Below are 56,658 nucleotides of genomic sequence, written 5' to 3'. Positions count from 1 at the left end.
ATATAAGGGTTCAGCCCCCGGTTCTCGTGCACCACGAGTATGGCGGGCAGCGGTCCGGTCTGCCCCGCAGGCCGGGCCAGCAGCCCCTTGATCTGTCCATGCCCGTTCGGGCTGTCGAACTCGGCGATTTCCGTTTCGATTTCGGGGTCGTCCGGCGCCACCTGCTGGGCCAGCGCATAATCGGGCTGCAACTGCTCCAGCAGCATCGCCCCCGTCACCCCGGCAGCGGCATACCGCCCTGCCTGCGTGATGAATTCCCGTTTGGACAATGTTCCATGCACATAGCCGTCAAAGATTTCCAGAATGCGCTGGTCAAAGTCGCTCGCCGATTTCCGGCGCTCGGTGCGAGGATTCCCGTCCATGGTCAATCTCCCTGTTGCCCGTCAATTCTACCACGGGACGGCCGGAAACAGGGTAAATAATGCGGGAAGCAGGGGCGGCGGTCACTCAATGCCGCCCGCCCGAAAACGGCAGGCCGCCGCCATGCCCGGCGGCCGCTTCATCAAAACTCAGCCGATGAAATCGTTGTACCCGGCCTCGTCCATATAGTCGTCCATCTGCGACAGGTCCGAGGCCTTGACCTTGAAGAACCACGCATCCCCCGTCGGGTCGTCATTGACCATGCCCGGGTTGTCGACCAACACCTCGTTCACCTCGACGATCTCTCCGTCGAGCGGCGCCAGAATGTCCGAGGCCGCCTTGACCGACTCGATCACCACGATCTCGTCATCCTTGCTGACCTCGTCGCCCACATCCGGCAGTTCCACGAACACCACATCGCCCAATTGCTCGGCAGCATGCGCGGTGATCCCCACCGTCACCACATCGCCATCGGCCACCAGCCATTCGTGTTCCTCGGTATATTTCATGTCCCTCTTCCCCTTGGACTTCGCATTGATCTTATGTGTTCAGCGGCGGCGGGCCACACGTTCCGGTTCCGTCCCCCGTACCGCAGGCTCAGGGCGTCAGCACCCAATTGCCGCTGGCATCCCGGCACCGGCGGGTGCGCACCTGGTTCGAGGTGTCGGCCCCCTTGGGCAGGATAAAATGCTGAAGATGGGCACAATTGTCCCGCATCTCGCGCACCCGCACCGTGCCCTTGGCACCGGTCGCCTCGTTCTGCCACTCCACCTCCTGGCCCGCGCTCGGCGCCCCGTCGGCAAACAGCGAATTCGAGGCCGCGTTCACCAGCTCGAAATCCGCCGGGCTCAACCCCATTTCCGCGATGATTCGCGACAACGGCTTGGCCTCGGCCACAACAGCGGCCCCGGCCAGTGCCGACGCCGCCAAAACCGCAGTGATCAACCTTTTCATGACTGCCTCACCCATCTGAAATCCATTTACCGACAAGGTTATACTGCCTGCCCCGGCTTATCCAAGCCCCGCACAGCAATCTTCAAATTATCCCGAACAAACCTATCCGGGCCTCGCCGCTAGGACCGCCCCGCCTTTGCCCCCATAGTGCCCGGGAAACGACAAGAGGCACCCGATGGCACATCCGACCTATTTCGCGCCCACCGGCGGGCACCCGGGGCAGGACCAACTGCTGACCGACCGCGCCATGTTTACCGAGGCCTACGCGGTGATCCCCAAAGGCACCATGCGCGACATCGTGACCAGCGCCCTGCCCTTCTGGAAAGGAACGCGGCTCTGGGTGCTGTCGCGCCCGCTCAGCGGATTTGCCGAGACGTTTTCGCAATACATCATGGAGGTGCAGCCCGGCGGCGGCAGCGACCGCCCCGAGACCGACCCCGCGGCCGAAGGCGTGCTGTTCGTGGTCGAGGGCGCGGTGACCCTGACCCTTGGCGGTGCGGACCATGTGCTGGAACCCGGCGGCTACGCCTATATCCCGGCGGGCAGCGACTGGAGCCTGCACAACCGCGCCGGTCCCGTGGCCCGCTTCCACTGGATCCGCAAGGCTTATGAGGCCGTGCCCGGCCTGCCCGCCCCCGACCCGATCATCACCAACGAGCGCGACGTCGCCCCCATCCCGATGCCCGGCACCGAGGGCCGCTGGGCCACCACCCGTTTTGCCGACCCCGAAGACCTGCGCCACGACATGCATGTCAACATCGTCACCTTCGAACCCGGCGGCGTGATCCCCTTTGCCGAAACCCACGTGATGGAACACGGGCTCTACGTGCTCGAAGGCAAGGCCGTCTACCGCCTCAACCAGGACTGGGTCGAGGTCGAGGCCGGCGACTACATGTGGCTCCGCGCCTTCTGCCCGCAAGCCTGCTACGCAGGCGGACCGGGCCGGTTCCGCTACCTGCTCTACAAGGACGTGAACCGCCATATGCCGCTGTCGCTGGCGGGGCGGTGAACAGGCGCCCCAAGCTGCGGTGCGCTGATTTGGGCGTTCAACCAGAGCCGACTTTGGGAAACCTCGAACCCTTGATAGGACAAGCTATGGAGATCAAGGATCCAGACGAAAAGGCAGAGGCCCGAGCGGTCGGGATCTGGCTTGCCCGGGGTTTTGTCCTCACGCTGATTGGAGGTATTCTTTGGGCCTTTCCAATTGGAAATCAGTGGGTTCGGTTTCTGGCAGCGACCGTGGCAGTCGTCCTCACCATCCTTGCGTTTTCACTCGCAAGCCTGTCCGCAACAGTAACCAGAAACATCGTTGGAAGACTTCTCAAACTTCACGCGCACCCTCGTTTAGTGCTCGGTATGGGGTTGGCGATCCTTGCCTGTTACATAGCTCTTATGATTGCGGTTTTTCTCTTTGGGACGTCCCTGTTCCCGGTCACCCCGTAATTCAACTCAAGGCTCACAGAGACGCCGTGAGCGCTACGGTGGCATTCAAGCTAACGGATCGGAGGGGACGCCGACATCTGTTCACCTGGATCGATTGCGGCCTGCGCTTCTCTCGTAAGAACCGGCATCAACCGGGAACTCCAATCAGCAGATCGTCACTTCGCGACGAGATACGAAAGAACGCCGTTTGAATCCCTGACCAAAGCATTGCCGTTTTCGCTCGACACGTCTTCGCTTTGCCAGATGACGGACCCGTCCATCTCTCGCACCCGGTGCAGCGCGTCGGAGAGTTGCTCAACGCGGATGCTGGGGATCCATGACGCGTTCTGATCGGATTGACATTCGACCGCGGATCGAAACCCAACCTGCAGTCCCGCACGGCGGATCGACTGGGTGGCTTTGTCCGGGCGATCCGACGGCAGGATGCCCCAATCGAACAGGGTGCGATAAAACTCCTCGGGATATTCGCCCACCCGCACGTGATAGGCTTCGGGGCCAAACTGCCTTGTCGGCGCAGGAAAGCCGTGCCGGGACAGGGAAATACCGACAAGAGCTCCGTTCGGATCGCGCAGGAGGCAGTTGCGCCCCACACCCGGAACCTCGAACGGGGCTTTCTCGACAATGCCACCCAGGCCAACGGCAATCTCGGCAGCTGAATCGACATCCTGCACTTCGACATAAGGAATCCAGCCGAGGAATTGCGCGCTATCGGTCGGCACGAATCCGGCCCCGGCCTCATCACCGCAAAGAGCCAGAATGAAATCTCTCTCACCTCCGCCCCAGGCGAAATCCGTTGCGTGTTCGATCACGTAGTGCCAGCCGGCAACCCTTTCATAGAATGATCGGGACCGGAGCGGATTGTCGGTGAACAGATCGTGCCAAACGATCCGGCCTGTCTTGTCTGAGGTCATCGCGTTTTCCCAAGGAACGCAGGATGGCTAGCGTTCATCCGCTTTGCGTTCGTTGACCTGGGTCAATGATATCGGACACGGCGGAACGCGGCGGCCTCCCGCTCCCAGGAAAGCCGCCCGACATGGGCGCCCCACGTCAGTGACGCGGTACCCAACCGCTCACCGCTAGTCCTGCATCCACGGCAGGCCCTCCGCCTTCCATCCGCTGATCTTGCCACGATGGCCGCTCTCGTCTTTCTCACCCTCGAACCCGCTGCGAATATTGGTGCAATGCAGGTTTATCCCACGAGACTGCATCTGCCGCGAGAACTCCTGCGCCGCCATGAATGACCGATCACCGGTGCGGCACAGAAAGAAAAAGCGTTCGGGCATTTCCCCGATAAGCATTTCTTCCAGATCGGATAGAAACCCGAGGTTCGGGGCCATCTGCGGCCAGATCTTCCACTCCACACACAAAAGGCGGCGGTCGATCGAGGTCAGATCCGGCTTGCCGGAAAAGGACCATTCAGGCCGCGAACGGACGTCGACGACCACGGCGCTGCCTTGCGTTTTCAACCCGGCCCACGCCTCTCGCGGGGATACTTCATCAACAACACTGTTTTGAATTCCAAGCTTCGAAGACATTCCAGACTCCACCACTAATCTGCATTGCGCCTCGACATAGAGGGGGTATTCTGACCTACAAGCGACCTCACCTAACGGCTCCCGCCAACGTGATCACCCCGATAGGTCGAGCACTTTTTGTGCAACTTGACCAAATGAATTGAATTGCGGCCCCGAAAGTCGTCGGAGCCGCAGATTTCTTACCAAAAACATATTCGGATCAGCACGTTATTCGGTGATCACCGATACTAATAAACCAGAAGGCAATCCGCATTGCGCTTCTTGAAATCAGAATATCTGCTCTCCCAAACACGTACGAATAAAATGAAATTGAGGTCACGTTTTTGTCTTTGAATAATTCCATGAGGGTCGGTGTTCCATCTCCTTGCCGCCTGAGCTGTTCCGTCACACCGCCAAGGCGCCCTTCGGAACACACCTGCCTGCCGGGGCTTCTCAGACACCCCTTAATTTGCTCAAATCACACCAATGGTTCGAGTCATTCGGGAAGTCACATTATGAAAACACGTAACGCATTTGCGGCACTGGCCGCCGTAACCGTCATCGCCATGCTCGGGGCAACCGTCGCCGCCGCGCAGGATCAGACCCGCACGGTTCACGTCCTCAGCCGCACCTGGGCGGTGACGCAGGTTTCCGAGGAACCGGTGATCTACCGCGCCACGCGCGACCGCAACAACCTCAACCCGTATGGGCCCCCGGCACGTCTGCGCACCACGCAGGCCATCGCCGCCATCCAAAAGGCCACCGGCTGCCGGGTGATCCGGTCCAGCATGTATCAGAACATCTCGGGCCAGTTCTTCTCGCAGGTCAGCTGCGGCTAACGCGGGCGGGAAACGGGCATTGAGGTCCCCCATCCCTCCTGCCATAGCTTGGCCCATGAAACTCGCGATCAACGGATTCGGCCGCATCGGCCGCACGATCCTGCGGCAGCTTCTGGCCCTGCCGCAGGGCTCGGATGTCGAGCTGGTGCAGATCAACGACATCGCCCCGCTCGAAACCTGCGCCTATCTGTTCAAATACGACAGCACCTTTGGCCCTTATCCGGGCACGGTTCAGGCCGGGGACGAGGCGCTGGAAATCAATGGCCACACCATCCCGATGACCCACAGCCCCGACATGACCCGCGTGGATCTGTCCGGGATTGACGTGCTGCTCGACTGCACCGGCATCGCACGCAGCTCGGATGTGGCCAGCCGGGGCCTGACGGCGGGGGCGAGCAAGGTGCTGATCTCCGGGCCTTCTCCAGCGGCTGAGGTGACCATCGTGCTGGGCGCCAACGAGGATCAGCTGGGCAATGCCCGCATCGTCTCGAACGCGTCCTGCACCACCAATGGGCTGGCGCCGCTGGTCAAGGTGATCGACGGGATCGCGGGCATCGCCTCGGCCCACATGACCACGATCCACTGCTACACCAACAGCCAGCCGATGGTGGACGCCCCGCGCGGCGATCTCGCCCGCTCACGCGCGGGCGCGCTGTCGATGGTGCCGACCACCTCCAGCGCCACCCACCTGATCGACACGGTGCTGCCGCATCTGGCAGGCCGCATCTCCGGCGCCGCCGTGCGGGTGCCGACCGCCAGCGTGTCGGCGGTGGACCTGATCGTGCACCTGGACCGGAGCATGAGCGCCGAGAGCTTCGACGCAGCACTCCGCGACGCGGTAACCGCCTCGCCGGTTCTCGGCTGGACCGATCAACCGCTGGTCTCCTCCGACCTGCGCACCCGGCCTGAGTCGCTGGTCATAGCCGGGCCGGAAACCCGCATGGTGGGCGAGAATCAGGTGCGGGTCTTCGGCTGGTACGACAACGAATGGGGCTTCTCGGCCCGCATGCTCGACGTCGCCCGCCTGATGGCACCGGACGTCTGAGGCGCTACCGCCCCGGCAAACTGCCCGAACCGTGACCGGCCATGCCGCCCGAAACCTCCTCGGTCGACTCGTCCGCCAACTCCTCGGGCAGGACCAGGTTCAGCACGATGGCGATCAGTGCCGCAGGCAACAGACCGCTGGTCATCAGGATGCGCACCGTGTCCGGCAGATGCTGCACCGCGCCGGGTTCAAGCTGCAGACCCAGACCGATGGAGAGCGAAATGGCGAAGATCACCATATTGCGACGGTTCCAATTCACGTCCGACAGCATCGAGATACCGGCAGCCACCACCATGCCGAACATCACGATCACGCCGCCACCCAGCACCTCGATGGGCACCGTGCGGATGATCGCGCCCACCTTGGGCACCAGCCCGCACAGGATCAGGAACAGCGCACCGCAGGTCACCACATGGCGGCTCATCACCCCGGTCATGGCGATCAGGCCGACATTCTGGCTGAACGAGGTATTCGGAAACGCCCCGAACAGGCCGGCAACAGCCGAGCCCAGACCATCGGCATAGGTCGCGCCCGCGATCTCGGTATCGGTGGCCTCGCGCCCCGCGCCACCCTTGGTGATGCCCGAGACATCGCCCACGGTCTCGACCGCCGACACAAACGCCATCAGGCAGAACCCGATCACTGCCGCAGCCGAGAACTCGAACCCGTATTTGAACGGCACCGGCAGGGCAAAGGCAGCGGCCCGGCCCCAGCTACTGCCGATGGCCTCAAAGGTCACCATGCCCACCATCAGCGCGTAGACATACCCGACCACCAGCCCGATCAGCACCGCCGATACCGACAACATTCCCTTGGTGAAGAATTTCAGCCCCAGTGTCGCCAGCACCACCACCAGCGCCGCCGACCAGTTGAGCAATGAGCCATATTCCGGCGTCCCGATGGCAGGCACGCCGCCTGCGGCATACTGAATACCCACCTTGACCAGCGCCAGACCGATCATGGTGACAACCAGCCCGGTCACCAGCGGTGGCAGCGCGAAACGGATCTTGCCGATCACCGCGCCGAGGCAGGCGTGAAACAGCCCGCCAATGATGACACCGCCGAACAGCGCGCCCAGCGCATCGACGCCCTTGCCCGCAACCAGCGGGATCATGATCGGCAAAAAGGCAAAGCTCGTCCCCTGCACGATGGGCAGCGCGGCACCCACCGGCCCCACCGTGATGGTCTGCAACAGCGTGGCGACACCGGCAAACAGCATCGACATCTGGATCAGATACAAAAGCTCCGGGAAATCCGGCGAGTTCGAGCCGAACCCGAACCCGGCGGCCCCGGCCACGATGATGGCGGGCGTCACGTTGGAAACGAACATCGCCAGCACGTGCTGGATGCCCAGCGGCACCGCCTTGTGCAGCGCAGGCGTGTAATTCGGATCGCGGAGCTGCTCCGGCGTTCCTATCGAAGTGTCGGCCATGATCTCACTGTCCTCCCTGTTGGATCTCATGGGGTTCTTGCCGCTTCTTGCCCGGCGGCTTCATCTATTCGGCCACAACCTCATAAGGGTCGTCGAACCAAAACTCTTCCAGATTGGCGCCATCACCGATCCGGTCCACCACCGCGAACAGGCCCGGCCCATGCAACGGTGTCAGCACCCCGTGCCAGGTGCCGCGATGGTAATTCACCGCCTGCCCCGCTTCGGTGACAAAGGCGCGCGGGCGGCCCGGCCTGCCGCCCTCATCCGGCGCCACGATCACCAGAAACGGCTGATGCGTCATCGGGATGAAGGCCTGACTGCCCTCGGGGTGCCGCTCGACCATGTCCAGCCGATAAGGCAGCACGCGCGGATTGGCGTTGAACAGGCTGATCCCGGCGCGGCCCTCGGCGAAATCCAGCGACGCGCGGTCGTGATAGCGGCCACACTGCCCCTGATTGATGATCTTGTCTGGCTCCCCGGCACAGTCGATCAGGTCGCCAAAAGGCGTAAAACCCGCCGCCGAGATCGGCTCGATGAGAATCCGGCTCATGACGGCAGCAGGTCGCGCAGACGAAACGCGGCGATACGCTCGACCTGACGGCAGGCCTCGGCAAACTCCGTGTCGCGGTCCTGTTCGACCCGGCGCTGGAACGCGGCCAGAATCGAGGCCTTGTCATGATCCCGCACCGCAATGATGAAGGGAAAACCGAACTTCTCCGTGTAACGCTGGTTAAGTGCGGTGAATGTCTCCCGTTCCTCATCCGTCAGCGCGTCGAGCCCGGCCGAGGCCTGCTCGGACGTGCTCTCGGCGGTCAGCCGCTTGGCCTGCGCAAGCTTGCCCGCCAGATCCGGATGCGCTGTCAACACGCCCAGCCGTTCGTCCCCGGACGCGGACCGGAACATGCGTGCCAGCGCGTTGTGCAGCCCGCCAGCGGTATCATGCGCGGGTCCGAGCTCCAACTCATATGCGCGCTCGGCAATCCAGGCGGAATGCTCGAACACGCCACCATAGGCTGCCACGAACGCATTGCGATCCATCTGCGACGGGCGCGGATGGGCAACTGGCGGATGCTCCGCCGCCCAATGCTCGGCAATCTGGAGACGCGTGGCAAACCACACGTCCTGATGCCCCTGCGCGTAGTCGAGGAAGCGCTTCAGCGCCATCACCCGCCCCGGACGCCCGATCAGGCGGCAATGCAGCCCGACCGACATCATCTTCGGCGCCCCCGCCTCGCCCTCGGCATAAAGCGCGTCGAACGTGTCCTTGAGATAGGCATAGAACTGATCGCCCGAGTTGAACCCCTGCGGCGTGGCAAAGCGCATGTCGTTGCAGTCGAGCGTGTAGGGAACGATCAACTGATCCCGCCCGCCCATCCGCTCCCAATAGGGCAGATCGTCGGCATAGGTGTCGGCGATGTAGTCGAACCCGCCCTCTTCAGCCGCCAGCCGCACCGTGTTGACCGAGCAGCGCCCGGTATACCAGCCGCGCGGGCGCTCCCCGACCACCTCGGTATGCAGCCGGATCGCCTCATCCATATCGGCGCGCTCGTCCTCCTCGGCGGCGTCCTTGTATTCGATCCATTTCAGCCCATGGGACGCGATCTCCCACCCGGCCTCCTTCATCGCCGCCACTTGATCCGGAGACCGCGCCAGCGCCGAGGCAACGCCGTAAACAGTGACGGGAATATCCTTCATCAACCGGTGCAACCGCCAGAACCCGGCCCGCGCGCCGTATTCATAGATCGATTCCATGTTCCAGTGCCGCTGGCCAGGCCATTGCGCCGCGCCGACGATCTCGGACAGGAACGCCTCGGAGGCCGCATCGCCATGCAGGATGCAGTTCTCGCCCCCCTCTTCATAGTTCAGCACGATCTGCACGGCGATCTTGGCACCGTTCGGCCAGCGCGCCTGCGGCGGCCGGGCGCCGTAACCGATCATGTCGCGGGGATAGCGGGGGGGCTGCATGGTGGTGTCCGTCTCCGGGGTTGATGTTGTCCTGACGAGCAATAGCGCGTTTCGGACCGAAAGATTTTCAAATCAAACAGAACGCTGTTTCCGATTCTTCTTATAATCCCATAGAAACAGGCCGCTCGGCTGAGAGTTTCAAAAACTTCCTGAGACTGTGTCAAATGGTTCGCGTTTGCCAAGCCGCGCCGCTTGCGGCACATCTGATGGTCAAGGCAGGAGGATTGGACCATGGCAGGATATCTGACGACCCACGTTCTGGACACCGCAACCGGCGTGCCCGCTGCGGGAATGAAGATCGTGCTCTATCGGCTCGAAGGCGAGGACCGGACCAAGCTGGCCGAGCGGGTGACCAACGAGGATGGGCGAACCGACACCCCGATCCTGCCACAGGACGCGTTCCAAACCGGAGAGTATGAGCTGGTGTTCTTCGCCGGAGACTACCTGCGTGCCGGATCGCTGGATGCATCCGAGCCCCTGTTTCTCGACCAGATCCCCATCCGCTTCGGCATGTCGGACACCGAGGCGCATTACCACGTGCCCCTGCTTCTCTCGCCCTACGGCTATTCCACCTACCGAGGCAGCTGAACCGGACCAATAGGGGCTCCCGCCCGTCGGACTGGCCTGAAAGGCCAGCCTCCCGTTGGGCCGGACGCCGCGCCTTGCAGGCGCGGCGGGATTGCGCCAGCTCTCATCGTACCACCCTATGGATCAGGCCCCGCCGGGCCCGTCAGGGCACGGCGCCCGGCCCAACGCTGTGCCGCGCCCGTAGGGCGCAAACAGGGGCTGGAGCGCCCCGGCTCCTCAGCCTGCTTGCTTTTCCGCCTCGCGCACGGACACGCCGATGCGGGCGGTCATGAATTCCATGAACAACCGCGTTTTCGGGTCCTGATGCCTGCGGTGGGTATAGAGGCACGCCATCTGCACCGGCACCGGCGGTGTCTGCGTGGCCACCGGCACCAGGCTCCCGGATTTCAGATGCGCCGCGATCTCGAACACCGGCTTCAGCGCGATCCCCTGACCCGACAGTGCCCAATCCGTCAGCACGTCTCCATCGTCGCATTCGAACCGGCCCGAGACCGCAAAGCGTTTCGGTCCGTCCGCCGTCTGCAACACCCACTGGAACTCGGTTGCCCCGGGAAAGCGCAGGTTCAGGCACTCGTGGCCGTCTGCGATCAGCGCCTCGCCAGACGCGGGCATACCCCTGCGCTCGACATAATCCGGCGCCGCGCACAGCACCCGCTGGCAATCGGCGATCTTGCGGATACGCAGCGTGCTGTCCTCAGGCTGACCGATGAAGAACGCCAGATCCAGCCCCTCGGTCGTCAGATCCACCGAGCGGTCTGTCAGCCGCAATCGCACGTCGATCTCGGGGTATTCCGCCAGAAACTCCGGCACCTGTGGCGCCAGCAACCGCCGCCCGACCCCGAAGGGGGCGGCCACGAACAGCGAGCCGCGCGGCGCCTCGGTCAGGTGCATCACCTTGGCCTCGGCGTCATCCACCGCCTCAAGCACCGCCACCGCGCCGGGATAAAAGGCCTGCCCCTGCTCGGTCGGCGTCAGGTTGCGCGTGGTACGCTGGAACAGCCGCACGCTCAGATGATCCTCAAGCTGCGAAATGCGCGCCGAGGTCACCGCCGGCGAGATCCGCAGATCGCGCCCCGCCGCGGACATGCTGCCCAGCTCGTAGACCCGGACAAAGGTGCGTATGTTGTCGAGATAGGACATCTTTTCGGAAATTTTTGATACAGCTTGGCAATATACGGGAATACCGAAGAAAACCCGGCTTGCCTAGTGTGGCGCCAATCAAGCGGAGACTGCCCCTATGTACGACCTTGCCGCCTTCTGGGACTGGATCGCCTTTGCGGTGCGCTGGCTGCACGTGATCACGGCAATCGCCTGGATCGGATCGTCCTTCTATTTCATCGCGCTGGACCTGGGCCTGCGCCAAGCCCCCGATCTGCCGCCCGGCGCCCATGGCGAGGAATGGCAGGTGCATGGCGGCGGATTCTATCACATCCGCAAATACCTGGTGGCGCCCGAGCAGATGCCCGAGCATCTGACCTGGTTCAAATGGGAAAGCTATGCGACCTGGCTGAGCGGCGCGGCACTCCTGATGATCGTCTACTGGGTGGGCGGCGAGCTGTATCTGATCGACGCCTCCAAGGCCGATCTGGCGCTGTGGCAGGGCATCCTGATCTCGGCCGCTTCGCTGAGCATCGGCTGGCTGGTCTACGACTTCCTGTGCAAATCGGGCCTGGGCGAACGCCCGACCCTGCTGATGGTGCTGCTCTTCGTGCTGCTGGTCATCATGGGCTGGGGCTATAACCAGATCTTCACCGGCCGCGCCATGATGCTGCATCTGGGCGCCTTCACCGCCACGATCATGACCGCGAATGTGTTCTTCATCATCATGCCGAACCAGCGCGTCGTGGTCGACGACCTCAAGGCCGGGCGTACGCCCGATCCGAAATACGGCAAGATCGCCAAGCTGCGCTCGACCCACAACAACTACCTGACGCTGCCGGTGTTGTTCCTGATGCTCTCCAACCACTACCCGCTGGCCTTTGCCACCGAGTACAACTGGATCATCGCCAGCCTCGTCTTCCTGATGGGCGTGACCATCCGGCACTATTTCAACACGATGCACGCCCGCACCGGCAACCCCACCTGGACCTGGCTGGCCACCGCGCTGCTGTTTCTCGCCATCATCTGGCTGTCTACCGCGCCCATGCACCAGACCCTGGAAGAGGCCGAGGCGCAGCCCCTGACCGCTTACGAACAGCGCTATGCCGCAGCCCCCGGCTTTTCCGAGGCACATGACGTGGTGCTGGGCCGCTGCTCGATGTGCCACGCGCGCGAGCCGGTGTGGGAAGGCATGCTCTGGGCGCCCAAGGGCGTGCTCCTGGAAACCGAGGCCGATGTCGCCCGCAACGCGCAGGCGATCTATCTGCAGGCCGGCATCAGCCACGCGATGCCGCCCGCCAACGTGACCTTCATGGAGCCCGAAGACCGCGCCGCCATCATCCGATGGTTCAGGGGCGCAAACGGCTGACCGCGGCGGGCCCCACCAGACCCCGCGACCCAAGATAGACGCCAAGGCTCTTTTCATCCCGGCGCCCGGATGATCTAACTGACGGATATTGAGCCGCGAGTCAGTTGCGCGGCAGCGGATATTCGCGAGTTGGGGCAGTTTGGAGCCGTGCCATGACATCGAAAAGGCCGTGGAATGCCTTGAAGCGCGGGCTGTTCATACTCTGCGTTCTGGCAACGGCTGACTCGGCAGGCGCACTGGAAACAACCCTGTCCACGCCCGGCGCATCCAGCGACCTGCGGGACCGGATCGCCGAGACCTCCTCGGTCCTGACCGCCGAGGCGCGCGGCCTCGAAACCCCGCTCGAACTGTTGTCGGCGTCGCTGTCCGATTACCGGACACTGGTGCAGATCCTCTATGACGAAGGGTATTTCAGCCCGGTCGTCAGCATCCGCCTCGACGGGCGCGAGGCCGCCAATATCGACCCGCTCAACTCGCCCGCACAGGTGAACCGGATCGACATCGCGGTACAGACCGGCCCGGCCTTCCGCTTCGGCACCGCCCGGATTGCACCGCTCGCACGCGGCACCGAACTTCCCGACGGGTTTGCCCGGGGCGCCCCCGCCAATACCAGCATCATTCAGGATGCCGCGCGCGCCGGGGTGCTGGGCTGGAAGAATGTGGGCCACGCCAAGGCCGATATCGGCGACCAGAGGATCACCGCCCGCCACAGCCAGGCAACGCTGGACACCGATATCGAGCTTCTGCCGGGTCCGAAACTGACCTTCGGCAGGATGTTCATACAGGGCGACAGCGACGTGCGCGCCCGGTCCATCGAACGCATCGCGGGCTTTCCCACCGGCGAGATCTATTCGCCGGACAAGGTGCAACGAGTGGGCACCCGCCTGCGCCGCACCGGCACGTTCAGCGTGGTTTCGCTGCAGGAACGCGAAACCCCCAACCCCGACGGCTCGCTGGATTTCGACGCCACGTTCGAGGATATGCCCAAAAGGCGGTTCACCTTCGGGGTCGAAATCTCATCGCGCGAGGGGCTGGATGTCAGCACCACCTGGCTGCACCGCAATCTCTTTGGCGGCGCCGAACGGCTGCGGTTCGAGGCCAGCATACGCAATATCGGCGGGACCGAGGATATCGATGGCCGGATCGGTCTGCGTCTGGATCAGCCCGACCGGCTGGGACCGGATGACAGCACCTTCTACGTCGCCGAGATCGAGCGCCGCAACCGCACCCATTACAACGTCACCCGCGCCGCACTGGGCTATGGTGCGCGCCGCACCTTTTCCGACCGGCTCTACGCCGAGGCGTCGGTGGCCTTCGCCTACGCGGATGCCGATGACGCCTATGGCGAGGGGCGCAAGTTCCGCTACCTGGTGCTACCGCTGCGTTCGGAATGGGATGAGCGCGACAGCAAGGTCAGCGCCACACGCGGCTTCTACCTGGACGCGCAGGCACAGCCGTTCCTTGGCCTCTCCGACAGCGACTCGGGCCTGCGCCTTTATCTGGACGGGCGCGGCTATTGGGATATCGGCACCGCCGGGCGGCTGGTTCTGGCCGGACGGGTGCAGGTCGGCTCGGTCATCGGGCCATCGGCAGACAATGTCAGCCCCGATTTCTTATTCTTCTCGGGCGGCGCCGGAACCGTGCGCGGTCAGGCCTTCGAAAGCCTCGGCATCCCCGTGAACGGTCAGACTGCCGGCGGGCGCTCTTTTCTCGGCCTCTCCGCCGAGGTACGCGGCCGCGTGACCGATGCGCTGTCGCTGGTAGGGTTCTATGACTACGGCGCAGTGGACAGCTCCTCGTTCGTCAGCGGCGATTCCGCTCATCATTCCGGCGCCGGTCTGGGTGTCCGCTACGATCTGGGCGGCTTCGGCCCACTGCGCTTCGATCTGGCCTATCCGGTGCAGGGCCCGGATGATGACGGGCTGCAATTCTATATCGGCATAGGACAGGCCTTCTGATGCGGCGCGCGGCTCTCCCCCTGATGATGGTCGCCATGACCGGAGCCTTTCCGGCAGGCGTGCAAGCGCAGGACAGCGGCGGCCTGCTGGTCGATTTCCTCGAAAGCAACCTGTCGGGCGACAACCGCAACATAAAGGTGCGCGGGCTGTCCGGTGCGCTCAGCTCGCAGGCCACCATCGAGCAGATCACAGTGGCCGATGACGAGGGCATCTGGCTGACCATCAACAACGCAGAGCTGGACTGGAACCGTCTCGGCCTGCTGCGCGGTCGGTTCTCGGTCAACGCGCTGACGGCCGAGGAAATCCTGATCGACCGTCCCCCCGGGGTGACCACGACCGACGAGCCGCTGCCGACGCCCGAGGCACAGCCGTTCCAACTGCCCGAATTGCCGGTGGCGGTCGAACTGGGCGAGATCCGTGTGGACAGGCTGGCGCTCGGCGAGCCGCTGATCGGCCTGGCCGCCGAACTGGAGGTCAACGGCGCCCTGTCGCTGGCCGATGGCGCGCTGGACACCGATCTGGGCGTCACCCGTCTGGACCGCCCCGGCGACGCGATCACGCTCAAGGCCCAGTTCCAGAACGAAGGCAGCCAGATCGGGCTCGACCTGCAAGTGGCCGAGGATTCGGGTGGCCTGATCTCGACCGCGCTGAAACTGCCGGGCCAGCCGCCGTTGCTGCTGTCGGCCAAGGGATCCGGGCCGATCACCGATTTCACCGCCGACATCTCGCTGATCAGCGAGGATACCGAGCGGGTCACCGGTCAGGTCCGCCTGCGCGAGGCCGAAATCCCCGACAGCGAAACCGCCGCCAAGGGCATCGCCTTCACCGCCGACCTGGGCGGCGATGTCACCCCCTTCCTGACGCAGGAATTCGCCCCCTTCTTCGGCGTCCGCACCCGGCTCTATCTCGACGGGCGCAGCGACCCGGACGGCCGGCTGGAGGTTTCCGCGTTCGAGGTCACCTCGAACGCCCTGCGGATGAAAGGCGAACTGGCGCTGGCCGCCGGTGGCGATCTGGAAAAGGCCGCGCTGCAGGGCCGTATCCTGCCGCCGGACGGCAAGCGGGTGGTGCTGCCCGCGGGTGACGGAAACACGACACTGGCGGCGGCACAGGTATCGGCGCTCTTCGACCAGACAAACGGCAATATCTGGGACCTGAGCCTGACCGCCGACGGGCTTGAAACGCCGAACCTGCAACTGGACCGGGCCCGGCTGACCGCGCAGGGGGTGCTGGAACAGGGCACGGCTCTCCAGCTTGACGGCGACCTGCAATCGGTGCTCGACGGGCTCGTCTTTGCCGACCCGGCCCTGAACCAGGCCGTTGGTCGCCGCATCACGCTCGACGGGCTGTTCGGCCTGCGCCAGGACAACGCGCTGGAGCTCTCCGGGTTCGAACTGGTGGGCTCGGACTACACGGTCAGCGCCGATGCTGTGATCGACGGGCTGAACAGCGGCTTCGACATGGATGGCACCGTGGCGCTGCTGGCCTCGGACCTGTCCCGCTTTTCCAGCCTGGCGCAGATGGATCTGGCCGGGGCCGTGTCGGCGGAACTGACCGGCAGCGGCGCGCCACTGGGCGGCAGCTTCGACGGCCAGCTCTCGGTCGAAGGCCGCGATCTGGCCACCGGGCGCGCCGATATCGACCCGCTGATCACCGGCGAAACCACGATTTTTCTGGATGCGGTGCGCGACGAAGAGGGCCTGACCATCCGCAAGGCCACGCTCGACGGCACCGCCCTCAAGGCCGAGGCCTCGGCCAAGGCGTCCAGCCCCGGCGGCGTCCTGACGCTGGACGGCAACGCCAAGGTCGACGCGCCGGATCTGGCGGTTTTCTCGGCACTGGCCGGACAGGATCTGGGCGGCACCCTTCAGGCCTCGGTCGAGGGCAAGGGCGCCGTCGAAACACTGGAATTCGACGCCCGGGCCGAAATCACCGGACGCGACCTGAAAACCGGAATGGCCGAGATCGATCCGCTGATCTCGGGCCGCACCTCCATCTCGCTCGACGCCGCCCGGACGCCCACACAGATCATCCTGCGCAAGGCCATCCTCAACGGCACCGCGCTCAAGGCCGATGTGGCCGCAACCGTGACCGACCCCGAGGGCTCCCCCTCGGTCGAGGGCCGGGCCAAGATCGACGCCCCCGACCTGTCGCTGTTCTCCGCACTGGCAGGGCGCGAGCTGGGTGGCACGGTCAGCGCCAATGCGGACGGGCGCGGCGCGGTCGAGGGGCGGAACTTCGACCTGCGCCTGAACATGGATGCCACCGACCTGCAAGCCGGTCTCGCCCAGGTCGACCGCCTGATCGAAGGCCGCACGACACTCAAACTCGATGCCGCCAACGATCAAAGCGGGCTGAATGTCCGCAATTTCGCCCTGAACGGCACCGCGCTCACCGCACAAGCACGCGGGTTGCTGAGCCAACAGGAGGGCGCACTGAACTTCTCTGCCGCGCTGGATGAACTGTCGCGCATCTCGCCCAGCCTGTCGGGGCCGCTGCAACTCGATGGAAACGTGTCCCCCACCGGCTCCGGGTACGAGGGCGATCTGCGCCTGAAAGGCCCCGACAGCTCCTACGCCAATCTGGTGGGACATGTGAACACCGACGGCACCGCCGATCTAGATTTCGACGCACGGATGGACCGGCTGGAACGCTTCGTGCCCGACTTCCCCGGCACCGTCACCGCCAGCGGCAACGCCAAGCGAAATGACGGCATCTGGACCATCGACACCAGCGCCAGGGGCCCTGCCGAGATCGACGCCAACGTCGGCGGCACCTTCGACGAGGGCGCGGGTGAGGCCGACTTGGCGGCAAGGGGCACGATCAACCTCGGGGTGGCGAACAAATACATCTCGCCCAACAAGATCGGCGGCACCGCCCGCTTCGATCTCGCCCTGCGGGGGGCGCCCGGTCTGGACGCGGTCAGCGGCACGATCACGACCTCGGGAACGGCGATGGCCATCCCCGGCGCGGGACAGACCATCGAGGGGATCGGCGGCACAGTCACACTGGCAAACGGCCGGGCCACTATCGCGCTGAACGGCGGGCTGCGCGCGGGGGGCGGGTTCACGGTCGCCGGTCCGTTCGATCTGACGCCGCCCTTCAACGGCCGGATCACCACCACGCTGAACGAGCTGATCCTGACCGACCAGATCCTCTACGAAACCTCGCTCAACGGCCAGATCGTGATGTCCGGCCCGCTGGCGGGCAACAGCACGCTGGCCGGGCAGATCCGCTTCGGCGAAACCAATATCAACCTCGCCGCCGCCACCGGCGCGGTCGGCGCCGCCCCGATCCCGCCAATCCGCCATGTGGGCGAGCCGCGCCCGGTCTATGTCACGCGTGAGCGGGCCAAGCTGGTCGACACCGGCGACGGCAATGGCAAACAATCGCGGATCGCGCTGGATATCTCGCTGCTGGCGCCGCAGCAGGTCTTCGTGCGCGGGCGCGGCCTGAATGCCGAACTGGGCGGAAACATCCGCATCCGCGGCACCACCGCCGCAGTCGTGCCCTCGGGCCAGATCGAGCTGATCCGGGGCGTTTTTAACATTCTGGGCCGCAGGCTGGACCTGACCCGCGGCACCGTCACGCTACAGGGCGACCTGACGCCCTATGTCGATTTCGCCTCGACCAACAGCACCTCGGAAGGTACCGCCACCATCTCCATCGAAGGGCCTCTTGACGGCCCCGAGGTCAAGGTAACCTCCGACCCCGAACGCCCGTCGGAAGAGGCACTCGCCCTCCTGCTCTTCGGCAATCAGTTCACCGAGCTTTCGCCCTTCGTCATCGCCCAGATGGCCGCGTCACTGGCACAGCTCAGCGGTGTGGGCGGGGATTCGACCAAGGGCCTGCGCGACTCCACCGGCGCCGACACCATTGACGTCGGCGCGGATTCCGGCGGCGCGGGCCGGCTCGGCGCCGGGGCCTATCTGGGCGAGAACCTCTACACCGATTTCACCGTCAACACCCAGGGCGATACCGAGGTGAACCTGAACCTGGACGTGACCGACAATTTCACTCTCAAAGGCACCGTGGACGGAACCGGCAGCACGGGTCTGGGCATCTTCTTCGAACGGGATTACTGACAGGCCACGGGTTGCTAGCGGCGGATGCCGATGGGGCGGCCGATCTGGGGCGCGGGCTCCAGCCCGTTGTGGTCCCTCAGCATCCGCGCCAGCCGCGCCACGGCCCAGTCCGGATACGGGGCCGAGCGTCCGGTGTCGTGGCTGACATTCATGAACAGCCCCTCCTGCGTGGCACAGAGCGCACCGTCCGCCTCCGCAAACATCTGCGCAAAGTAATGCCCGCGCTTGTGATCGTGATCGAGCAGCCGGATATGGTAATTGAACCGCTCGCCCTGCCGCACCTCGCGCAGGAACTGCAGGTGCGACTGCAGGATGTACGGCCCCTGACCGGAATGCGTGACCATGTCCCCGCCCATGCCCAGATGGTCGGTCAGCATCACCTCGAACGCCATATCGAAAGCGACACCGTAATAGCCCACATTCATATGGCCGTTATAGTCGATCCACTCCGGCCTCACGTCGAAACCGGGCACCACCACGGGTGCCGGATAAGGGCCGTCATGGCCGCCGGCCGGGGTCTGAGTCATCGCTCCCTCCTGTCGTTCACCTTCAGCTTGCCCGTCTCTTCTCCGGTGTCCAGAGGCACTAAAGAAATAGGCGACCCCAGTGGGACCGCCTCAAACCGGTGGCAAGCCTCACGAAACCGAAGGTTCCACGCGCCGGTCGAATAGATGTGACAAGGGCCGCGCCCGACCCTGGGTGGGCGCTTGCACAACGCAGGAACAGAGCGGACCGCTCAAAACATGCGACCTCGGCAGAGATTAACACGACGTCACAAATGCGCCCTCCCGGGGGAGGGGTGAGGAGCGAAGCCGGCATCCTTCCAGTGGAAGGATGCCGGTGACGAACGGGCGGAGCCCCGGCGGGCGCGGCCTAGGCTGACGCCCGTGCCAAACAGAAGGGAGATGGTGGTTTGGAATAGCTTCCCAGATTTTGCGGCCGGGTCCCACGAGCCGAGTGACTGTCAACGCTCAAGGGCGGCCCCATTGGGACCGCCTCAACAACGTTCATCACCCGAACGCCTATTCCGCCGCGATGGCTTCGATCTTTTCCACCCGGATCGCCGAGAACTTGAACTCGGGGATCTTGCCATAGGGGTCGATGGCCGGGTTGGTCAGGATATTTGCCGCCGCCTCGACATAGGCAAACGGTATAAACACCATATTCTCGGCAATCGCCCGGTCGGCCCGGGCCATGATCTCGATCGAGCCCCGCCGCGTGGTCAGACGCACCATGTCGCCCGGCTCGATCCCCATCAGCTTGAGCGTCCGGGGGTTCATCGAACAGTTCGCTTCCGGCTCGACGGCATCCAGAACGTTGGACCGGCGGGTCATCGACCCGGTATGCCAATGCTCCAGCTGACGGCCCGTGGTGGCGATCATCGGATATTCGTCGTCCGGCGCCTCATCCGGCGGGATCACGCTGGCCGGCGTGAACTTCGCCCGGCCCCCGGCACGCGGGAACCCGTCCCCGAACACGATTGCCTGACCGGGATCGGTCTCGCTCAGCGACGGATAGGTGATGGTCTCGGTTTCCAGCCGCTCCCAGGTGATGTTGTCGAGCGATTCCATCGTCAGCTTCATCTCGGCAAAGACCTGGGAGACATCCGTGTACGCCCAGTTCAGCCCGATCCGCTGCGCCAGCTCGACCGTGATCGCCCAATCCTCGCGCGCCTCACCCGGAGGCGACACCGCGGGCCGCACCCGCTGCACCTGACGGTTGGTGTTCGACACGGTGCCGTTCTTTTCATAGAGCGCCGAGGCCGGCAGGATGATGTCGGCATAGTTCGCCGTCTCGGTCAGGAAGATGTCCTGAACGATCATCAGGTCCAGCTTGGCCAGCGCCTCACGCGCATGGTTCACATCCGGATCGGACATCGCCGGGTTTTCGCCCAGAATATACATGCCCTTGATATTGCGGGCATAAATCTGGTCGATGATCTCGGTGACGGTCAGGCCTTTCTCGTTCGAGAAATCCTCGGAACCCCAGACACCGGTGAACTGTGCGCGAATACCGTCATCGGTGACCGACTTGTAATCCGGCAGGAACATCGGGATCAGGCCCGCATCGGACGCGCCCTGCACGTTGTTCTGCCCCCGCAGCGGGTGCAGACCCGCACCCGGTTTGCCGACATTGCCGGTCATAAGCGCAAGGCTGATCAGGCAGCGCGAGTTATCCGTGCCATGGATATGCTGCGACACGCCCATGCCCCAGAAGATCAGACCGGCCTCGGCATTCGCAAAGATGCGGGCCACGCGGCGCAGCTGATCCGGTTCGATGCCGCAAATCTCGGACATTTTCTCGGGCGTGAAGGCGCGCAGATGCTCTTTCTCGGCCTCCCAGTTCTCGGTCCAGCGGTGGATGTACTGGCTGTCATACAGCTCTTCCTCGACGATCACGTTCATGATCGCGTTCAGCATCGAGACATCGGCACCCGGGCGGAACTGCAGCATCTCGGTCGCGAATTTGCGCATGCCGACGCCGCGCGGGTCCATCACGATCAGCTTGCCGCCGCGCTTGGTGAACTGCTTGAAGAAGGTGGCCGCAACCGGGTGGTTCTCGATCGGGTTAGCCCCGATGATGATCGCCACATCCGCGTTTTCAATCTCGTTGAAGGTCGCGGTCACAGCGCCCGAACCCACATTCTCGATCAATGCCGCCACAGACGACGCATGGCACAGGCGGGTGCAGTGATCGACATTGTTGTGCTTGAAACCCTGCCGGATGAATTTCTGGAACAGGTACGCCTCTTCGTTGGTGCACTTGGCCGAGCCAAAGCCCGCAACGCTGCGCGGATCTTCGTCGCGCAAGGCCATCAGCCTGGTGGCCGCCAGATCCATCGCCTCTTCCCAGGTCGCTTCGCGGAAATGGGTCGAGAGGTTGCCCGGATCGACGTTCAGCCCCTTCTCAGGCGCATCCTCACGCCGGATCAGCGGCTTGGTCAGGCGGTGTGGGTGGTGGATGTAATCGAACCCGAAGCGGCCTTTGACACACAGACGGCCTTCGTTGGCGGGGCCATTGATGCCCTCGACATACTTGACCTTGCCGTCCTTGACCTTCAGCGAGACCTTGCAGCCCACGCCGCAGAACGGGCAGACGCTTTCGGTCTCGGTATCGTAGTCCTTGCTGTCGCCAAGCTGCTGATCGTCCAGCACGGTGGCGGGCATCAGAGCACCCGTCGGACAGGCCTGAACACATTCGCCGCAGGCCACACAGGTCGAGGCCCCCATCGGGTCGTTCTGATCGAACACCACCTGAGCGGTATGCCCGCGACCGGCCATGCCGATCACATCATTGACCTGCACGTCGCGGCAGGCGCGGACGCAGAGGTTGCAATTGATGCAGGCATCCAGATTGACGCGCATCGCAACGTGGCTGTCATCCAACAGCGGGATCTTCTCGGGCTCCTTCGCCGGAAACCGGCTCTCCGAGACGTTGTTCATCCCGGCCATGTCCCAGAAATGGCTGGACACGTCATGCGGCTGCTCGGGCTGATCCGCCACCAGCAGTTCCATCACCATCGCGCGCGACTTCTCGGCGCGGTCGGTGTCGGTCTTGACCACCATCCCGTCTGCCGCCGGGCGGATGCACGAGGCGACCAGCGTGCGTTCGCCTTCCACCTCGACCATACAGGCCCGGCAGTTGCCGTCGGGTGTATAGCCTGGCGCAGGCTTGTGGCACAGATGCGGGATCACCAGACCCCGGCCATTGGCCGCGTCCCAGATCGTGGTGCCCTCGGGCACGGTGACGTCATCGCCGTTCAGGTTGAAGGTGACGGTCTTGGTTGGGCTTGCGTCAAGCATGGCGCACCTCCGTGGCGAACGTGAAAATGAGGGCGGCGCCCGGCCCGAGGGGTGGGCGAGAAGCGCCCGCCCCATGGGGGCGGGTCGGGCGCTGCCCGGCGGTACCCGCCGGGCTAGAGATCGGATCGAAGCGCATCCTCAGATCTCCTCCGCAAAATGCTTCATCACCAGACGGATCGGATTCGGCGCTGCCTGCCCCAGACCGCAGATCGAGGCATCACCCATGACCTGACACAGATCCTCCAGCAGCTCCTGATCCCAGCGCTCGGCCTCCATCAGCTTCACCGCCTTTTCGCAGCCCGCCCGGCAGGGCGTACACTGGCCACAGCTTTCGTCCTCGAAGAACCGCAGCATGTTCAGCGCCGCATCGCGGGCGGTGTCCTGATCGGACAGAACCACCACCGCCGCCGACCCGATAAATGTGCCCAGCGGTTGCAAGGTGTCAAAATCCAGCGGGACATCGTCGATCGACGCGGGCAGCAGGCCCGAGGACGGCCCGCCCGGCTGATATGCCTTGAACGCATGGCCCTCGGCCATGCCCCCGGCGGCATCAATCACATCCAGAATGGTCGAACCCGCCGGCAGCAGGTAGACCCCCGGCTTGGCCACGCGGCCCGAGACCGAATAGCTGCGCAGACCGGTACGGCCGTTCTTTTCAACCGAATTCAGGACCTCCGGCCCCTCCCGGCACACCTTGGCGACCCAATAGAGCGTCTCGACATTGTGCACGAGCGTCGGGCGATCAAAGACCCCCACCTGCGCCACGAACGGAGGACGATGACGCGGCAGACCCTTCTTGCCCTCGATCGACTCGATCATCGCGGATTCTTCGCCGCAGATATAGGCACCGGCCCCCCGGCGCAGGTCGATATAGCCCTTGGCGACGATACCGGCTTCTTCCAGCGCGGCAATCTCACGGCGCAGGATCTCCAGCACCGCCGGATATTCGTCGCGCATATAGATAAAGCAGGTCTCGGCCTCGACCGCCCAGGCGGCGATCAGCATGCCCTCCAGAAAGACATGCGGCGTGCGCTCCAGATAGTAGCGATCCTTGAAGGTCCCCGGTTCGCCCTCGTCGCCATTCACGGCCAGATAGCGCGGACCATCGTTCATCCGGACAAAGCCCCATTTCTTGCCCGACGGGAAACCGGCCCCGCCGAGCCCCCGCAGCCCCGAGGCCAAAACCTGTTCCTGCACCTGCTCCCAATCGCCACCCTCGCGCAGCTCTCTCAGCTTGGCATAGCCGCCGTTCTCAGAATAACGGGCAAAACCCTCATACTCGGGCAGATGCGCATGGGTATCCCCCGCCGCGATGGCGGCATCGACCTTTTCCGGGGTGGCATGGTCGATATGGTTATGCCCGATCTCCAGCACCGGCGCCGTGTCGCAACGGCCCATGCAGGGCGCCCGCAGCACACGCACTTGTGAGGCATCCAGCCCCTCCTCAAGCGCCTTTTTCAACTGCTGGGCGCCGGCCATCTCACAAGACAGGGAGTCACAGACCCGGATGGTCAGCGCGGGCGGCGGCACCTCATCCTCTTTCACCACGTCGAAATGGGCATAGAAGGTGGCGGTCTCATAGATCTCGGCCTGCCCGATCCGCATCTCAACCGCCAGTGCGGCGATGTGATCGGCGCTGATATGACCGTGGGCATCCTGGATCAGGTGCAGGAACTCGATCAGCAGGTCACGCCGGCGCGGACGGTCGCCCAGCAGACGCTGCACTTCGGCCTGCGCCTCATCCGTGAACTGACGGCCCTTGGGCGTGCGCCGCCCCTTGCCTTTACCTGACTTCCAGACGCCCTTTGGCGCGCCTGATGGCTTGGTATCCAATGGTGCCATGATGCCCTCCGATTGAGATCCCCGTCTCTCATCAGCTCATCATATCGTCAAATCGCAAAACTCAATCGCACGATAACGACAAATTATCACCTTAAAGAGGATACCACACGCCGCAACGCCGCCACGGTCGGCAGCTCCGGATCGCGATCCAGGGTCGCCAGACAGATCGGTTTCGACACCTCCGGCTCGACCAGCGGCAACACCGTCGTCCCCGCCGGATCGCCCAGCGCCCGGATCAGCACGCGCGGCACCACCGCCGCGGCCAGCCCCTCACGCGCCATCACCATGGCGGCGGTAAACCCGCTGGTCTCGGCCACCACCCGCGGATGCAGGCCCAGCTCGGCAAAGATCCGGTCCAGAATGCGGCGGTTCTGCATCTGCGGCTCCAGCAGGCACAGCGGAAACTCGGCCACCCGCGCCCAGGGAATCGGGCCGGTCTCGTCGGTCATATGCGACGGCACCAACAGGACATAGCTTTCCTCATACAGCGGCTGCACATGCCGCAGATCGGTGCCGATACTGTCGCCATAGGTGACGCCCGCGTCGATCGTGCCATCGTCCAGACCCTGCTGGATCGCGGTCGAGGACATCGAATCGATCCGCGCCACGATCTTGGGATGCGCCTGATGCAGCCGGCGCACCAGCCGTCCGGTAAAGGCCAGCGCCGTCGGGATCACCCCAAGGATGAGCGCGCCGGAAATCTCGCCCCGGATCGACGCCACCTCCTGCTCCAGCGCCTTGGTGTCCCCCAGAATGCGGCGGGCGCGGCGCACGATCATCTCGCCCTCTTCGGTCAGGCCCTGAAACCGGTTGGCGCGGCGCACGATGGACAGGCCCAGCCGATCCTCCAGATTGCGGATACGCATTGAAAACGCAGGCTGCGAAATACCGCATTCCTCGGCCGCCTTGGCGAAATGGCGATGCCGCGCCAGGGCGCTGAGCAGTTGCAGGTCACGCAGTTCGATCACTTGGGTAGTCCTCGGGCCGGGTCCGGCCTTACAATAGCGATGGCGGCACCGGGTGAAACCCCTGTTGCCGCAGGGCGGCGAAGCCCGCCGTTGACAGAAATGCGATTCGATCAATATCATTCGCATACTAACGAGATTGACCTTTGGGGGGAGATCGGACGTTTGCACTATTTCGCGCCGACCGAGTTGGACGAAGCACTGGACCGCCTGTCCGCGGGTCAGGTCCGGATCGTCGCCGGAGGCACCGATTTCTACCCCTCGCGCAGGGATGGCGCGCGCCAGACCGACCTGCTGGACATCACCCGCATCGCCGGGCTGCGCGGTATCACCCGCAACGACACGGGCTGGTGCATCGGCGCCGCGACCCGATGGAGCGACATTGCCCAGGCCAACCTGCCCCGCGCCTTTGCCGGGCTTCAGGCCGCCGCGCGCGAAGTGGGCGGTATCCAGATCCAGAACGCCGGAACCGTGGTGGGCAATCTCTGCAACGCCTCACCCGCCGCCGACGGGGTGCCGCCGCTCCTGACGCTCGGGGCGCAGGTCGAGATCGCCTCGGCCAAGGGTCTACGCACCCTGCCCCTGACCGATTTCATCACCGGCGTGCGCCGCACTGCGCTCACCGGGGATGAGATGGTGACCGCGCTCGTGCTGCCCGAACCGCCCGCCGGGGCGGTCGGCAGCTTCGAAAAGCTGGGCGCGCGGCGATATCTGGTGATTTCGATCACGATGACGGCGGCTCTGATCGCACTCGAAGATGCCGGGCGGATTGCCCACGCCCGGGTGGCGGTCGGCGCCTGTTCGGCAACCGCCCAGCGCCTGCACCGGTTGGAGTCGGAACTGACCGGCGTGACACCCGACGCGGCTGTTGTGACCCCGGACCATCTGCGCCCGCTCAGCCCCATCGACGATGTGCGGGCCAGCGGTGCCTACCGGCTGGACGCGGTGGCCGAGCAATGCCTGCGGGCCATCAAAACGGCGGGAGGGTCTGATGGACCGGCGGGTTGAGAACGACACTGTCGGTTTCTCGCTGAACGGCCTGCCCGTCAGCCCCCGCCCCCGCGTGGGCGAACGCCTCTCCGAAACCCTGCGCGAACGGCTGGATGCGCGCGACGTCAAGATCGGCTGCAACGCAGGTGATTGCGGCGCCTGCACCGTCCTGGTCGACGGCGATCCGGTCTGCGCCTGCCTGATGCCCGCGCATCAGGCCGAGGGGCGCGCGGTGGAGACCTTGGCCGGGTTCATGCAGAGCGACCCCCTTATGCAGCAACTGGCCGACAGCTTTCAGGCCCATGGGGCGGCGCAATGCGGGATCTGCACGCCGGGCATGATGGTCGCCGCACTGGCCCTCCTGCGCCGCACGCCTGACCCAGACAAGCTCGCGGTCAAGGACGCCCTCGGAGGCGTGCTCTGCCGCTGCACCGGATACCGCAAGATCATCCGCGCGGTGATGGAGGTCGGGAACACTCCGCCAGTTCCGCCCAGCGGCGAGGTCGGCGCCGCCATCCCGCGTCTGGACGGGCTGGCCAAGGTCGCAGGGAATGAGCTCTACGGCGACGACGTGGCGCCCGCCGGAACATTGGAGGTTCGGCTGATCCGCTCTCCCTACCCCCGCGCCGGGTTCACACTCGGCGATCTCGACGCCTATGTCGCCGCCACCGATGGCATCGAAACCGTCCTGACCGCCGCCGATATCCCGGGCCGCAACCTGTTCGGCACCATCCCCGATTTCATCGACCAGCCGGTCTTTGCCGAGACCGAGGCGCGATTCCGCGGCGACCCGGTCGCCGCCATCGTCGGCACTCCCGAGGCGATCGCCACATTCGACCCGGCCCGGTTCCCGGTCACCTGGGACGAACGCCCCCCGGTCGACGATGTGGCCGAAGCCATGGCCCCCGAAGCCCCTCTCCTGCACGGCGGGCGCGAGGGCAACCTGATGTGCGCCGGGCTGGTGCAATGCGGCGATCCCGAGGCCGCGCTGGCGCAGGCGGACACGGTGGTCGAAGGCCATTACCACAGCGGTTTCGTCGAACACGCCTATATCGAGCCCGAGGCAGGTTTCGCCCAAATGGCCAACGGACGGGTCGAAGTCCATGCCTGCACCCAGGCCCCGGTGATGGATCAGGAATCACTCGCCGATATCCTCGGGACGGACCGCTCTCAGGTCCGCATCATCCCCACGGCGGTGGGCGGCGGCTTCGGCGCCAAGCTCGATCTGTCGGTGCAGCCCTATCTGGCGCTCGCCACGCTCAAAACCGGCAAGCCGGTGCGCCTGACCTATTCGCGCACCGAGTCGATGCAGGCCACCACCAAGCGGCACCCTTCCGATCTCCGCCTCCGCATCGGCGCGACCCGGAACGGCCAGCTCAGCGGGTTCACCTTCGACGGCCTCTTCAACACCGGCGCCTATTCCAGCTGGGGACCGACCGTGGCCAACCGCGTGCCCGTCCACGCCTCGGGCCCCTACCGCGTAGCTGATTATCGCGCCGAGGCCAAAGGCATCCACACCCACAACCCGCCCGCCGGCGCCTTCCGCGGCTTCGGCGTGCCACAGGCCGCCATCGCACAGGAAGGCCTGTTCGACGAACTGGCCGACACGCTGGGCATCGACCGGCTGGACTTCCGCATCCGCAATGCGCTGGAAAACGGCACCCAGACCGTCTGCGGGCAGGTGTTCGACCAGGGTGTCGGCATCCGCGCCTGCCTCGAAGCGTTACGCCACGCCTGGGACCGCGAACGCACCGCCACCGCCGCATTCAACGCGCAGAACAGCACAATCAAACGCGGTGTCGGCGTGGCGGCGGGTTGGTACGGCTGCGGCAACACCTCGCTGCCCAACCCCTCGACCATCAAGTCCGGCATCCGCGCCGACGGCACCGTCATGCTGCACCAGGGCGCCATGGATATCGGCCAGGGCGCCAACACCGTCATCGCCCAGATCTTCGCCACCGCGCTCGGAGTGCCCGTGGACACCCTGCACCTGATCGGCCCCGACACCGACGTCACCCCGGATGGCGGCAAAACCTCGGCCTCGCGCCAGACCTATGTCTCGGGTAACGCCGCGCGGCTCTCGGGCGAAGCGCTCCGGGCGCAAATCCTCTCCCGCGTCAATGCCAGCACAGGCGCGCAACTGAACATCCACACCGGCACGATCCGCATCACCGACCGGGGCGACTCCCACGACATCGACCTGACCGCCCTGCCCCGGAACAGCGAAGGCTACGTCCTGCGCGCCGAGGAAACCTATGACCCGCCCACCAGACCGCTCGACGAAAACGGACAGGGCATTCCCTACGCCCAGTTCGGCTATGCCGCGCATCTGGCGGTGATCGAGGTCGATACCCGCATGGGCACCGTCACACCGCTCCGCTTCACCGCCGCCCATGACGTCGGCCGCGCCATCAACCCGCTGCTGGTCGAGGGCCAGGTCGAAGGCGGCATCGCCCAGGGCCTCGGCATGGCACTGATGGAGGAATACCTCCCCGGCACCACCGAGAACCTGCATGACTACCTGATCCCCACCATCGGGGACATCCCGCCCATCGACACCATCATCATCGAGGAACCGGACGCCCACGGCCCCTATGGCGCCAAGGGGCTGGGCGAACATGCACTGATCCCGACCGCCCCGGCCCTGCTCAACGCCATTCGCGATGCCTGCGGCGTGCAGATCACCGAGGTTCCCGCCACGCCCGCGCGCCTGCGGGCCGCTATCCGAGAGCAAAGCCATGACCGCTGAGCGCATGAAACCGGAAAAGATCCGCTGCGACGCCTGCCCGGTGCTCTGCTACATCGCCGAAGGCCGCTCGGGCGCCTGCGACCGCTACGCCAATCACGGCGGCACGCTGGTAAGGCTCGACGCGCTGACGGTGATCGAACACACCGACCAGAAACTTGTCCCCTTCATGAAGGACGCCCGCCCCGACGAATGGGATGGCGACATCCTGCAAGGCAGCCGCCCCTTCGTCACCGCCGTGGGCGCAGGCACCACCTATCCCGACTACAAACCGGCCCCCTTCATCGTCAGCCAGGAGGTCGCGGGCGTCGACATGGTCACCGTCGTGACCGAGGGCATCTTCTCCTATTGCGGGGTCAAGGTGAAGATCGACACCGACCGCCATATAGGCCACGAACGCGACGTGGTGCGGGTCGAGGGCGAGCCCATCGGCCATGTGATGACCTCGGAATACGGTTCCAAGATGCTGTCGCTCGGCGGGGTCGAGCACCTGACGGGCGGCTCCAAGAAAGAGGGCCGCGTGACCTGCGACGCTCTGCTCCGGCTCTGCAACCGCGAGGCGGTTGAGATGGTGATCGGTGAGCCCGAACATGAAACGACTGTGATCGTGCAGGCGGGCCAGGCCCCGATCATAAACGGGATCGAGGAAAAGCTGATGCGCGTCGGCTGCGGCTCTGCCGCCATCGGCATGTTCGCCAAGCAATGGATGGGCCACGCGGACGAGGTGGTGGTGGTCGACGATCACATCACCGGCGTGCTCAGCGAACATCAGGCGGGCAAGATGCTGGACGTGCCGCCCACCGGCATCCGCATCAAGGGCCGCCGCTCCACCCCGGGGCGTTACTTTCAGGTGGCCGAGCCGGGCACCGGCTGGGGCGGCACCGACATCACCGACCCGCTGGTGATCCTGAACACGTTCAAGCCCGAGGTCGCCTGGCCCGGCCTGCGCCTGCTAATGGTATCGACCACGGGTGAGCAATATGCCTATTTCGAACTGGACGCCGACCTGACCCCGCAACCGGCAGAGGTTCCGCAAGCGCTCAAGGCCTCCGCCGACCTGATCGCCGAAAACTGCGAACCCTCGGTCTGTTCGGTCCTGTTCATGGGCGGCGCGGGCGGGTCGCTGCGCGCGGGCGTCACCGAGAACCCGGTGCGCCTGACCCGCTCGGTCAAGGATTCGCTGGCCTATGTCTCCTGCGGCGGCGCCGACAGCTATGTCTGGCCCGGCGGCGGCATCACGGTGATGGTGGATGTGCTGGACATGCCCACGCAATCCTTCGGCTACGTCCCCACCCCGGCGCTGGTCGCCCCCATCGAGTTCACCATGCGGGTCAGCGACTATCAGGCGCTCGGCGGGCATATGGATCAGATCACGCCGGTCGCGCAGGTGGTCTCGGACAGCGACCGCAAGGTGACGCCCGAGGACACGAAGTCCGACCCGATGGACCGCAAGAACTACCGCTGGGCGAGGTGACATGGGACCGGTGGCCGCCATATTGCCCTGCGGGACCCGGCTGCATCTGCAGCACGGGCCGATCGACCTGATCATCGGGGCAGACGGGAACCGCGCCCGCGCTTTCGAGGCCGCCCGCGCCCGGTTCGACACCATCCTGCAGGAACTGGTTGACGAGCTGCAAACGCTGCGCGCACCGATGACACCGGACGCACCGGAACCGTCAGGCCGCGTCGCGCGCCGGATGGACCGAGCCACCCGCTCTCATGCCGCCAGTTTCGTCACCCGCATGGCCGCCGTCGCCGGAGCCGTCGCCGATGAGGTGCTGGATGTCATGACACAGGCCACCCCCCTGCGCCGCGCCTATGTGAACAACGGCGGCGACATCGCCATTCATCTGACCGGAGACGAGACATTCTCGATGGCGATGCGCGATCTCGGCGGTAGGGACCTTGGCCGCATCGCCCTCCACGCCTCGGACGGGATCAAAGGCCTCGCCACCTCGGGCCTCGGCGGGCGCAGCCTCAGCCTCGGCATCGCCGACAGCGTCACGGTCCTCGCCCGCAACGCGGCAGCGGCGGATGTGGCCGCCACGTTCATCGCCAACGCGGTGGACCTGCCCGGCCATCCGGCGATCCGGCGCGTCGCCGCCAACGAGCTGCGCGACGACAGCGATCTGGGCAGTCGGCCGGTCGTGACCCATTGCGGCGATCTGACCGAAAACGAGGTTTGGCGGGCTGTACAAAACGGACATAAGGTGGCGCAGGACATGTACAAAACGAACACAATACGCGCCGCGCACCTGACCCTGCGCGGCCAGTCCTGCCAGGCAGGAGGCCGCGACATGGTCGCCCCGAACCGAACGGAGATTGCCGAACATGCCTGATGTCGTGCTGCGAAAAACCGTCTCCTCGCTCGAAGAAATCTACCACGAGGGCGGCCCGGTCTCCGACACACCGCTGCGCCGCGCCTCGGTTCTGGCCATCATATCCAACCCGTTCGCCGGGGGTTATGTGACTGAAATTCAATCGTTTATGGAAGACCTCAAACCCCTCGGCCTGCAAATGGCACAAAAGCTGCTCGACATGCTGGGCGGGCCTGAGACCGTCGAAGGCTACGGCAAGGGCTCCCTGATCGGCGAGGGCGGGGAGCTGGAACACGGCGCGCTGTGGCACGCGCCGGGCGGATACGCCATGCGCCAGCTTCTGGGCAAGGCCAATGCGATCGTGCCTTCTTCAAAGAAAGTCAGTGGGTTAGGCGCGCGCCTCGATGTGCCGATCACCCATATCAACGCCGCCTACGTGCGCAGCCATTTCGACAGTATGGAGGTCGGCTGCAACGACGCCCCGCGCGCCGATGAGCTTGCTTTCGCTCTGGTGATGACGACCGGCCCGCGCATCCATTCCCGCTCGGGCGGGCTCGAGGCCTGGCAGATCAAGGGAGAGGACGGACTGAGATGACCAAGATTCGCAAGATCGCCGTGAATGTCGAGGAAACCCATATCGAGGCGGGCCGCGACATCGCCCCGCCCACCCGCAAGGCCGTCGCCGTGGCGGTGATCGAAAATCCCTGCGCCGGGCGTTATGTCGACGACCTGTCCGAGCTGATGGAAACCGGCGCCGAGCTGGGTGCCCTGCTGGGCCGCCGCTGTGTCGAGGCATTGGGCATCGCCCCGGAACAGGCTGAAAGTTATGGGAAATCCGCCATGGTGGGCGAGAATGGCGAGTTGGAACATGCGGCCGCAATCCTGCATCCCAAGCTTGGCGCACCGCTGCGCAAAGAAGTCGAGAAAGGCGCGGCACTGGTGCCGTCGTCCAAGAAGATGGGCAGCTCCGGGCAGGTGCTGGACGTGCCGCTGGGCCACAAGGACGCCGCTTATGTCCGCAGCCATTTCGACGGCATCGAGGTACGCCTGAACGACGCGCCGCGCGCAGGTGAAATCATGGTTGCCGTGGCCGTCACCGACAGCGGCCGCCCCCTGCCCCGCGTCGGCGGGCTGACGACGGATGAGGCCGAGGGGAAGGACGGTTTGCGCTAACCGCATGACCTTGCGTCACTTTGGCACTGACAACCACGCAGAAGCCGGGCACAACTGGCCGCGAAACAAGATCAACAGGAGGACATGACATGACCCTGATCAGACGCACCGTGCTGGGTGCACTCGCCGCCCTTCCCCTTGCGGCACTAACCCCGCAGGCCCACGCGGCGGACACCATCGTGCTGGGCGAAGTAAACAGCTACACCCGCCTCCCAGCCTTCACAGAGCCCTACAAAAAAGGCTGGCAACTGGCGGTCGAACAGATCAACGCGGCAGGTGGCGTCGGCGGCAAGCAGCTTGAGGTGATCAGCCGCGACGACACCGGCGACCCGGCCACCGCGATCCGGATTGCCGAGGAACTGGTCTCGAAAGAAGGCGCAGTGCTGATCTTTGGCACCTTCCTGTCGAACATTGGCCTGGCAGTCTCGGACTTCGCCAAGCAGAAAGAGGTGCTGTTTCTGGCCTCGGAACCGCTGTCGGATGCCATCGTTTGGTCCAAGGGCAACAAATACACCTATCGCCTGCGCCCCTCGACCCATATGCAGGCTGCGATGCTGGCCGAGCAGGCCGCCAAGCTGGACGCAGTGAAATGGGCCACCGTGGCGCCGAACTATGCCTACGGGCAGGACGCCGTGGCCGCCTTCAAGCGCGAGCTCAGCAAGCTGCGCCCTGATGTGGAATTTGTCGAGGAACAATGGCCTCCGGTCTTCAAGATCGACGCGGGCAGCACCGTGCGGGCGCTTGAGGCCTCGAAGCCTGATGCGATCTTCAACGTGACCTTCGGCGGCGATCTGGCCAAGTTCGTCCGCGAAGGCTCGCTGCGCTTCCTGTTCGAAGATCGCGATGTGGTCTCGCTGCTGACCGGTGAGCCGGAGTATCTGCAACCGCTGGCAGGCGAGGCGCCCAAGGGCTGGATCGTCACCGGCTACCCGGCCACCGATATCGCCACCGACGAGCACAAAGCCTTTGCCGAAGCCTATATCGAGAAGTTCGGGGAAGAGCCCAAGACCGGCTCGATCGTGGGCTACAACTCGGTGCTGGCCATCGCTGCCGCGCTGGAAAAAGCGGGCTCGACCGAGACCGAGGCGCTGCTGGCCGCGATGGAGGGTCTGACCGTCGAGAGCAGTCCGACCGGCCCCTTCACCTTCCGCGCCGCCGATCACCAGTCGACCATGGGCGCCTATGTGGGCAAGACCGGGCTGGTCGATGGCAACCCGGTGATGGTGGATTGGTCCTATGCCGATGGCGCGGATTACCTGCCGTCCGAAGAAGAAGCCGCCGGGATGCGGCCCGCGGAATAAAGCCCCTGCGGCGGGGTGCACAGAGCCTCGCCGCCGGACAAATGAAACGGGGACCAAGACCGAATGGGCTTTTACTTCGCGCAGTTGCTGACCGGGCTGGCCAACGCCTCGTCCCTGTTTCTGATCGCCTCGGGGCTGTCGATCATCTTCGGCGTCACCCGGATCGTGAATTTCGCCCATGGCTCGTTCTACATGGTGGGCGCCTACCTGACCTACACGCTGGTGACGATGTGGAGCGGCAGTGTGCTGGGCTTCTGGGGCGGCGTGATCCTTGCTGCCGCTGCCGTGGGGCTGCTGGGGCTGGTGATCGAGCTGACCATCCTGCGCCGTATCTACAAGGCGCCGGAGCTGTTCCAACTGGTCGCCACGTTCGGGGTAGTTCTGATCGTGCAGGACGTTACCTTGGCGATCTGGGGCGCCGAGGACCTGCTGGGCCCACGCGCACCGGGGCTCGACCGCGCGGTGCGGATCATGGGCGAGCCGATCCCAGAATATGACCTTGCCCTGATCGCCATCGGCCCCGCCGTGCTGCTGGCGATCTGGCTTCTGTTCCACCGCACCCGCTGGGGCGTGCTGGTCCGCGCCGCCACACAAGACCGCGAGATGGTGGGCGCGCTGGGTGTCAATCAGGCGTGGCTTTTCTCTGCCGCCTTTGTGCTGGGCGCGTTCCTTGCCGGTCTCGGCGGCGCGCTGCAAATCCCGCGCGAGGCGGTATCGCTGCAGATGGACCTCTCGATCATCGGCGAGGCTTTCGTCGTTGTGGTGATCGGCGGCATGGGCAGCGTCTCGGGCGCCTTCGTGGCCGCCGTCCTGATCTCGGTCCTGAATGCCTTTGCCATTCTGGTCTTTCCGCAAATCTCCATCGTGCTGCCCTTTGTCGTCATGGCGGTGGTGCTGATCGTGCGCCCCTATGGCCTGTTCGGCAAACCGGGCAGTGAGCATGGGGCGCCGGAAGAGCCTGACCAGCCGCTGACGCTGATGAGCCAGCGCTCGGCCATGGTGCTGGCCACTGCCGTCGCCCTGCTGGCGCTGAGCCCGGCGGTCGCTGCAGACTTCACCATGATCCTGCTGGTCGATGTGATGGTCGCCACGCTCTTTGCCGTATCGCTGCATTTCATGATGGGCATCGGCGGCATGGTGAGTTTCGGCCACGCCGCTTATTTCGGCGTCGGCGCCTATGGGGCGGCGATGGCGGTTAAATTCTTCGACTTCGGTATGCTTCCGGCAATGGTCTTCGGCCCCGTCTGCGCGGCGACGGCGGCGATCTTCTTCGGCTGGTTCTGTGTCCGCCTTTCCGGCGTGTATCTGGCAATGCTGACGCTGGCAGCGGCACAAATCCTCTGGGGTGTCACCTTTCAGTGGCAGGATTTCACCGGCGGGGATGACGGCATCCTCGGGGTGTGGCCCGCGAAATGGGCAAGCTCGGATCAGGTCTATTTCTACGTGGCTTTCGTGCTTTGCATCGGCGGCATCTGGTTTCTGCGCCGCGCCGCGCATTCGCCCTTTGGCTATACCCTGCGCGGCATCCGCGACAGTCAGACCCGGGCCGAGGCCATAGGCATCAACACAAATCTTCATCAATGGATGGGCTTTGCGCTGGCCGGAGGGTTTGCCGGGCTCGCGGGCGTGGTCTTTGCCTTCTCCAAGGGCAGCGTCTTTCCCGACAGCCTCGGCATAGCGCAGAGCATCGACGGGCTGATCATGGTGCTTCTGGGCGGTATACACGCGCTGGCCGGGCCGATCTTTGGCGCGGTCGCCTTTGTGATGATCGAGGATTGGGTGACGCGGCTGGATTATTGGCGGTTCATCTTCGGCGCCATCATCCTGATCGTCGTGCTGCTGGCCCCGGACGGCATCGCGGGCGGGGTCCGGCGCCTGTTGCGCGCCGTGAAAGGGGGTGCCGCATGACCCATGTTCTGGAGGTGCGGGGCCTGTCCAAGAGCTTTGATGGCGTGCATGCGGTTAGGGGCGTGGATTTCGACCTGACCGAGGGTGAGTTCCTGGCCCTGATCGGCCCCAACGGCGCGGGCAAGACCACCTGTTTCAACATGCTCAACGGCTACCTGCGGCCGGATGCGGGCTCGGTCCGGCTGCGCGGGGCCGAGCTGATTGGACGCCCACCGCGCAAGATATGGCGGATGGGGGTCGGGCGGACCTTTCAGATCACGGCGACCTTTCTGTCGATGACGGTGCTGGAGAATGTGCAGATGGCGCTGATCTCGCATCATCACCGCGTCTTTGACCTGTTCTCGCGCGCAACGCGGCTCTATGTCGAGCAGGCGATGGCACTGCTGGAGCTGGTGTCAATGCAGGATCAGGCGCGGCGGGCCTGTTCGGAACTGGCCTATGGCGATCTGAAACGGCTGGAACTGGCCATCGCGCTGGCGCATGAGCCCGCGCTTTTGCTGATGGACGAACCCACCGCCGGGATGGCGCCCTCGGAACGGATCGCGCTGATGGCGCTGACCGCCGAGATCGTGGCCAAGGGCGGTGTCAGCGTGGTCTTCACCGAACACGACATGGACGTGGTCTTTGCCCATGCCCACCGCATTCTGGTGCTGAACCGGGGCGAGCTGATTGCCGAAGGCAGCGGTGCTGAAATCCGCGCCAACCCGCTGGTGCAGGAGGTCTATCTGGGCGGCGGCACATCCTTTGTGCAGGAGGGCGCCCATGCTTGAGGTCACCGACCTGAACGCCCGCTATGGCCGCGCGCAGATCCTGAACGGTGTGTCGCTGAGCCTTGGCGAGAACGAGGTGGTGGCGCTGCTGGGCCGCAACGGCGCGGGCAAGTCCACGACGATCAAGTCGATCATGGGGTTGGTGCAGCAGACCGAGGGGCACGTCACCTATGACGGGCAGGAGATTTTGGGCAAGCCCTCACACGTCATCTGCCGCACCGGTCTTGGCTACGTGCCCGAGGACCGGCGGGTGTTCGGCGATCTGACGGTCGAGGAAAATCTTGAGGTCGGCCGCCGCGCCCCGCGCCCGGATGCGCCGGAATGGACGCTGGACCATCTTTACGAGCTGTTCCCGAACCTGCGCGAGCGCCGTCGCAATCTGGGCAAGCAGCTTTCGGGCGGCGAGCAGCAGATGCTGAGCATTGCCCGCACCCTGATGGGCAATCCGAAACTGGTGCTGCTGGACGAACCCTCGGAAGGGATCGCGCCGGTGATTGTCGAGCAGATGGCGCAGGTTATCGCCGAGTTGAAACGCGAGGGGTTGTCGGTGCTCTTGTCCGAGCAGAACCTGCATTTTGCCCGCGCCGTCTCGGATCGGGCGTATATCATCGAAAAGGGCGCCATGCGGTATGAGGGCAGCTTTGCCGATCTTGACGCCAAGCCCGAAGTTTCGAACGCCTATCTTGCGGTTTGACCGAGGAACAGAGAATGACCGACAACAGCGCGACTTATGTTCTGGACGATCAGGTGGGGTATCTTTTGCGGCTGGCCAGTCAGCGGCACGCCGCGATCTTTCAGGCCCACACGCTTGAGGGGCTGACGGCCACGCAGTTCGCCGCCATGGTGCGGATTTCCGAGCAGGGCAAGTGCTCGCAAAACCGCCTGGGGCGGCTTGCGGCGATGGATGTGGCGACCATCAAGGGGGTGGTCGACCGGCTGCGCGACAAGGGGCTGACGCTCAGCGAACCGGACCCGGACGACAAACGCCGCACGCTGATTTCGCTCTCAGCCGCTGGAGAGGCACTGCTGGCGCGGATGCTTGAGGCCGGGCATACGATCACCGCCGATACGCTCGCCCCGCTCAGCGCCTCGGAGCAGCGCAGTCTGGTGCGGCTGCTGCGCAAGATCACCTGAGGTCGGGACCTAAGACACGATCTCGGGCAGACGGGTGGCAGGTGGCGTGTTGCGGCTGCGCTCGGACCGGATGACACCGTCGATGACGGTCATGCCGACCCCGGGCAGATTGCCCAGTTGCACCGACTCGAGCAGCGTCGCGCCCGGTGCGTGCTGCGCCTGATCCATCAGAACGAAATCGGCACAATAGCCGCGCTCGATCAGACCGGTATCCAGCTCACGCTGCCGCGCCGTGTTGCCATTGGCAAAGCAGAACGCGATCTCGGCCGGGACATCACCCAGTGAAGACAGCATCGCCACCATCCGCAGGATGCCCAGCGGCTGCACGCCAGAGCCCGCAGGCCCGTCGGTGCCCAGAATGATCCGGTCCATCTGCTTGAGTTCCCGCGCGGTGTTCAGGGTCAGAAGCGCCGCGCGTTCGTTGCCGTTATGCACGATCTCAAGACCCGCCGTGCAGCTTTCGCACAGGCACATGATCTGATCGTCCGGCAAGGCGGAATGACCACCATTGATGTGGCCGATCACATCTGTTCCGGTCTCAAGCACCATATCCGCGTCGATGAGGCCCGAGCCCGGAATCGACGGCCCGCCGGTGTGAATCGTGGATTGGATGCCATATTTGCGCGCCCAGTCGACCATTTGCCGCGCGGTCTTGCCATCCTTTACGGTGCCCAGGCCGACCTCGCCCAGCAGCTTGACACCGGCATCGGCCAGCTCCTTGAAGTCCTGCTCGACCATGCCGTGTTCGATCACCGGCGCCCCGGCATGAACCTTGACGCCCGAGGGGCGGAGATTCTCATACCAGCGCTGCGCCGCGATCGCCATCGCCTTGAGGCCAACAACGTCCTTGGGCCGCCCGGGCATATGCACCTCGCCAGCAGAGATCAGTGTCGTCACGCCGCCATGCAGGGTCGAGTCGATCCAGTGCAGCTGCTGCTGGCGCGGCGTGTAGTCGCCCACCACCGGATGTACATGGCTGTCGATCAGGCCCGACGCGAGCGTCACGCCATGGGCATCGACCAGCGTATCCGCCTCTTCGGTATCCAGGTCGCTCTCATACCCCCAGTCGGCAATCTTGCCATCCACCGCGATCACGCAATCGCCGTCATGGATCGGCTGTTCCATCTTGCCTGACAGGATCAGGCCAATATTCCTGATGACTAGCTTACCGGACATCGCACCCTCCCCTGACGGCATGCCGCTGTCGTTAGCATACCAACAGGTACGGCCAGCCCGTCAAGCGTCGCGGGGGGATTTCAGCAAAGGAGCCGAGAAACCGGGTTAGGTGTTGAAGAGGAAATGCATCACGTCGCCATCCTTGACGACATAGCCCTTGCCTTCGGCACGCATCTTGCCCGCCTCTTTCGCGCCCTGCTCGCCATTGCACGAGACATAATCGTGATAGGCGATGGTTTCGGCACGGATGAAACCCTTTTCAAAATCACCATGGATAACCCCTGCGGCTGCCGGTGCGGCTGTGCCGGTGCGGATGGTCCAAGCGCGGGCCTCTTTCGGGCCGACGGTGAAATAGGTTTCCAGCTTGAGCAGGTCGTAGCCCGCGCGGATCAGACGGTCGAGGCCGGGCTCGGAGAGGCCCATTTCCTCGAGGAACATCTGCGCTTCGTCCTCTTCGAGCAGGCTGATCTCTTCCTCGATCTTGGCGCTAATGATGACATGCGCGTTTCCTTGCGATGCTGCCATTTCGGCCACGCGGGCGGAGTATTCGTTGCCCTCGGCGGCCTCTTCCTCGGACACGTTGCAGACATAGAGCACCGGCTTGGTGGTCAGCAGCTGCAGCATCTTCCAGGCCTTGGCGTCCTCATCGCTGACCTCGACCATGCGGGCGGGTTTGCCGTCCTCAAGCATCGCCTGCGCGGTGGCCAGCAGACGCTCCTGCTGCTGCGCCTCCTTGTCGTTGCCCTTCAGCTTGCGCACCAGATTGGCGCGGCGCTTTTCGATGCTTTCCAGATCAGCCAGCATCAGCTCGGTCTCGATGGTCTCAGCGTCGGCCACCGGATCGACGCGGCCATCGACATGGGTCACATCGCCATCCTCGAAACAGCGCAGCACATGGGCGATGGCATCGGTCTCACGGATATTGGCCAGGAACTGGTTGCCCAGCCCCTCGCCCTTGCTCGCGCCCTTCACCAGACCGGCGATGTCGACAAATGTCATGCGCGTGGGGATGACCTGGCGCGAGCTGGCAATCGCGGCCAGCTTGTCCAGCCGGTCATCGGGCACCGCAACATCACCGACATTCGGCTCGATGGTGCAAAAGGGGAAATTGGCCGCCTGCGCCGCAGCCGTCTTGGTCAGCGCGTTGAACAGGGTCGACTTGCCCACATTCGGCAGACCCACGATTCCCATTTTAAAGCCCATCCCGGCCTCCTGCATTCCAATCGACGGCTGCTTCTATGCAGCTTGGTGTTGATGCGCAAGCCACACTGCCGCTTAGTTTCATCCGCTCAAATTGACAGCTCACTTATTTGTGCAGACACTGTGCGTCCGTGAACATTGAAATCCATGGGACCGCGTAACCAGTTAACTACCTGATTTTTCCAGTTGAAGCTCATGACAATGAAACACCTCTTCACTTCACTTGCCATCCTTGCCGGTGCAACCTCCGTACAGGCCCAAACCCTGATCGTGGGTGCGGGTTATGCCGATTTCTCCTTTAGCCAGTCCTTGGACCAGGGACTGATATCGCTTGAATACCAGCACAGGCCGTTCCATCAGGGCGAGCGTCTCAGCGCCGGTCTGGGCGGCGCCCTGTCCGTGCACGAAAACGGCGACGTGCATGTCGGGGCAGGCGTCTACGGCATCTATTCCTTCAACCGGCGCTGGTTTGTGGAAGGCAGCGTGATGCCCGGCTTCTTTTCCGAGGCCGATGAAATCAACAACCTTGGTGGCAGCTTCCAAATCCGGAGCCTGCTGGGTTTGGGATACACGTTCGACAATGGCAATCGCTTGTCGGTGGCGATTACCCACAAATCGAATGCCAGCACGAACGATTCCAATCCGGGGGTAAATGCGGCCTTGCTGCGGTATCACTTCGCATTCTAATCCAGGAAAGACGGCGGGCGGGATTGATTTTCCCGGTCAGTTTCTGCACATCGGGTCGAAAGCTGATCGCAAGGAACTCCGATGACCCGTATCGACGCCAAATTCGCCGCCCTGCAAGCCCAAGGGAAAAAGGCCTTTGTCGCCTATGTGATGGCGGGGGATCCGGACTATTACACGTCGCTTGAGGTGATCAAAGGTCTGCCCGGGGCAGGCGTGGATGTCATCGAGCTGGGATTGCCGTTCACCGATCCGATGGCGGATGGCCCCACGATTCAGGCCGCCGGTCAGCGCGCGCTGGATGCCGGGATGACGCTGGACCGGACACTGGAACTGGCGCGCAGCTTTCGCGAGGCCGATGACACCACGCCGATCGTTCTGATGGGTTACTACAACCCGATCTACAGTTGTGGGGTGGATGCGTTTCTGGAAAGGGCCAAGGCTGCGGGCATCGACGGGCTGATCGTGGTCGACCTGCCCCCAGAAGAGGATGACGAGCTGTGCCTGCCCGCGCAGGCGGCGGGGCTGAACTTCATCCGCCTTGCCACGCCGACGACCGACGACAAACGCCTGCCGCGCGTGCTGCAGAATACCTCCGGCTTTGTCTACTATGTGTCGATCACCGGCATCACCGGCGCCGCCGAGGCGAAGGCGGGCGATGTCGGCCCCGAGGTGGCCCGGATCAAGGCGGCAACCGATCTGCCCGTGATCGTGGGCTTCGGCATCAACACGCCGGAAAAATCGCGTGCCATCGCGACTATTGCAGATGGTGCCGTGGTCGGTTCGGCCATTGTCAGCCAAATCGGCGCGCGTAAGCCTGTGGGCGAGGTGCTGGACTTTGTAAAAACCCTGGCCGATGGCGCACATTCGGTCTGATCCGGACCGAGAAAACCCTTCACAACCGCATCGGCAGGGGCCCTTCAGTGCAAGGGCCACGGCGCTGCGCGCGTGCTCAGGGGCCTGCCCGGCGACGTTTCCTGGGCCATAACCACCTGAAAACCTGACGATAAGTCCTCAATCACCCGATGCGGCAAATATCCGCATGGTGCTTTCTTGCACCCAATCTCAAGAATTGGTAAAAAAGATTAACCAATTTTAGGGGAGCTGCCGCGCAATGCCCGTCATCACCAATATCGAAGACCTCAGACGTATCTATGAACGCCGGGTGCCCCGGATGTTCTACGATTACGCCGAAAGCGGCAGCTGGACCGAGCAGACCTTTCGCGAGAACAGCTCGGATTTCGAACAGATCCGGCTGCGACAACGGGTTGCCGTCGATATGACCGGGCGCTCCACGGCATCGACGATGATCGGAGAGGACGTGGCGATGCCGGTGGCGCTGGCCCCGGTGGGCCTGATGGGCATGCAGCACGCGGATGGCGAGATGAAGGCCGCCAAGGCCGCCGAAGAGTTCGGTGTGCCCTTCACACTTTCCACCATGTCGATCAACTCGATCGAGGATGTGGCCGAACACACCTCCGCCCCGTTCTGGTTTCAGCTCTACACCATGAAGGACGAGGATTACGTCAGCCGCCTGATCCAGCGCGCCAAGGATGCCAAATGCTCGGCACTGGTGATCACGCTCGACCTGCAGATCCTCGGTCAGCGGCACAAGGATCTGAAGAACGGCCTGTCAGCGCCACCAAAGCTGACCGCCAGCACCATCGCCAACCTGATGACCAAATGGTCATGGGGCCTTGAGATGCTGCGCGCCAAGCGGCGGGAATTCGGCAATATCGTCGGGCATGTCGAGGGCATCTCGGACTCCTCCTCGCTGGGGGCCTGGACGGCAGAACAATTCGATCCGTCGCTCGACTGGAAGAAGATCGAAAAGCTGATGGAGCAATGGGGCGGCAAGGTGATCCTCAAGGGGATACTGGACGCCGACGATGCCAAGATGGCCGCAAAGCTCGGAGCAGACGCCATCGTTGTGTCGAACCATGGCGGGCGGCAACTTGACGGCGCGCTCAGCTCGATCCGGATGCTGCCGCAGATCATGGATGCGGTGGGCGGCGATATCGAGGTGCACCTCGACAGCGGCATCCGCTCGGGCCAGGACGTACTCAAGGCGCTCAGCCTGGGCGCGCAGGGCACCTATATCGGGCGTGCCTTCGTCTATGGGCTGGGTGCGATGGGGCAGAAGGGCGTGACCGCTGCTCTGGAGGTGATCCAGAAGGAGCTGGATACCACCATGGCGCTGTGTGGTGAGAAGAACGTCGCCGGTCTGGGCCGCCATAACCTGCTCGTCCCGGAAGATTTTGAGGGGCGGTGGCAAGCCTGAACCCGGCGACCGGAGACATTATGGGGGGTCAGGACCGGAGATGCCTGCCCGGATACTGGCCCGCGAGCAATCGGGCCCAAAGCGGCACAAGCACCGCCGCAACCGCGAACATTATGGTGGCGATCACATAAAACGATACGCGCAGCCCAAACCCTTCGGCCACATAGCCCATCATCACCGGCCCGAGGAAGAACGCTGCATAGCCCAGGGCCGCCGCCTGTGAGATCGCGGCCAGCCGCAACCGCGGCGGCACCGCCTGACCGACCAGTCCCAGGGCCAGCGGACCAACGACCGAAACCCCCAGACCGCCCAGCAGGAACCCTGCGTAGGCGACCGGGATATCCGGCGCGATCCCGGACAGTGCAAGCCCTACACCAGCGATGCAGGACGCGATCACCATCGTCCGGATCGGCGGCCAGCCCGCGCCGATTATGTGACCACCAAGCCGCCCGACCGCCATACCGGTTGCCAGCAGCGCCGGACCCATCGCCCCCTCGGCGGGGCCGCCGCCCAGGGTACGTTCCACATGCAGGGCCGACCATCCTTCCGAAGCCGCCTCGCCCAGAAACGCGGCAAGCACCACCAGCCCACCGACCCAGACAAGCCCATATGGCATGCCTGCCGCCTCAGCCCGTTCATCTTCATGCTCCGGGCGATCCGGTAGCTTCATCCAGATCATGAGGACCGCTATGGCCGCCGCTGTTCCCGCGAAAATCGCCACTGGACCAAACCCGGCCTCGCGCGCGCCACCCACGCAGACGGCAGCCATGGCGTAGATCAGCGAAAAACAACCATGGTTGAGGTTCATCAGGCTCCGGCCCGTCTCGGCCTCGGCCTCGCTGACCTCGGAGTTGGCAAGCACGTCGGCCACGCCCGACCCGCCCGCCGCCAGAAACAGCGCCAGCCCCAGCACAACAGGGCTCTGTGCCACCCCGACCAATATGAACCCGCCCGCCATCACGGCGGCGCCGGCGATCATCGCCCATGTCCCGAGCAGCCGGTAGACCAGCGGCGCCAGCCACATCGCCATCAGCGCCCCGGTCGAGCCCATCAGCACCAGCGTGCCCCAGAACCCATCGCTTACGCCCACCTGCGCCTTGACCACTGGCATCTGGGCCGAGAAACTCGCCCAGCCCAGCCCGATCACGACAAAGCCGGCAAGCGCCCGGCGTGAGGAATAGAGATCGTCCCAAATCCGCATATGCCACCGCTGACACAGCCAATTGCGCCCGTCTAGCCAAAAGCGGCGCATTTTAGGCCTTTTCAACCTCATCAATCCGGTCTAAACGGCAGCCTTCACGCGGGGTGACAGCCTTGGAGGCACCCTGCCCTAACATTGGAGATTTATCATGGCTGGTGAGATTCCTGATCTCGTAGCTCTGGAACGGACGGGGACAGGCAAGGGCGCCGCTCGTCAGGCACGCCGCGACGGCATGGTTCCGGGCATTGTGTTTGGTGGCGACAAAGATCCGCTGCCGATCCAGATCCCGTTCAACGAACTGTTCAAGCGCCTGAAGGCAGGCCGGTTCAAGTCGACCCTGTTCAACCTGAAGGTCGAAGGCCAGGAAGACGTCCGCGTCATCTGCCGCGACGTGCAGCGTGACGTGGTCAAGGACCTGCCCACGCATCTGGATCTGATGCGCCTGCGCCGGACCACCAAGATCGCGCTGTTCATTCCGGTTGAGTTCCTCAACGAGGCCGACGCGCCCGGCATCAAGAAGGGTGGCGTTCTGACCGTTGTCCGCCCCGAGGTGGAACTGGTCTGCACCGCCGGTGACATCCCCGAGAAGATCACCGTCGATCTGACCGGCATGAACATCAACGATGTCGCAACCATCTCGTCGGTGGAGCTGCCCGCAGGCACCAAGCCGACCATCGACCGCGACTTCGTGATCGCCAACATCTCGGCACCGACTGGCCTGACCACCAGCGAAGAAGAGGAAGAAGGCGGCGAAGAGGCCGAAGTCGAAGCAGTGGAAGTCGAGGAAGAGGCCGAAGAATAATCTCTTCACCGATCCGCACGATTACGAAACGGGGTCCTTCGGGGCCCCGTTTTGTTATTGCGGAGGCACCCATGACCCGATGCACCTGTCTGGATTTTTGCGCGAATCCGGTGCATTGAGACGCGGGAAAGAAAGATCATGCGAAGGACCGCACCATGAAACTCTTTGTCGGACTGGGAAATCCCGGCGGGAAATACGCCCGCAACCGGCACAATATCGGGTTCATGGCCGTGGACCGGATCGCCGGGGATCACGGGTTCGGGCCGTGGAAGTCCAAGTTTCAGGGTCAGATCGCCGAAGGGCGGTTGGGCAGCGAAAAGGTGTTGCTGCTGAAACCCGGCACCTTCATGAACCGCTCCGGCCAGTCGGTGGGCGAGGCGATGCGGTTCTACAAGCTGGATTCAACGGATGTGACCGTGCTGCATGACGAGCTGGACCTGGCCCCCGGCAAGGTGCGGGTCAAGGCCGGTGGCGGGCATGCCGGGCATAACGGGTTGCGCTCGGTCCATGATCATATCGGTGCCGCATATGACCGGGTGCGGCTGGGCATCGGCCATCCGGGCCGCAAAGAGCTGGTCTCGGGCTATGTCCTGCACGATTTCGCTCGCGCGGATGAGGACTGGCTCGAGGATGTGCTGCGGGGCGTCTCGGACGGTGCGCCGCATCTGGCGGCGGGCGATGGCGGCAAGTTCATGAATGCCGTGGCGCTGCGCACCGCGCCGCCGCGTTCGTCGACCACACCGAAGGCAAAGGCGCCTGCGGGAGCCGCGGGGCGTCCCACTGCGCCGGAAGCCGAGCCCGACACGCGTTCGGCCATGCAGAAGCTTCTGGACAAGTTTCGTTGAGCCTCAGGGACGCGCTGCGGCATCAGGCCCGGGCTTGTGCGTCGCTGGGCTCGCCCTTCATGGAACGGTTGTTGACCGGTCTGTCCGAACATTGGCCCGAGGCCAGCGCGCTGGCCCACGCCTGCGCGGCGTGGGACGGGGAGGATCTTGGCCCCAGCGGCGCCTCGCTGCCCCTGCGCATTGCCGCCGGGCTGCACGCGCTGGTTCTGCGCGGAAGCGATCCGGCACTGGCGACGGTCTATCCGCCGAACTCGGTCCCGGACACTGACCTCGTTGAGGCCGTGTTGAAGGCCATCGACGCGCAGGCCGACTTCCTATGCGACTGGATACAATCGCCACCACAGACCAACGAAGTGCGGCGCAGCGCGGCCTTGATCCCCGCCGCCCATTGGATCTCCGCGCATCACCCGTTGCCCATGATGGTGTCCGAGCTTGGCGCCAGCGCCGGGCTCAACCTGATGTGGGACCGGTTTGCGGTCGCAACGCCCGACGGCCGGCTTGGCGCAGAGCAGCCCACCCTTGTGCTGTCACCCGACTGGACCGGCCTGGCTCCTGCCGCACAGGCCATCTCGGTTCGGGACCGGCGCGGGGTCGATCTGAATCCGATCGACCCGCATGATGCGGATGGTGCGCTGCGGCTTAGGGCCTATCTCTGGCCGGATCAGCCGGAGCGTATGCGCCTGACCGACGCGGCAATTGCCGTGCAGGACGCCACCGTGGACCGGGGCGACGCCATCGACTGGCTGGCCGACCGCCTGCCGCAGCAACCCGAGGGCACGCTGCATCTGATCTATCACACCGTTGCCTGGCAGTATTTCCCGCCCGAGGCTCAGACCCTGGGCACCGCATTGATCGAACAGGCGGGCGCGTCGGCCACGCCCTCAACTCCGGTTGTCTGGTTGAGGATGGAAGCGGATGGCCAAAGCCCCGGTGCATCGCTGACCCTGCGCCTGTGGCCCGGCGATCACCATGTCACGCTCGCCCGTGTCGATTTTCATGGCCGGTGGATCACATGGACCGCACCGGCCGCAATTTCCGCAACGTAGCGATTGCACCGAGCCATGTCCCGCGCTCATCTATGCTGGCAGTGAGGGAGGGCACATAATGCGCACATTCGGCAAATGGCTGGGCCGCATTCTGCTGGCGCTGGTTTTGGCCGCCACCGTTGTCGGGGTTTGGAAACGGGACGAGATCCGGCGGCTGATGGCTGTGAACTCGCTGTTTTCCGAGGATAAGATCGTCTTCAACTTCTCCAACATGAACGCCGCCTTTCTGACCGCAGACCTGCCCCGCGGCGACGGGCAGACCTCGGACCTGCGCCATGGGGCCGAATTCGTTCTTCCGTCGGGCGCTGGCGACTGGATCACCGAGCGGGCGGTGACCTCGCTTCTGGTGATGCAAGGCGGCGAGATCCGGTACGAGGAATATTTTCTCGGCACCGGACCCGATGATCGCCGCATCTCGTGGTCCATCGCCAAAAGCTACCTGTCGGCCCTGTTCGGCATCCTGCTCGACGAAGGTGCCATCGCCTCGCTGGACGATCCGGTGGTCAAATATGCCCCCAAGCTCAAGGGCAGCGCCTATGAGACCGCGACGATCCGCAACGTGCTGAACATGGCCAGTGGGGTGACCTTCGACGAAGACTACCTGGACTACAATTCCGACATCAACCGGATGGGCCGGGTGGTGGCTCTTGGTGGAGAGCTGGACGACTTCGCCGCCTCGCTCAAAGACAGTTTTGCGACGCCGGGCGAGACCTGGCAATACGTTTCCATCGACACCCACGTGATTGGCATGGTGATCCGGGGCGCTACCGGGCGCAGCGTTGCTGAACTGATGGCGGAAAAGATCATCGCGCCGTTGGGGCTGGAGCAGGACGGGTACTACATCACCGATGGCGCCGGTGTGGCCTTCGTTCTGGGCGGGCTCAACTTCACCACCCGCGACTACGCCCGATTCGGCCAGATGATCCTGCAGAATGGGCGCTATGGCGGGCAGCAGATCGTCCACGCCGACTGGATCGCCCAGTCCACCGCACCCAGCGCCCCCACCGCGCCCGGCAAGATCGGCTACGGGTTTCAGTGGTGGATCCCGGTGGGCGCCCATGAGGGCGAGTTCATGGGGCGCGGCGTCTATGGCCAATACCTCTATCTGGACCAGTCCCGGGACGTGCTGATCGTTACCACTGGGGCGGATCGGAAGTTCCGCGAAAAGGGCGTGAACAGAGCAAATATCGAGATGTTTCGCAAGATCGCGCAAAGCCTGTAGACTGGCGGCATGAAAAAAGACGACAGCGTCAACGTTCTGGGCAAGGTTCTGGCCCCCTGCTCGACCAACCCGCTGACCGGGTTCTTTCGCGACGGTCAGTGCAATACCTGCGCCGAGGATCAGGGCAGCCACACCGTCTGCGCGGTGATGACGGCAGAGTTTCTGGCCTATTCCAAATATGTCGGCAACGATTTGAGTACCCCGCGCCCCGAGTTTCACTTTCCCGGCCTGAACCCCGGCGACCACTGGTGCCTTTGCGCCGCCCGCTTCCTTCAGGCCCATGATGAGGGCTGCGCGCCGCAGGTGGACCTGAAGGCCACGCATCGGCGCGCGCTGGAAATCGTACCGCTGGAGATTCTGAAACGTTATGCCGAGGAAGACACCTGATCGCTCTCGGGCTCACGCTCCTGCAGGTCGTCCGCCATCAGATTGTCGATGAACAGCCCCAATAGCTGCGACCGGCCATGAACGCCCGCCTTGCGGTAGATCGCGTTGGTCTGCGCCTTGACCGTCCCCTCGGAGGTGTTGCGCAGGGCGGCGATCTCGGCGGTTGTCATTCCCTTGATGGCAAAGAGCGCCACATCGCGTTCAGCCGGGGTCAGATGCCAGGCGGTGAAGCTCTCCTCCAGTAGATCGGAAAATGCGCTTTGCGCCGCTTTCAGGCGGGTTTTCATCCGTGCGGTCTCGGCCACGGATTGGCGCAGCACGACGAAGCCCACAACGATCCCCAGGATAAGGCCCAGAGCCGCCCCGATCTCGATGATCTCGCGCGCGTGCCAGTTGATCGGCCCGATCGGCAGGCCCAGGACACTAGACAGAATATCGAACACGAAGAACAGGGCGCAAAACACCTGAACAACAAGCAGCGCGATCACGAGGAGATTGCGCGTCATGGCGACGATCTCCGATGCGTATCAATCGTCATCGTCATCATCATCGTCGTCATCGCCGCCGCCCGGGCCGGAATTGCCTCCGCCAGACCCGGAGTTGCCGCTGCCCGAGCCGGAGTTGCCACTTCCGGATCCCGAATTGCCGCTCCCCGAGCCCGAATTACTGCTGCCCCGGCCCGAGTTGCCGCTGCCGGAGCCCGAATTCTGGCTGCCCGGGCCGGAATTGTCGCTGCCAGAACCGGAATTTCCACTCCCCGACCCCGAGTTGCTTCCGCTTGAGCCGCTGCCGGGCGAAAAGATGCTGGACTCGCCCTTGTCGCGACGTACCCAATAGTCGCGCAGGATCTCGCCTGTGGCCGGGTTGACGATGATCTCGCGCTCGATGGCCCTGCCCGATGCCTTGATCCGGCTGCGCCCCAGGAATGTTCTCGACACGGAGATCCGGTCGAACCCCTGATCATGCAATTGCCGGACGATGCTGTCCTCGACCGGGCCCGCAACCGCAGTTCCGGCAAGCGCCAATCCCAGCACAATGACGTAAACTGAGGTTCTCATTCCGCCGTCCACATGGGGAAACCGCCCATGTGGCGGTTTCCTGTCTCTCTCACCATGCCAGAGACCGGGCGCTTTGCGAAGCACCGGCGGGACCCTCAATCATCATTGCTGCCCGGGCCGGAATTGTCGTCATCGTCGTCATCATCGTCGTCGTCGCGATCATCGTCCCCACCGCCGCGCCCACTGCGGTCGTTATCATCGTCGTCGCCGCCACGGCGCCCGCTGCGATCATCATCATCGTCGTCATCATCATCCCGACCACCACGCCGACCCCGATTGTCGTCGTCGTCATCGTCGTCCCGGCGGGCGTCCCTGGCGAAGTCGCGATCCCTGGTGGAAATCTCGATACCGCCACCCTGCAGGTCTCGGGCGGTGGCAGGCTCGGTCTCCTGCTTGACGATCTGGCCGGTGGACCGGTCATAGACAACTTCCAGCTTGGTCGTTCCCCTGATGGCCTCGACCTTGGTCTGGGTCGGGCCGTTCTTGACTTCGGTTGTCCTGAACCCCTGCTGCGCCAGCGTGTCGATCACACGGTCGGCGAAGGTCTGTGCATTCGCTGGCAAAACGGCGGCAAGTGCCATCGCGGCGGTCAAGGCATATATACGCTTCATCCCGGTCTCCATCCTCGCATTGCCCGCCGGGGAAAACCGAGCGGGTCCCGCGTCGATGGGACCACGAAGGGGCGGTTAGGCCCATCTGCATGAGGTTTATTCCGGGCCGCATAAACCTGCAGCCCGATGCGCCTAAACCAAAGTTACATGCGGCTCAGATGGCCTCGCGGCCCTCGGTGCCGCACTTGCAACGCTTGGGACCGAAAATGACCGGTTGGGGTTCAAGCGACCCACTTGGTTCAAGTGCAGAGAGCAGCAGGAGGAGCCCTTGTTGCCTCATGCCATTCGCAATTGGGACAGCATTGGGCAGGAGGTGTTTCCGCTATCACAGTTGGCGGTAAGCTCGCCCAGAGCTGCTTCCAGGCGTCTCAACTCGTTAATTTTGCCACGTACCTCTGAGATGTGAAGCTCAGCCATTCGTTTGACGGATTGGCAATCCTTGCCGCCGCACTCAGACAGATCAAGGAGTGTCTTCGCATCTGCAAGCGGGAAGCCCAGGTCGCGGCATTTTTTCAGGAAACGAAGCCTGCCAACGTCATTTGCGGAGTATAGGCGCTGATTGTTGGATGCTCGCATTGGTTTCGGCACAATCCCTTCCCGCTCATAGTAGCGGATGGTTTCGATCCCGACCCCGCTTTGGCGGGAAGCCTCTCCAATCGCAATCATGTGAGCTTATCCGTCTTGATCCTGTAGCGACTACAGAAGCTATAAGCGCGATTGGTTGCCGCTTCAACGCCGAGAAAAGACGGCTAGTGGAGGAGAGGAATGCAGAAATACCTTGGCCTCAGCTATCTGGGTTCGCTGTCAGCGCTCGGGGTAGCGACCTGCTGTGTTTTACCCATGGCTATGATGTTGCTGGGATTGGGCGGCAGTTGGCTGGCGATTTTTGGACGAATTGCGGCAGCAAGCTACTACGTGCTTGCAGTATCGACGGTCTTGGTCGCGATATCGTGGTGGGTTTCCCACCGACGTAGGTCGATCGAAAAGTTAATGTGGTGGTTGGTGGGAAGCACAGCCATGACGGGATTGGCATGGGTAATCGTGTTCAACGAAGCCCGGATCAACGACTATCTATTCATGCAGATGTGAGACACTGACAGAACAACGCGTGGTGCTGAAAAGCACGCTAACATGCCCTGAATGTGGTCATGTTGAAACCGAGAAGATGCCGACCGACGCCTGCCAGTGGTTCTATGAATGCAAGTCGTGTGAAGCCGTGCTGAAACCTTTGGAAGGTGACTGCTGCGTGTATTGTTCGTATGGCAATGTGCCGTGCCCACCCATACAGTTGGGTGATAGCTGTTGCGGGTAAAATCTATGGGCAAATCCCCCGCGAAGCTGATGAGGTCTTTGAAGAGAGCGGACACATAGCAACGCCACTTCGGCCATTCGTTCAGGGTGCACCTGACGGCGGTGGAGGGCTTCACTTTGTCGGATGCTGCGCTTTGAATAAACCGCAGCACGGCGGCCAGCGTTGCATGGGTGCGCGGAAGGTAACATGGGGCGAAGGTCTGCCGCTCCAGATTGACGGTGCGCTGATGGGTGGCATTGACATCGGAGGCGCTCCAGGAGGTCACTTGGATGAGGCTTGCGCTCGTGCCGGGCTCGACCTGATCGAGGCCGGGTGACTCACAATCGCGGCCTTATGTTGAGGCACGCGGGCCGAAGAACTAATTTCGGAGTTAAAGAGGAGATCGCTATGACCCGCTTTGCCATCATGGCCGCATTGGTCGGTCTGGCCACCTCCGCCTCCGCCCAAACTGCGCCGTCGGCGCGCGAGGTGGCTGCCTATGATGGATTGTTCCGCGCAGCACACGAGGGCGGTGTCGGCGCGATACGTTCGCTTGTCGCCGATGGTGCAGATGTAAATGCGCGAGATTCCAGGGGCCGCACACCGATCCATGTCGCTGCGTTCGCCTCGGAGGACGACGCGTTGAATGCCCTTGCCGAGGCCGGGGCCGACATGAACGCATTGGAAGGGCGCGCTTACGACGTTGTGACAATCGCCGCCGTTGCGGACGATCCCGAATTGATGTCTTTAGCCATCGAATTGGGGAACGGTCCCGGTCTGACGACAAGCCCCTATGACGGTACAGCGTTGATCGCGGCCGCTCATCTCGGCCATGTCGAAGTTGTGCGGCGCCTGATCGACGCCGGTGCACCGCTCAATCATATTAACAATCTGCATTGGACGGCCGTGATGGAGGCGATTGTGCTTGGTGATGGTGGGCCAAACCATCAGGCGGTTCTCGACGCGCTGCTGGACGCCGGGGCTGACAGAACACTGGCAGATCGCGAGGGTATTACTCCGCTTCAGCACGCCGAAATGCGCGGGTTTACCGAGATGGTGGAGCGTCTTCGCTCACAGGATTGACCCGGGTCGGCGGTTATCGCGGAACAGGAGGTCGCCAGAAAGCAAACGTTCGCTGTGTCAGAGAGAGCACGGTTCCTCGAATACTTGAGTCGGCATTCGCGCAACTCTTCTGCCGAACCTAGGTGTTCGTTGAGCGACCGGTTTGGGTCGTCCTCCCGAATGGCCGAATTGTCGGTTTCATTTTGCACCGTTATTTTCTTAGGTCACGTCAGCTCTTATCTCTTAACTGGCGTAACCCTTCAAGATTGGCGTCGCTGAAACCGCCTGACGGGTCCGTAGTAAGGGAAATGATCACGCCTTCTACGTCGTGCACCGGGTCTACAGGGGTCGCGTGAACTTCGTCCCTGTTCCCGGACATCGGGGTAATTTATCCCTGTCCACGAAAGGAGCATGGAATGGGACAATCGAGGCGGACGTTTACGGATGAGTTCAAAGCCGCAGCTGTTGGTCGGCTTTATGAGCCTGGTGCCACACAAACCGGTGTTGCCAAGGAGCTGGGTGTGACGAGCTCGCAGTTGAAGACGTGGCGCTTGGAGATCGAAGCAGCAGGATCAATGGCGGCACTGCGCAGGCAACAGGCGGATGCGGCGGAACTGGATCGTCTGCGGAAGGAAAGCGACTGAAACAGTAATCTGACAGGAAAACAGGCGTCACCGCGCACTATTGTGAAATTCGCGTTTAGCCCAAGGTGTTGCCGGTGATGAACGTGTACGAACTTTCGACCAGATCGATGACGACGTCCAATTCTTCTGGTGTGGTCGGTGTATAGATCATGACAAAGCCACTCCACCCGGGACGTTTATTGGCCCAAGGGTGTGCTATGGCCCAGCCAGCCTCAATTGCCCTTTGCGCCAAAGCGGGTTCCAGCGAAGCGTGCAGGCTGCCATCGGGGTGCATATGCGCAAACTCAAGACCACCGACAATAGAACCCGGTTGAGACAGCAGCATGTCGCGGTCAAGCTGAAAACCAATCGCGCCAGGCAGTGATATGCGTGTCGGGCCAAGTGTGACCCCTGGGAATTGCGCGACACGCTCCAGCAACAGCCGGGCCAATTCGGCATCAATTTCAACACCAATCTGGGTATGGGGTACGCCGCTTGTTGTTTCGGGGCGAGGCGATGTGCGCTCCGGCAAGGCGCGCACTTGCGCAGATGCCATCGGGCACATCAATGCCGTCACCGCTGCGATTGCCAATACTCTCAGGGATGCATTCATTGTCGTGGCCCGTCAAAAGTTACGAAAGGGCGCTCGGCGCTGCGTCAGCAGCCCTCGCACCGCGTCACTCAGCCTTCAACGCTTCGATATTGATCAGAAGCCTTATTTCGTCGCTCACCGCAGGGGCAAACGCCCCAAGTTCGAATTCAGACCGCACGACAGTCGCTTTGGCTGCAAGCCCCAAAGTCGGCGTGCCCTCTTTCGGGCCAAACGGGTATGGTGCTGATTTGTTGAGCGTCGTTTCCAAAACGACAGGTTTGGTGATGCCATTCATGGTCAGGTCGCCCGAAATATTCGCGGTATTGTCCCCGGTTACTTCGATGCTGGTTGAGGCGAATGTGACCACATCACTGTCTTTCGCGCCAAAAAAGTCGTCGGACATAAAGTGTTGCAGGCGGGCGTCCCAGCCCGTGATCATGGATTTGACCGGCATGGAAACTGTGACCGACGACGCAGAGGGGTCATCTTCGTTAAACTCAATCTCACCGCTAAAGCCCGAGAACATGCCAAATGTCTCTGAAAACCCGATGTGATTATAACTGAACATCACCTGGCTATGTCCGGGATCCAGTTTGTAGGTCCCACTTTCGGCCAGTGCTGCAGAGGCGCCCATCGACAAGAGTACCGCCAGCGCGGTTGCTGCCGTTTTAAACATTGATACGCTCCCATTCAGATAAGATGTGTTGGCAGAATTTTGTTTGGGCTTTAGGTTCTGAGCCCGGTCAGACTTTTAGAACAAAATGTTCTACTATGCAACAACGTGTTCTACAGGAGGGGCGATTGAAAGAAGATCCAAGACTGATCGCGACACGGCAGACCGCGCTTGATGCCGCGCAAAAGATCCTGATGGATGAGGGCGTGTTGCACGTGACACATGGCGCAGTTTCAAATGCGACGGGCATTTCACGCAGCACGCTTTACAGGCACTGGCCAGATGCGCGCAGACTCCGTGATGCCGCGTTCAGGCGCATCGCGACACCGCCGAACATTCCGCCCAAAACCGATGGCCCGCTGCGATCTGACCTGCGCTGGTTGCTCGGTGTTCTGATGGGCGCTTTGAATGACACGCCATGGGGCCAAATCGCGCCCCAGGTGGTCGCTGCTGCGTCCACCGATGCAGAAGCGCGGTTGGTGATCACGGAATTCATGAAAGACAGATTCGCAAGCGTTGAAGCTGTCTTTTCAGCCGCAATAGACCGCGGTGAGATCGCCGCCGATGTTCCGGTTGAACAGCTGATAGAGCTGGCAATCGCTGCACCCTATTTTCGCAGACTCATACGTCACGAGGCGCTTGACGCAGATTGGCTGGATCAGCACGTCGATCTGCTTTGCAGTATCGCGAAAAGCAATTCGGGACATTGGGGTTGATTCAGGCTGGGTGCAGAATAGGGCGGTAAAGAACTTTCCGAATAGGTAGGTTTGAAACCGACCCTTCGCTGCGCCTCTTTTGAACTGGCGAGATGCGCAACCAAAGCCCCAATTCGCTGCGTTTGCACCTGCGGCAGTTTTGTGCGCATTGCCAACGTTGGAGCATGAGTGAGAATTGTATCTTTTCTCACTTGAGCTGAGATACGTTCGAAGAAAACAATACAGAAAAATTACCTTGGTTCCGGCTGCCTTGTTGGGTCTGCTCCTGGGCGTGGGCCCGAATGCCCACTGACCGAGACAGGCAGATCGGTCTATGCGCGAATGGGGCTATGAAGCCAGGCTCGGCGTAAACTGCGGCGGCCGAGCCTTAGATGTTCATTGAGGTCGGGTGACCTTTGAGATATGACACTTGCCTCTAACTCTATGGTGTGGATCTTGCGCAAGCCACACGCTCAACCGCAACAAACACTTTTGGTCTTCAGGGGGTACATCGGCTTAACCTTCCGATTTCACGCCAGTGTAGTCTGGCAGAAAACGCGGTGGCATCGGTCCTTTGTTCCGGCCGCCCTGCTGCATCTGTTCCCAGCCATGAGACAAGACGCCAACCGAGCGGGAGAGACAGAACAGACCACGCGAGAGCGGTGGTGGAAAACCCAGCTCGCAAAAGATAACAGCCGTGGCCCCATCGATATTCATTGCGATCTCAGTACCGCGCTTTCGTCCGATTTCCGCCTGAACCGCCTCACCGATATCGGCAAACCGACCATCCACCGTACCAGACTTTGCGGCCTCGCGTACCAACGCCATCAACCGCGGTGCGCGGGGATCGACGGGCTTGTGGAAGCGGTGGCCAAAGCCCGAGACAACCTTGCCATTTTCCTCACACCAGGCGGTGATACCGTCGCGGACGGCAGCTTCCTGTTCAGCGCCGTCATCGATCCGTTTGGCGACGTCGAAATAAAGCTCGGCGCATTGTTCACCGGCGCCGCCATGCACGTCTCCCAGCATGTTGACCCCGGTGGCCATGACGTTGTTGAGCCCCAGCCCGCAGGTCGCGGCCATGCGGGCGGCGGCAATCGAAGGCGCCTGCGGACCATGATCCACGCCCGCCACCAGCGCACATTCAAAAAGTGCCGCCTGTTCTGACGTTGGCATATCGCCCCGCACCATGAGCCAGATCATCTGAGCAAAGCTTACAGAACCTATCAGGTCCTGGATCGGGTGGCCACGAAAGGCAATCCGTCCTGGAGCCATGTCGATAATTGCGGTGCGCCACCAGTGGCGAATATCATCGGCATCTTTGTGTCCCGAGAGGTCCGTCATATCGCGCCTTCCTTTTTCAGGTCCGCAATCTGGGCATTATCGTAGCCAAGTTCGCTCAGGATATCGTATGTATGTGCGCCCAATGTCGGGGGCGGCGAACCGACACCAGGGGCCACACCATCAAGCTTGGCACCGATCCCGACCAGTTGCAGATCCTCAGCGCCAATGCGGTGGGTTTGCAGCAGGCCCCGGTCGACAAGTTGCGGATGTGCCAGCGCCTCGGGCACCGACCAGACAGGTCCTGCGGGAACGCCCCGAGCTGTCA

57 protein-coding genes (1 of these 57 only partly in view) are annotated in these 56,658 nt (G+C 63.4%); 33 read left to right on the top strand and 24 right to left on the bottom strand.

Annotation, left to right across the window (positions count from 1 at the left end; genetic code table 11):
* The 3 genes from yghX to GOX53_RS02865 form a co-directional block, all read right to left on the bottom strand.
* Positions 1-362, bottom strand: the 5' end (the start) of a protein-coding gene (gene yghX / locus GOX53_RS02875) for a YghX family hydrolase (protein WP_171173503.1). The gene continues 547 nt to the left of window position 1, outside the view; the window shows 362 of its 909 coding nt (coding positions 1-362); it begins with the start codon at positions 360-362; the stop codon falls past the left edge of the window.
* 147 nt (positions 363-509) lie between these two features.
* A complete protein-coding gene (gene gcvH, locus GOX53_RS02870; RefSeq protein WP_171173502.1) occupies positions 510-869 on the bottom strand; it encodes a glycine cleavage system protein GcvH in 360 nt (119 codons plus the stop codon).
* Between the two features lie 88 nt (positions 870-957).
* Positions 958-1,314, bottom strand: coding sequence for a hypothetical protein (locus GOX53_RS02865; protein WP_171173501.1), 357 nt, complete (start codon positions 1,312-1,314; stop codon positions 958-960).
* A gap of 175 nt (positions 1,315-1,489) precedes the next feature.
* Between GOX53_RS02865 and GOX53_RS02860 the strand changes: the two genes are divergently transcribed.
* Together GOX53_RS02860 and GOX53_RS02855 are read left to right on the top strand one after the other, a co-directional pair.
* The gene (locus GOX53_RS02860; protein ID WP_171173500.1) at positions 1,490-2,323 is read left to right on the top strand and encodes a bifunctional allantoicase/(S)-ureidoglycine aminohydrolase; all 834 of its coding nucleotides are present in this window, start codon (positions 1,490-1,492) and stop codon (positions 2,321-2,323) included.
* An 86-nt stretch (positions 2,324-2,409) separates the two neighbouring features.
* Complete coding sequence (locus GOX53_RS02855; protein ID WP_171173499.1) at positions 2,410-2,757, top strand: hypothetical protein; 348 nt, start codon at positions 2,410-2,412, stop codon at positions 2,755-2,757.
* Positions 2,758-2,912: 155 nt separating this feature from the next.
* On the opposite strand, the gene GOX53_RS02850 is transcribed toward GOX53_RS02855, so the two are convergent.
* Both GOX53_RS02850 and GOX53_RS02845 read right to left on the bottom strand, forming a co-directional pair.
* Entirely contained in the window at positions 2,913-3,668 is a 756-nt protein-coding gene (locus tag GOX53_RS02850) for a VOC family protein (protein ID WP_171173498.1), read from the bottom strand.
* 165 nt (positions 3,669-3,833) lie between these two features.
* On the bottom strand, positions 3,834-4,292 hold the full coding sequence (locus GOX53_RS02845) for a rhodanese-like domain-containing protein (protein WP_171173497.1): 459 nt from the start codon (positions 4,290-4,292) through the stop codon (positions 3,834-3,836).
* Positions 4,293-4,786: 494 nt separating this feature from the next.
* On the opposite strand from GOX53_RS02845, the gene GOX53_RS02840 reads away from it, so the two are divergent.
* Positions 4,787-5,110 carry a hypothetical protein gene (locus GOX53_RS02840; RefSeq protein WP_254446443.1) on the top strand — a complete coding sequence of 108 codons (324 nt, stop codon included), beginning with the start codon at positions 4,787-4,789 and terminating at the stop codon, positions 5,108-5,110.
* Positions 5,111-5,165: 55 nt separating this feature from the next.
* Entirely contained in the window at positions 5,166-6,155 is a 990-nt protein-coding gene (locus tag GOX53_RS02835) for a type I glyceraldehyde-3-phosphate dehydrogenase (RefSeq protein WP_171173496.1), read from the top strand.
* Positions 6,156-6,159: 4 nt separating this feature from the next.
* Here the strand turns inward: GOX53_RS02835 and GOX53_RS02830 are convergent, their stop codons facing one another.
* The 3 genes from GOX53_RS02830 to puuE form a co-directional block, all read right to left on the bottom strand.
* Positions 6,160-7,587, bottom strand: coding sequence for a nucleobase:cation symporter-2 family protein (locus tag GOX53_RS02830; RefSeq protein ID WP_171173495.1), 1,428 nt, complete (start codon positions 7,585-7,587; stop codon positions 6,160-6,162).
* A gap of 64 nt (positions 7,588-7,651) precedes the next feature.
* Complete coding sequence (locus tag GOX53_RS02825; RefSeq protein ID WP_171173494.1) at positions 7,652-8,137, bottom strand: ureidoglycolate lyase; 486 nt, start codon at positions 8,135-8,137, stop codon at positions 7,652-7,654.
* Complete coding sequence (gene puuE, locus GOX53_RS02820; protein ID WP_171173493.1) at positions 8,134-9,552, bottom strand: allantoinase PuuE; 1,419 nt, start codon at positions 9,550-9,552, stop codon at positions 8,134-8,136. Before puuE ends, GOX53_RS02825 begins: the two co-directional genes overlap by 4 nt.
* A 231-nt stretch (positions 9,553-9,783) precedes the next feature.
* Here puuE and uraH point away from each other — a divergent pair, with 231 nt between their 5' ends.
* Positions 9,784-10,140, top strand: coding sequence for a hydroxyisourate hydrolase (gene uraH / locus GOX53_RS02815; RefSeq protein WP_171173492.1), 357 nt, complete (start codon positions 9,784-9,786; stop codon positions 10,138-10,140).
* Positions 10,141-10,356: 216 nt separating this feature from the next.
* Here uraH and GOX53_RS02810 read toward each other — a convergent pair whose 3' ends face one another.
* Positions 10,357-11,280 carry a LysR family transcriptional regulator gene (locus GOX53_RS02810; protein ID WP_171173491.1) on the bottom strand — a complete coding sequence of 308 codons (924 nt, stop codon included), beginning with the start codon at positions 11,278-11,280 and terminating at the stop codon, positions 10,357-10,359.
* 97 nt (positions 11,281-11,377) lie between these two features.
* Between GOX53_RS02810 and GOX53_RS02805 the strand changes: the two genes are divergently transcribed.
* From GOX53_RS02805 to GOX53_RS02795, 3 genes are all read left to right on the top strand, one after another.
* The gene (locus GOX53_RS02805; RefSeq protein WP_171173490.1) at positions 11,378-12,607 is read left to right on the top strand and encodes a urate hydroxylase PuuD; all 1,230 of its coding nucleotides are present in this window, start codon (positions 11,378-11,380) and stop codon (positions 12,605-12,607) included.
* Between the two features lie 152 nt (positions 12,608-12,759).
* A complete protein-coding gene (locus tag GOX53_RS02800) occupies positions 12,760-14,565 on the top strand; it encodes an autotransporter assembly complex family protein (RefSeq protein ID WP_171173489.1) in 1,806 nt (601 codons plus the stop codon).
* A 35-nt stretch (positions 14,566-14,600) separates the two neighbouring features.
* Entirely contained in the window at positions 14,601-18,650 is a 4,050-nt protein-coding gene (locus GOX53_RS02795) for a translocation/assembly module TamB domain-containing protein (RefSeq protein ID WP_254446442.1), read from the top strand.
* Positions 18,651-18,664: 14 nt separating this feature from the next.
* Here GOX53_RS02795 and GOX53_RS02790 read toward each other — a convergent pair whose 3' ends face one another.
* The 4 genes from GOX53_RS02790 to GOX53_RS02775 all read right to left on the bottom strand — a co-directional run bounded on the left by GOX53_RS02790 (position 18,665) and on the right by GOX53_RS02775 (position 25,263).
* Entirely contained in the window at positions 18,665-19,177 is a 513-nt protein-coding gene (locus GOX53_RS02790) for a thioesterase family protein (RefSeq protein WP_171173487.1), read from the bottom strand.
* Positions 19,178-19,672: 495 nt separating this feature from the next.
* Complete coding sequence (gene fdhF, locus GOX53_RS02785; RefSeq protein WP_171173486.1) at positions 19,673-22,453, bottom strand: formate dehydrogenase subunit alpha; 2,781 nt, start codon at positions 22,451-22,453, stop codon at positions 19,673-19,675.
* A 138-nt stretch (positions 22,454-22,591) separates the two neighbouring features.
* Positions 22,592-24,295: an NAD(P)H-dependent oxidoreductase subunit E gene (locus tag GOX53_RS02780; protein ID WP_171173485.1), complete on the bottom strand. Its 1,704-nt coding sequence runs from the start codon at positions 24,293-24,295 to the stop codon at positions 22,592-22,594.
* An 86-nt stretch (positions 24,296-24,381) separates the two neighbouring features.
* Positions 24,382-25,263, bottom strand: a complete 882-nt coding sequence (locus GOX53_RS02775) for a LysR family transcriptional regulator (protein ID WP_171173484.1) — start codon at positions 25,261-25,263, stop codon at positions 24,382-24,384.
* A 162-nt stretch (positions 25,264-25,425) separates the two neighbouring features.
* On the opposite strand from GOX53_RS02775, the gene GOX53_RS02770 reads away from it, so the two are divergent.
* The 11 genes from GOX53_RS02770 to GOX53_RS02720 all read left to right on the top strand — a co-directional run bounded on the left by GOX53_RS02770 (position 25,426) and on the right by GOX53_RS02720 (position 37,600).
* A complete protein-coding gene (locus tag GOX53_RS02770; protein ID WP_254446441.1) occupies positions 25,426-26,268 on the top strand; it encodes a xanthine dehydrogenase family protein subunit M in 843 nt (280 codons plus the stop codon).
* Positions 26,252-28,999: a molybdopterin cofactor-binding domain-containing protein gene (locus GOX53_RS02765; RefSeq protein WP_171173483.1), complete on the top strand. Its 2,748-nt coding sequence runs from the start codon at positions 26,252-26,254 to the stop codon at positions 28,997-28,999. Before GOX53_RS02770 ends, GOX53_RS02765 begins: the two co-directional genes overlap by 17 nt.
* Positions 28,989-30,470 carry a 6-hydroxynicotinate reductase gene (locus tag GOX53_RS02760; RefSeq protein ID WP_171173482.1) on the top strand — a complete coding sequence of 494 codons (1,482 nt, stop codon included), beginning with the start codon at positions 28,989-28,991 and terminating at the stop codon, positions 30,468-30,470. The genes GOX53_RS02765 and GOX53_RS02760 overlap by 11 nt, the downstream gene beginning before the upstream one ends.
* A gap of 1 nt (position 30,471) precedes the next feature.
* Complete coding sequence (locus GOX53_RS02755; RefSeq protein WP_171173481.1) at positions 30,472-31,335, top strand: UPF0280 family protein; 864 nt, start codon at positions 30,472-30,474, stop codon at positions 31,333-31,335.
* Positions 31,328-31,909 (top strand): amino acid synthesis family protein, encoded by a 582-nt coding sequence (locus GOX53_RS02750; protein ID WP_171173480.1) that lies wholly within the window; start codon positions 31,328-31,330, stop codon positions 31,907-31,909. The genes GOX53_RS02755 and GOX53_RS02750 overlap by 8 nt, the downstream gene beginning before the upstream one ends.
* On the top strand, positions 31,906-32,487 hold the full coding sequence (locus GOX53_RS02745) for an amino acid synthesis family protein (protein ID WP_171173479.1): 582 nt from the start codon (positions 31,906-31,908) through the stop codon (positions 32,485-32,487). The genes GOX53_RS02750 and GOX53_RS02745 overlap by 4 nt, the downstream gene beginning before the upstream one ends.
* 89 nt (positions 32,488-32,576) lie before the next feature.
* Positions 32,577-33,788: an ABC transporter substrate-binding protein gene (locus GOX53_RS02740; protein WP_171173478.1), complete on the top strand. Its 1,212-nt coding sequence runs from the start codon at positions 32,577-32,579 to the stop codon at positions 33,786-33,788.
* 63 nt (positions 33,789-33,851) lie between these two features.
* The gene (locus GOX53_RS02735) at positions 33,852-35,696 is read left to right on the top strand and encodes an ABC transporter permease (RefSeq protein ID WP_171173477.1); all 1,845 of its coding nucleotides are present in this window, start codon (positions 33,852-33,854) and stop codon (positions 35,694-35,696) included.
* Positions 35,693-36,466, top strand: a complete 774-nt coding sequence (locus GOX53_RS02730) for an ABC transporter ATP-binding protein (protein WP_171173476.1) — start codon at positions 35,693-35,695, stop codon at positions 36,464-36,466. The genes GOX53_RS02735 and GOX53_RS02730 overlap by 4 nt, the downstream gene beginning before the upstream one ends.
* Positions 36,459-37,160 carry an ABC transporter ATP-binding protein gene (locus tag GOX53_RS02725; protein ID WP_171173475.1) on the top strand — a complete coding sequence of 234 codons (702 nt, stop codon included), beginning with the start codon at positions 36,459-36,461 and terminating at the stop codon, positions 37,158-37,160. The genes GOX53_RS02730 and GOX53_RS02725 overlap by 8 nt, the downstream gene beginning before the upstream one ends.
* A 14-nt stretch (positions 37,161-37,174) precedes the next feature.
* Complete coding sequence (locus GOX53_RS02720) at positions 37,175-37,600, top strand: MarR family winged helix-turn-helix transcriptional regulator (protein WP_171173474.1); 426 nt, start codon at positions 37,175-37,177, stop codon at positions 37,598-37,600.
* A gap of 9 nt (positions 37,601-37,609) precedes the next feature.
* On the opposite strand, the gene GOX53_RS02715 is transcribed toward GOX53_RS02720, so the two are convergent.
* Positions 37,610-38,776: an amidohydrolase family protein gene (locus GOX53_RS02715; protein ID WP_171173473.1), complete on the bottom strand. Its 1,167-nt coding sequence runs from the start codon at positions 38,774-38,776 to the stop codon at positions 37,610-37,612.
* Between the two features lie 105 nt (positions 38,777-38,881).
* Positions 38,882-39,979: a redox-regulated ATPase YchF gene (gene ychF, locus GOX53_RS02710; RefSeq protein ID WP_171173472.1), complete on the bottom strand. Its 1,098-nt coding sequence runs from the start codon at positions 39,977-39,979 to the stop codon at positions 38,882-38,884.
* A gap of 198 nt (positions 39,980-40,177) precedes the next feature.
* Between ychF and GOX53_RS02705 the strand changes: the two genes are divergently transcribed.
* From GOX53_RS02705 to GOX53_RS02695, 3 genes are all read left to right on the top strand, one after another.
* Positions 40,178-40,663: an acyloxyacyl hydrolase gene (locus tag GOX53_RS02705; RefSeq protein ID WP_171173471.1), complete on the top strand. Its 486-nt coding sequence runs from the start codon at positions 40,178-40,180 to the stop codon at positions 40,661-40,663.
* An 81-nt stretch (positions 40,664-40,744) separates the two neighbouring features.
* Positions 40,745-41,536: a tryptophan synthase subunit alpha gene (gene trpA, locus GOX53_RS02700; protein WP_171173470.1), complete on the top strand. Its 792-nt coding sequence runs from the start codon at positions 40,745-40,747 to the stop codon at positions 41,534-41,536.
* Between the two features lie 238 nt (positions 41,537-41,774).
* Positions 41,775-42,941, top strand: coding sequence for an alpha-hydroxy acid oxidase (locus GOX53_RS02695; protein ID WP_171173469.1), 1,167 nt, complete (start codon positions 41,775-41,777; stop codon positions 42,939-42,941).
* A 28-nt stretch (positions 42,942-42,969) separates the two neighbouring features.
* On the opposite strand, the gene GOX53_RS02690 is transcribed toward GOX53_RS02695, so the two are convergent.
* Entirely contained in the window at positions 42,970-44,193 is a 1,224-nt protein-coding gene (locus GOX53_RS02690; protein ID WP_171173468.1) for an MFS transporter, read from the bottom strand.
* Positions 44,194-44,290: 97 nt separating this feature from the next.
* Between GOX53_RS02690 and GOX53_RS02685 the strand changes: the two genes are divergently transcribed.
* From GOX53_RS02685 to GOX53_RS02665, 5 genes are all read left to right on the top strand, one after another.
* Positions 44,291-44,944: a 50S ribosomal protein L25/general stress protein Ctc gene (locus GOX53_RS02685; RefSeq protein WP_171173467.1), complete on the top strand. Its 654-nt coding sequence runs from the start codon at positions 44,291-44,293 to the stop codon at positions 44,942-44,944.
* Positions 44,945-45,099: 155 nt separating this feature from the next.
* Positions 45,100-45,789 (top strand): aminoacyl-tRNA hydrolase, encoded by a 690-nt coding sequence (gene pth, locus GOX53_RS02680; RefSeq protein WP_171173466.1) that lies wholly within the window; start codon positions 45,100-45,102, stop codon positions 45,787-45,789.
* Complete coding sequence (locus GOX53_RS02675; RefSeq protein ID WP_171173465.1) at positions 45,786-46,835, top strand: DUF2332 domain-containing protein; 1,050 nt, start codon at positions 45,786-45,788, stop codon at positions 46,833-46,835. Before pth ends, GOX53_RS02675 begins: the two co-directional genes overlap by 4 nt.
* Positions 46,836-46,893: 58 nt before the next feature.
* Positions 46,894-48,057 carry a serine hydrolase gene (locus GOX53_RS02670; protein WP_171173464.1) on the top strand — a complete coding sequence of 388 codons (1,164 nt, stop codon included), beginning with the start codon at positions 46,894-46,896 and terminating at the stop codon, positions 48,055-48,057.
* A gap of 9 nt (positions 48,058-48,066) precedes the next feature.
* The gene (locus GOX53_RS02665) at positions 48,067-48,444 is read left to right on the top strand and encodes a DUF2237 family protein (protein WP_171173463.1); all 378 of its coding nucleotides are present in this window, start codon (positions 48,067-48,069) and stop codon (positions 48,442-48,444) included.
* Here GOX53_RS02665 and GOX53_RS02660 read toward each other — a convergent pair.
* From GOX53_RS02660 to GOX53_RS02645, 4 genes are all read right to left on the bottom strand, one after another.
* Positions 48,423-48,950 (bottom strand): helix-turn-helix transcriptional regulator, encoded by a 528-nt coding sequence (locus GOX53_RS02660; protein WP_171173462.1) that lies wholly within the window; start codon positions 48,948-48,950, stop codon positions 48,423-48,425. The genes GOX53_RS02665 and GOX53_RS02660 overlap by 22 nt on opposite strands.
* A gap of 21 nt (positions 48,951-48,971) precedes the next feature.
* On the bottom strand, positions 48,972-49,502 hold the full coding sequence (locus tag GOX53_RS29490; protein WP_174867707.1) for a hypothetical protein: 531 nt from the start codon (positions 49,500-49,502) through the stop codon (positions 48,972-48,974).
* 95 nt (positions 49,503-49,597) lie between these two features.
* Complete coding sequence (locus tag GOX53_RS02650; RefSeq protein ID WP_171173461.1) at positions 49,598-50,113, bottom strand: PepSY domain-containing protein; 516 nt, start codon at positions 50,111-50,113, stop codon at positions 49,598-49,600.
* A 276-nt stretch (positions 50,114-50,389) separates the two neighbouring features.
* Positions 50,390-50,779, bottom strand: a complete 390-nt coding sequence (locus GOX53_RS02645; RefSeq protein ID WP_171173460.1) for a MerR family transcriptional regulator — start codon at positions 50,777-50,779, stop codon at positions 50,390-50,392.
* Between the two features lie 99 nt (positions 50,780-50,878).
* Here GOX53_RS02645 and GOX53_RS02640 point away from each other — a divergent pair, with 99 nt between their 5' ends.
* The 5 genes from GOX53_RS02640 (at position 50,879) to GOX53_RS02625 (ending at position 53,110) form a co-directional block, all read left to right on the top strand.
* Positions 50,879-51,202, top strand: a complete 324-nt coding sequence (locus GOX53_RS02640; RefSeq protein ID WP_171173459.1) for a hypothetical protein — start codon at positions 50,879-50,881, stop codon at positions 51,200-51,202.
* A gap of 19 nt (positions 51,203-51,221) precedes the next feature.
* Positions 51,222-51,425, top strand: a complete 204-nt coding sequence (locus tag GOX53_RS29735) for a GDCCVxC domain-containing (seleno)protein (protein ID WP_371810243.1) — start codon at positions 51,222-51,224, stop codon at positions 51,423-51,425.
* 133 nt (positions 51,426-51,558) lie between these two features.
* On the top strand, positions 51,559-51,741 hold the full coding sequence (locus GOX53_RS02635; RefSeq protein ID WP_174867706.1) for a hypothetical protein: 183 nt from the start codon (positions 51,559-51,561) through the stop codon (positions 51,739-51,741).
* A gap of 71 nt (positions 51,742-51,812) precedes the next feature.
* Positions 51,813-52,487: an ankyrin repeat domain-containing protein gene (locus GOX53_RS02630; protein WP_171173458.1), complete on the top strand. Its 675-nt coding sequence runs from the start codon at positions 51,813-51,815 to the stop codon at positions 52,485-52,487.
* Positions 52,488-52,882: 395 nt separating this feature from the next.
* Positions 52,883-53,110 (top strand): transposase, encoded by a 228-nt coding sequence (locus tag GOX53_RS02625; protein WP_254446440.1) that lies wholly within the window; start codon positions 52,883-52,885, stop codon positions 53,108-53,110.
* A 55-nt stretch (positions 53,111-53,165) separates the two neighbouring features.
* Here the strand turns inward: GOX53_RS02625 and GOX53_RS02620 are convergent, their stop codons facing one another.
* Entirely contained in the window at positions 53,166-53,702 is a 537-nt protein-coding gene (locus tag GOX53_RS02620; RefSeq protein ID WP_171173457.1) for a luciferase family protein, read from the bottom strand.
* A 64-nt stretch (positions 53,703-53,766) separates the two neighbouring features.
* On the bottom strand, positions 53,767-54,357 hold the full coding sequence (locus GOX53_RS02615; protein ID WP_171173456.1) for a YceI family protein: 591 nt from the start codon (positions 54,355-54,357) through the stop codon (positions 53,767-53,769).
* A 125-nt stretch (positions 54,358-54,482) separates the two neighbouring features.
* Between GOX53_RS02615 and GOX53_RS02610 the strand changes: the two genes are divergently transcribed.
* Complete coding sequence (locus GOX53_RS02610) at positions 54,483-55,070, top strand: TetR-like C-terminal domain-containing protein (RefSeq protein ID WP_171173455.1); 588 nt, start codon at positions 54,483-54,485, stop codon at positions 55,068-55,070.
* Between the two features lie 495 nt (positions 55,071-55,565).
* On the opposite strand, the gene GOX53_RS02605 is transcribed toward GOX53_RS02610, so the two are convergent.
* Together GOX53_RS02605 and GOX53_RS02600 are read right to left on the bottom strand one after the other, a co-directional pair.
* Positions 55,566-56,393 carry a citryl-CoA lyase gene (locus GOX53_RS02605; RefSeq protein ID WP_171173454.1) on the bottom strand — a complete coding sequence of 276 codons (828 nt, stop codon included), beginning with the start codon at positions 56,391-56,393 and terminating at the stop codon, positions 55,566-55,568.
* A partial coding sequence (locus GOX53_RS02600) for a CoA transferase (RefSeq protein WP_171173453.1) occupies positions 56,390-56,658 on the bottom strand: 269 nt, incomplete at its 5' end. The genes GOX53_RS02600 and GOX53_RS02605, both read right to left, overlap by 4 nt.

Origin of the sequence: Ruegeria sp. HKCCD8929, assembly GCF_013031405.1 — a bacterium.
Lineage (GTDB): Bacteria > Pseudomonadota > Alphaproteobacteria > Rhodobacterales > Rhodobacteraceae > Ruegeria.
This window is presented reverse-complemented; position numbering and strand designations above follow the sequence as displayed.

Coding starts and splice junctions, on each gene's coding strand:
- GOX53_RS02625 (WP_254446440.1), top strand. CDS start 52,883: ATGGGACAATCGAGGCGGACGTTTACGGATGAGTTCAAAGCCGCAGCT.
- GOX53_RS02765 (WP_171173483.1), top strand. CDS start 26,252: ATGGACCGGCGGGTTGAGAACGACACTGTCGGTTTCTCGCTGAACGGC.
- GOX53_RS02615 (WP_171173456.1), bottom strand. CDS start 54,357: ATGTTTAAAACGGCAGCAACCGCGCTGGCGGTACTCTTGTCGATGGGC.
- GOX53_RS02685 (WP_171173467.1), top strand. CDS start 44,291: ATGGCTGGTGAGATTCCTGATCTCGTAGCTCTGGAACGGACGGGGACA.
- GOX53_RS02790 (WP_171173487.1), bottom strand. CDS start 19,177: ATGACTCAGACCCCGGCCGGCGGCCATGACGGCCCTTATCCGGCACCC.
- GOX53_RS02760 (WP_171173482.1), top strand. CDS start 28,989: ATGACCGCTGAGCGCATGAAACCGGAAAAGATCCGCTGCGACGCCTGC.
- GOX53_RS02740 (WP_171173478.1), top strand. CDS start 32,577: ATGACCCTGATCAGACGCACCGTGCTGGGTGCACTCGCCGCCCTTCCC.
- GOX53_RS02650 (WP_171173461.1), bottom strand. CDS start 50,113: ATGAAGCGTATATATGCCTTGACCGCCGCGATGGCACTTGCCGCCGTT.
- GOX53_RS02860 (WP_171173500.1), top strand. CDS start 1,490: ATGGCACATCCGACCTATTTCGCGCCCACCGGCGGGCACCCGGGGCAG.
- GOX53_RS02755 (WP_171173481.1), top strand. CDS start 30,472: ATGGGACCGGTGGCCGCCATATTGCCCTGCGGGACCCGGCTGCATCTG.
- GOX53_RS02620 (WP_171173457.1), bottom strand. CDS start 53,702: ATGAATGCATCCCTGAGAGTATTGGCAATCGCAGCGGTGACGGCATTG.
- pth (WP_171173466.1), top strand. CDS start 45,100: ATGAAACTCTTTGTCGGACTGGGAAATCCCGGCGGGAAATACGCCCGC.
- GOX53_RS02730 (WP_171173476.1), top strand. CDS start 35,693: ATGACCCATGTTCTGGAGGTGCGGGGCCTGTCCAAGAGCTTTGATGGC.
- GOX53_RS02840 (WP_254446443.1), top strand. CDS start 4,787: ATGAAAACACGTAACGCATTTGCGGCACTGGCCGCCGTAACCGTCATC.
- GOX53_RS02845 (WP_171173497.1), bottom strand. CDS start 4,292: ATGTCTTCGAAGCTTGGAATTCAAAACAGTGTTGTTGATGAAGTATCC.
- GOX53_RS02750 (WP_171173480.1), top strand. CDS start 31,328: ATGCCTGATGTCGTGCTGCGAAAAACCGTCTCCTCGCTCGAAGAAATC.
- GOX53_RS02800 (WP_171173489.1), top strand. CDS start 12,760: ATGACATCGAAAAGGCCGTGGAATGCCTTGAAGCGCGGGCTGTTCATA.
- GOX53_RS02695 (WP_171173469.1), top strand. CDS start 41,775: ATGCCCGTCATCACCAATATCGAAGACCTCAGACGTATCTATGAACGC.
- GOX53_RS02795 (WP_254446442.1), top strand. CDS start 14,601: ATGACCGGAGCCTTTCCGGCAGGCGTGCAAGCGCAGGACAGCGGCGGC.
- ychF (WP_171173472.1), bottom strand. CDS start 39,979: ATGGGCTTTAAAATGGGAATCGTGGGTCTGCCGAATGTGGGCAAGTCG.
- puuE (WP_171173493.1), bottom strand. CDS start 9,552: ATGCAGCCCCCCCGCTATCCCCGCGACATGATCGGTTACGGCGCCCGG.
- fdhF (WP_171173486.1), bottom strand. CDS start 22,453: ATGCTTGACGCAAGCCCAACCAAGACCGTCACCTTCAACCTGAACGGC.
- trpA (WP_171173470.1), top strand. CDS start 40,745: ATGACCCGTATCGACGCCAAATTCGCCGCCCTGCAAGCCCAAGGGAAA.
- GOX53_RS02645 (WP_171173460.1), bottom strand. CDS start 50,779: ATGATTGCGATTGGAGAGGCTTCCCGCCAAAGCGGGGTCGGGATCGAA.
- GOX53_RS02830 (WP_171173495.1), bottom strand. CDS start 7,587: ATGGCCGACACTTCGATAGGAACGCCGGAGCAGCTCCGCGATCCGAAT.
- uraH (WP_171173492.1), top strand. CDS start 9,784: ATGGCAGGATATCTGACGACCCACGTTCTGGACACCGCAACCGGCGTG.
- GOX53_RS02725 (WP_171173475.1), top strand. CDS start 36,459: ATGCTTGAGGTCACCGACCTGAACGCCCGCTATGGCCGCGCGCAGATC.
- GOX53_RS02850 (WP_171173498.1), bottom strand. CDS start 3,668: ATGACCTCAGACAAGACAGGCCGGATCGTTTGGCACGATCTGTTCACC.
- GOX53_RS29490 (WP_174867707.1), bottom strand. CDS start 49,502: ATGAGAACCTCAGTTTACGTCATTGTGCTGGGATTGGCGCTTGCCGGA.
- gcvH (WP_171173502.1), bottom strand. CDS start 869: ATGAAATATACCGAGGAACACGAATGGCTGGTGGCCGATGGCGATGTG.
- GOX53_RS02660 (WP_171173462.1), bottom strand. CDS start 48,950: ATGACGCGCAATCTCCTCGTGATCGCGCTGCTTGTTGTTCAGGTGTTT.
- GOX53_RS02835 (WP_171173496.1), top strand. CDS start 5,166: ATGAAACTCGCGATCAACGGATTCGGCCGCATCGGCCGCACGATCCTG.
- GOX53_RS02630 (WP_171173458.1), top strand. CDS start 51,813: ATGACCCGCTTTGCCATCATGGCCGCATTGGTCGGTCTGGCCACCTCC.
- GOX53_RS02715 (WP_171173473.1), bottom strand. CDS start 38,776: ATGTCCGGTAAGCTAGTCATCAGGAATATTGGCCTGATCCTGTCAGGC.
- GOX53_RS02705 (WP_171173471.1), top strand. CDS start 40,178: ATGAAACACCTCTTCACTTCACTTGCCATCCTTGCCGGTGCAACCTCC.
- GOX53_RS02640 (WP_171173459.1), top strand. CDS start 50,879: ATGCAGAAATACCTTGGCCTCAGCTATCTGGGTTCGCTGTCAGCGCTC.
- GOX53_RS02665 (WP_171173463.1), top strand. CDS start 48,067: ATGAAAAAAGACGACAGCGTCAACGTTCTGGGCAAGGTTCTGGCCCCC.
- GOX53_RS02865 (WP_171173501.1), bottom strand. CDS start 1,314: ATGAAAAGGTTGATCACTGCGGTTTTGGCGGCGTCGGCACTGGCCGGG.
- GOX53_RS02745 (WP_171173479.1), top strand. CDS start 31,906: ATGACCAAGATTCGCAAGATCGCCGTGAATGTCGAGGAAACCCATATC.
- GOX53_RS02780 (WP_171173485.1), bottom strand. CDS start 24,295: ATGGCACCATTGGATACCAAGCCATCAGGCGCGCCAAAGGGCGTCTGG.
- GOX53_RS02670 (WP_171173464.1), top strand. CDS start 46,894: ATGCGCACATTCGGCAAATGGCTGGGCCGCATTCTGCTGGCGCTGGTT.
- GOX53_RS02690 (WP_171173468.1), bottom strand. CDS start 44,193: ATGCGCCGCTTTTGGCTAGACGGGCGCAATTGGCTGTGTCAGCGGTGG.
- GOX53_RS02805 (WP_171173490.1), top strand. CDS start 11,378: ATGTACGACCTTGCCGCCTTCTGGGACTGGATCGCCTTTGCGGTGCGC.
- GOX53_RS02855 (WP_171173499.1), top strand. CDS start 2,410: ATGGAGATCAAGGATCCAGACGAAAAGGCAGAGGCCCGAGCGGTCGGG.
- GOX53_RS02810 (WP_171173491.1), bottom strand. CDS start 11,280: ATGTCCTATCTCGACAACATACGCACCTTTGTCCGGGTCTACGAGCTG.
- GOX53_RS02605 (WP_171173454.1), bottom strand. CDS start 56,393: ATGACGGACCTCTCGGGACACAAAGATGCCGATGATATTCGCCACTGG.
- GOX53_RS02825 (WP_171173494.1), bottom strand. CDS start 8,137: ATGAGCCGGATTCTCATCGAGCCGATCTCGGCGGCGGGTTTTACGCCT.
- GOX53_RS02720 (WP_171173474.1), top strand. CDS start 37,175: ATGACCGACAACAGCGCGACTTATGTTCTGGACGATCAGGTGGGGTAT.
- GOX53_RS02735 (WP_171173477.1), top strand. CDS start 33,852: ATGGGCTTTTACTTCGCGCAGTTGCTGACCGGGCTGGCCAACGCCTCG.